This window comes from Bartonella sp. TT119HLJHH, assembly GCF_042193385.1.
Classification (GTDB): Bacteria; Pseudomonadota; Alphaproteobacteria; order Rhizobiales; family Rhizobiaceae; genus Bartonella.
On record NZ_JBHILS010000007.1, the window covers coordinates 57,672 to 115,342 of the forward strand.

General features: G+C 36.1%; 44 protein-coding genes and 1 pseudogene (2 of these 45 cut by a window edge). 8 read left to right on the forward strand and 37 right to left on the reverse strand.

The window, feature by feature from the left end; genetic code table 11:
- From ACFIJL_RS05290 to sodC, 4 genes are all read left to right on the forward strand, one after another.
- A protein-coding gene (locus ACFIJL_RS05290) for a UbiH/UbiF family hydroxylase (protein ID WP_375623215.1) crosses the window boundary here: on the forward strand, positions 1-1,072 show its 3' portion. It extends 155 nt beyond the left edge of the window; 1,072 of the gene's 1,227 nt are visible here — the last part of the coding sequence; its start codon lies beyond the left edge, outside the window; the stop codon is at positions 1,070-1,072.
- Positions 1,073-2,103: 1,031 nt separating this feature from the next.
- Positions 2,104-2,448, forward strand: a complete 345-nt coding sequence (locus ACFIJL_RS05295; RefSeq protein ID WP_375623217.1) for a hypothetical protein — start codon at positions 2,104-2,106, stop codon at positions 2,446-2,448.
- Complete coding sequence (locus ACFIJL_RS05300; RefSeq protein WP_375623219.1) at positions 2,426-2,782, forward strand: hypothetical protein; 357 nt, start codon at positions 2,426-2,428, stop codon at positions 2,780-2,782. The genes ACFIJL_RS05295 and ACFIJL_RS05300 overlap by 23 nt, the downstream gene beginning before the upstream one ends.
- Positions 2,783-3,184: 402 nt before the next feature.
- The gene (gene sodC, locus ACFIJL_RS05305; RefSeq protein ID WP_375623221.1) at positions 3,185-3,709 is read left to right on the forward strand and encodes a superoxide dismutase [Cu-Zn] SodC; all 525 of its coding nucleotides are present in this window, start codon (positions 3,185-3,187) and stop codon (positions 3,707-3,709) included.
- A gap of 581 nt (positions 3,710-4,290) precedes the next feature.
- On the opposite strand, the gene ACFIJL_RS05310 is transcribed toward sodC, so the two are convergent.
- The 11 genes from ACFIJL_RS05310 to ACFIJL_RS05360 all read right to left on the reverse strand — a co-directional run bounded on the left by ACFIJL_RS05310 (position 4,291) and on the right by ACFIJL_RS05360 (position 18,522).
- Complete coding sequence (locus tag ACFIJL_RS05310; protein WP_375623223.1) at positions 4,291-4,881, reverse strand: hypothetical protein; 591 nt, start codon at positions 4,879-4,881, stop codon at positions 4,291-4,293.
- A complete protein-coding gene (locus ACFIJL_RS05315) occupies positions 4,856-5,281 on the reverse strand; it encodes a hypothetical protein (protein ID WP_375623225.1) in 426 nt (141 codons plus the stop codon). The genes ACFIJL_RS05310 and ACFIJL_RS05315 overlap by 26 nt, the downstream gene beginning before the upstream one ends.
- Positions 5,282-5,718: 437 nt before the next feature.
- A complete protein-coding gene (locus ACFIJL_RS05320; protein WP_375623227.1) occupies positions 5,719-8,469 on the reverse strand; it encodes a DEAD/DEAH box helicase in 2,751 nt (916 codons plus the stop codon).
- A gap of 22 nt (positions 8,470-8,491) precedes the next feature.
- Entirely contained in the window at positions 8,492-10,132 is a 1,641-nt protein-coding gene (locus ACFIJL_RS05325) for a site-specific DNA-methyltransferase (protein ID WP_375623229.1), read from the reverse strand.
- Between the two features lie 22 nt (positions 10,133-10,154).
- Positions 10,155-11,795 (reverse strand): site-specific DNA-methyltransferase, encoded by a 1,641-nt coding sequence (locus tag ACFIJL_RS05330; RefSeq protein WP_375623231.1) that lies wholly within the window; start codon positions 11,793-11,795, stop codon positions 10,155-10,157.
- 60 nt (positions 11,796-11,855) lie between these two features.
- Positions 11,856-12,257 (reverse strand): SUF system Fe-S cluster assembly protein, encoded by a 402-nt coding sequence (locus tag ACFIJL_RS05335; protein WP_375623233.1) that lies wholly within the window; start codon positions 12,255-12,257, stop codon positions 11,856-11,858.
- Positions 12,250-13,494 (reverse strand): cysteine desulfurase, encoded by a 1,245-nt coding sequence (locus ACFIJL_RS05340; RefSeq protein WP_375623235.1) that lies wholly within the window; start codon positions 13,492-13,494, stop codon positions 12,250-12,252. Before ACFIJL_RS05340 ends, ACFIJL_RS05335 begins: the two co-directional genes overlap by 8 nt.
- Before the next feature lie 10 nt (positions 13,495-13,504).
- Positions 13,505-14,767, reverse strand: coding sequence for a Fe-S cluster assembly protein SufD (gene sufD, locus ACFIJL_RS05345; RefSeq protein WP_375623237.1), 1,263 nt, complete (start codon positions 14,765-14,767; stop codon positions 13,505-13,507).
- An 11-nt stretch (positions 14,768-14,778) separates the two neighbouring features.
- Positions 14,779-15,534, reverse strand: coding sequence for a Fe-S cluster assembly ATPase SufC (sufC, locus tag ACFIJL_RS05350; protein WP_375623289.1), 756 nt, complete (start codon positions 15,532-15,534; stop codon positions 14,779-14,781).
- Between the two features lie 161 nt (positions 15,535-15,695).
- Positions 15,696-17,207: a Fe-S cluster assembly protein SufB gene (gene sufB / locus ACFIJL_RS05355; protein WP_375623239.1), complete on the reverse strand. Its 1,512-nt coding sequence runs from the start codon at positions 17,205-17,207 to the stop codon at positions 15,696-15,698.
- A 139-nt stretch (positions 17,208-17,346) separates the two neighbouring features.
- A complete protein-coding gene (locus ACFIJL_RS05360; RefSeq protein WP_375623241.1) occupies positions 17,347-18,522 on the reverse strand; it encodes a cysteine desulfurase family protein in 1,176 nt (391 codons plus the stop codon).
- A 160-nt stretch (positions 18,523-18,682) separates the two neighbouring features.
- Between ACFIJL_RS05360 and ACFIJL_RS05365 the strand changes: the two genes are divergently transcribed.
- From ACFIJL_RS05365 to ACFIJL_RS05375, 3 genes are all read left to right on the forward strand, one after another.
- A complete protein-coding gene (locus tag ACFIJL_RS05365; RefSeq protein WP_273791258.1) occupies positions 18,683-19,363 on the forward strand; it encodes an alpha/beta hydrolase in 681 nt (226 codons plus the stop codon).
- 310 nt (positions 19,364-19,673) lie between these two features.
- Positions 19,674-20,927 carry a tyrosine--tRNA ligase gene (gene tyrS / locus ACFIJL_RS05370; RefSeq protein ID WP_375623243.1) on the forward strand — a complete coding sequence of 418 codons (1,254 nt, stop codon included), beginning with the start codon at positions 19,674-19,676 and terminating at the stop codon, positions 20,925-20,927.
- Positions 20,928-21,110: 183 nt separating this feature from the next.
- Positions 21,111-21,596, forward strand: coding sequence for a peroxiredoxin (locus ACFIJL_RS05375; protein ID WP_273791260.1), 486 nt, complete (start codon positions 21,111-21,113; stop codon positions 21,594-21,596).
- Positions 21,597-21,935: 339 nt separating this feature from the next.
- On the opposite strand, the gene prfB is transcribed toward ACFIJL_RS05375, so the two are convergent.
- From prfB to ACFIJL_RS05390, 3 genes are all read right to left on the reverse strand, one after another.
- Positions 21,936-23,064, reverse strand: a protein-coding gene (gene prfB, locus ACFIJL_RS05380; protein ID WP_375623246.1) for a peptide chain release factor 2 whose coding sequence is annotated in 2 segments (ribosomal slippage) — positions 21,936-22,994 and positions 22,996-23,064 — 1,128 coding nt in all. Because the reading frame shifts where the segments join, the coding sequence is not laid out codon by codon here.
- 171 nt (positions 23,065-23,235) lie between these two features.
- Positions 23,236-25,701, reverse strand: coding sequence for a penicillin-binding protein 1A (locus tag ACFIJL_RS05385; RefSeq protein ID WP_375623248.1), 2,466 nt, complete (start codon positions 25,699-25,701; stop codon positions 23,236-23,238).
- A gap of 169 nt (positions 25,702-25,870) precedes the next feature.
- Complete coding sequence (locus ACFIJL_RS05390; protein WP_375623250.1) at positions 25,871-27,100, reverse strand: N-acetylmuramoyl-L-alanine amidase; 1,230 nt, start codon at positions 27,098-27,100, stop codon at positions 25,871-25,873.
- A gap of 586 nt (positions 27,101-27,686) precedes the next feature.
- On the opposite strand from ACFIJL_RS05390, the gene ACFIJL_RS05395 reads away from it, so the two are divergent.
- Positions 27,687-30,317 carry a ribonuclease E/G gene (locus tag ACFIJL_RS05395; RefSeq protein ID WP_375623252.1) on the forward strand — a complete coding sequence of 877 codons (2,631 nt, stop codon included), beginning with the start codon at positions 27,687-27,689 and terminating at the stop codon, positions 30,315-30,317.
- A gap of 87 nt (positions 30,318-30,404) precedes the next feature.
- On the opposite strand, the gene ACFIJL_RS05400 is transcribed toward ACFIJL_RS05395, so the two are convergent.
- From ACFIJL_RS05400 to ACFIJL_RS05510, 23 genes and pseudogenes are all read right to left on the reverse strand, one after another.
- Positions 30,405-31,016, reverse strand: coding sequence for an invasion associated locus B family protein (locus ACFIJL_RS05400; RefSeq protein WP_273791265.1), 612 nt, complete (start codon positions 31,014-31,016; stop codon positions 30,405-30,407).
- A 1,489-nt stretch (positions 31,017-32,505) separates the two neighbouring features.
- Entirely contained in the window at positions 32,506-32,910 is a 405-nt protein-coding gene (locus ACFIJL_RS05405; protein WP_375623254.1) for a hypothetical protein, read from the reverse strand.
- Between the two features lie 30 nt (positions 32,911-32,940).
- Positions 32,941-33,171: a hypothetical protein gene (locus ACFIJL_RS05410; RefSeq protein ID WP_375623256.1), complete on the reverse strand. Its 231-nt coding sequence runs from the start codon at positions 33,169-33,171 to the stop codon at positions 32,941-32,943.
- Between the two features lie 437 nt (positions 33,172-33,608).
- Positions 33,609-37,109 carry a transcription-repair coupling factor gene (gene mfd / locus ACFIJL_RS05415; RefSeq protein WP_375623258.1) on the reverse strand — a complete coding sequence of 1,167 codons (3,501 nt, stop codon included), beginning with the start codon at positions 37,107-37,109 and terminating at the stop codon, positions 33,609-33,611.
- 5 nt (positions 37,110-37,114) lie between these two features.
- Complete coding sequence (locus tag ACFIJL_RS05420) at positions 37,115-37,402, reverse strand: succinate dehydrogenase assembly factor 2 (RefSeq protein WP_375623260.1); 288 nt, start codon at positions 37,400-37,402, stop codon at positions 37,115-37,117.
- 65 nt (positions 37,403-37,467) lie between these two features.
- Complete coding sequence (locus ACFIJL_RS05425; protein WP_375611886.1) at positions 37,468-38,148, reverse strand: ABC transporter ATP-binding protein; 681 nt, start codon at positions 38,146-38,148, stop codon at positions 37,468-37,470.
- Entirely contained in the window at positions 38,148-39,416 is a 1,269-nt protein-coding gene (locus ACFIJL_RS05430; protein WP_375623263.1) for a lipoprotein-releasing ABC transporter permease subunit, read from the reverse strand. Before ACFIJL_RS05430 ends, ACFIJL_RS05425 begins: the two co-directional genes overlap by 1 nt.
- Before the next feature lie 11 nt (positions 39,417-39,427).
- Positions 39,428-40,753, reverse strand: a complete 1,326-nt coding sequence (gene proS, locus ACFIJL_RS05435; protein WP_375623265.1) for a proline--tRNA ligase — start codon at positions 40,751-40,753, stop codon at positions 39,428-39,430.
- A gap of 203 nt (positions 40,754-40,956) precedes the next feature.
- Positions 40,957-42,633: a ribonuclease J gene (locus ACFIJL_RS05440; protein WP_375623267.1), complete on the reverse strand. Its 1,677-nt coding sequence runs from the start codon at positions 42,631-42,633 to the stop codon at positions 40,957-40,959.
- 45 nt (positions 42,634-42,678) lie between these two features.
- Complete coding sequence (locus tag ACFIJL_RS05445; RefSeq protein ID WP_375623269.1) at positions 42,679-43,488, reverse strand: biotin--[acetyl-CoA-carboxylase] ligase; 810 nt, start codon at positions 43,486-43,488, stop codon at positions 42,679-42,681.
- The gene (gene nuoN / locus ACFIJL_RS05450) at positions 43,488-44,942 is read right to left on the reverse strand and encodes an NADH-quinone oxidoreductase subunit NuoN (protein WP_375623271.1); all 1,455 of its coding nucleotides are present in this window, start codon (positions 44,940-44,942) and stop codon (positions 43,488-43,490) included. The genes ACFIJL_RS05445 and nuoN overlap by 1 nt, the downstream gene beginning before the upstream one ends.
- Before the next feature lie 17 nt (positions 44,943-44,959).
- Positions 44,960-46,429: an NADH-quinone oxidoreductase subunit M gene (locus tag ACFIJL_RS05455; protein ID WP_375623291.1), complete on the reverse strand. Its 1,470-nt coding sequence runs from the start codon at positions 46,427-46,429 to the stop codon at positions 44,960-44,962.
- Positions 46,426-48,393 (reverse strand): NADH-quinone oxidoreductase subunit L, encoded by a 1,968-nt coding sequence (nuoL, locus tag ACFIJL_RS05460; protein ID WP_375623293.1) that lies wholly within the window; start codon positions 48,391-48,393, stop codon positions 46,426-46,428. The genes ACFIJL_RS05455 and nuoL overlap by 4 nt, the downstream gene beginning before the upstream one ends.
- A 6-nt stretch (positions 48,394-48,399) precedes the next feature.
- A complete protein-coding gene (gene nuoK / locus ACFIJL_RS05465) occupies positions 48,400-48,708 on the reverse strand; it encodes an NADH-quinone oxidoreductase subunit NuoK (protein WP_375623273.1) in 309 nt (102 codons plus the stop codon).
- Between the two features lie 14 nt (positions 48,709-48,722).
- Positions 48,723-49,343, reverse strand: a complete 621-nt coding sequence (locus tag ACFIJL_RS05470; RefSeq protein WP_375623275.1) for an NADH-quinone oxidoreductase subunit J — start codon at positions 49,341-49,343, stop codon at positions 48,723-48,725.
- A gap of 94 nt (positions 49,344-49,437) precedes the next feature.
- Positions 49,438-49,929 (reverse strand): NADH-quinone oxidoreductase subunit NuoI, encoded by a 492-nt coding sequence (nuoI, locus tag ACFIJL_RS05475; protein WP_273723184.1) that lies wholly within the window; start codon positions 49,927-49,929, stop codon positions 49,438-49,440.
- Positions 49,930-49,943: 14 nt separating this feature from the next.
- On the reverse strand, positions 49,944-50,990 hold the full coding sequence (nuoH, locus tag ACFIJL_RS05480) for an NADH-quinone oxidoreductase subunit NuoH (RefSeq protein ID WP_375623295.1): 1,047 nt from the start codon (positions 50,988-50,990) through the stop codon (positions 49,944-49,946).
- Between the two features lie 22 nt (positions 50,991-51,012).
- Positions 51,013-53,082 (reverse strand): NADH-quinone oxidoreductase subunit NuoG, encoded by a 2,070-nt coding sequence (gene nuoG, locus ACFIJL_RS05485; protein WP_375623278.1) that lies wholly within the window; start codon positions 53,080-53,082, stop codon positions 51,013-51,015.
- A gap of 68 nt (positions 53,083-53,150) precedes the next feature.
- Positions 53,151-54,455 carry an NADH-quinone oxidoreductase subunit NuoF gene (nuoF, locus tag ACFIJL_RS05490; protein ID WP_375623280.1) on the reverse strand — a complete coding sequence of 435 codons (1,305 nt, stop codon included), beginning with the start codon at positions 54,453-54,455 and terminating at the stop codon, positions 53,151-53,153.
- 146 nt (positions 54,456-54,601) lie between these two features.
- Positions 54,602-55,274, reverse strand: a pseudogene (nuoE, locus tag ACFIJL_RS05495) (NADH-quinone oxidoreductase subunit NuoE).
- Positions 55,274-56,464 (reverse strand): NADH-quinone oxidoreductase subunit D, encoded by a 1,191-nt coding sequence (locus ACFIJL_RS05500; protein WP_375623282.1) that lies wholly within the window; start codon positions 56,462-56,464, stop codon positions 55,274-55,276. Before ACFIJL_RS05500 ends, nuoE begins: the two are co-directional and overlap by 1 nt.
- Before the next feature lie 120 nt (positions 56,465-56,584).
- Complete coding sequence (locus ACFIJL_RS05505; RefSeq protein WP_375623284.1) at positions 56,585-57,196, reverse strand: NADH-quinone oxidoreductase subunit C; 612 nt, start codon at positions 57,194-57,196, stop codon at positions 56,585-56,587.
- Positions 57,197-57,210: 14 nt separating this feature from the next.
- Positions 57,211-57,671 carry the 3' portion of an NADH-quinone oxidoreductase subunit B family protein gene (locus tag ACFIJL_RS05510; RefSeq protein ID WP_039758600.1) on the reverse strand. The gene runs 121 nt beyond the window's last position, so only the last 461 of its 582 coding nucleotides appear in the window; the start codon falls outside the window, past its right edge — the gene reads right to left on this strand; it ends in the stop codon at positions 57,211-57,213.

Genomic DNA, 57,671 nt, shown 5'->3' on the forward strand with positions numbered 1-57,671 from the left:
GATGCCTGCAATACGCATGCTTCAAAAACTCAATATTTGGGATAATCTTCAAAAACATGCAGCTGCTTTATCGTCCATGAGAATTATAGATATAACTTCTAGAATTGTGCATGCTCCTACGGTGCATTTTTCTTCTGCTGAAATTGGTGAAAAAGCTTTTGGCTATAATATACCTAACGTAAAATTAAACAGTGCTTTAGTCGATGCTGTTACACATACGCCTAATATTACAAGATTTGTTTCTGCAGCCAAATCTGTTCATCATACAAAAAACCATGTATTTATTACTCTTTCTGATTGTAGAGTCATTCAAGCACCACTTGTTATTGCAGCTGATGGACGTCACTCTCTTACACGTGCCGCAGCAGGAATAAGTGTCAAACAGTGGAATTATCCACAAAAAGCACTTGTTCTCAACTTTTCTCATGAGTTTTCTCATCAAAATACATCAACTGAATTTCATACAGAACACGGTCCATTTACACAAGTTCCACTACCAGGACGAAGATCTAGTCTTGTATGGGTTGTTCATCCTTCCCGTGCTGAAGAATTATTGAATATAGAACCAAAAAAAATTGCAAAAATGATTGAAGACAAAATGCAATCAATGCTTGGAAAGCTAAGCTTAGAAACATCAATTCAAGCATGGCCGCTTTTCGGACTTCTTTCTCATCATTTTGCTGCTAACCGAACAATTTTAGTCGGTGAAGCCGCTCATGTTTTTCCCCCTATTGGAGCACAGGGATTGAATTTAGGATTCCGTGATGTCCAAACTTTAATTGATATTTTACCCAATAAAATATCCAATTCTAACTCTGAAATGATTGTTGCACATTATAACAAATGCCGCAAACCAGATATATTAATCCGAAGTGGAGCTGTTCATACACTGAACTCTGCTCTACTTTCTCATATGTTGCCTGTTCATATCATACGAAGCATTGGGCTTGGTTTGTTACATAGTTTCCCGCCATTACGTAATTTATTTATGCGCGAAGGAATGTATCCCGGTTATGGATTCAAGGAAATTATGCAAATATTTCCAACAAAATCATCTAAACAACTCTACTAAGCAATAATGGATAATAACGTAAAGTAAATAATAATAAGTGTATAAGTTATCAATAAGCAAAGAAATAATTATTTTGAATAATGCGTTTTGAAAGTAAATTTATTCAGTAAAAATACAATACTCTACCATACATTTTCTGATATAAATATTTAAGAATGTTTTAGAATTTGATCTTATGTATAACAAAAAGGAATTGTTTAGTTTTTTAAGAATTAATATAATTCAGAGTATCTTTAACATTTTTTGTAAAAAATTATACTAGACTGTTCATTCTATTAATTTATGTGCTTGTTTTAAAGTAAGATCTGGAACCTAAACCCGTTTCACAATACTGTTAGTGGTATAAACGGAAAGCTATTAAGCACTATCATTTTTACGCTTATGAAAAAACAAGCTGGCGCCATTATTATATTTATCATCCTTTAATGTTTAGACACCCCTTATATTGGGGAGTCTTTCTAAGAGGCATTATTTATTCCTTTTATCATACACCAGCTCCTTTTATGATGTACGAATGATTTTAATTAATTTAAAATAAACAGATTTGAAATGAAAGAATTATACGATATTTTGAATGCTTATTTAATATATAAAACAATGAGAAACCATTATAAATCTATGTGTTATCAATGATAAAAATAAACGATATAATCATCTCTATGGTTTTATATTGCATTTTGAATCATATCTATTACTGATATTAAGAATAATTTGTTATTTATAATAAGAATATCTATAATTAATGTTACTATACATCATTTTTTTATTAAAAACTATTATATATATTTAGTATATTGATATGAGATAAGATAAAACTGAATTATAGTTTCAAGCTTAAATTGTAAAGATATCTTGCCAATCACATCTGTTAAATTTTTTACTATAAATCAAATAATAAAAAACAGTTTTATTTAATCAATAAATTTTAAAAGATTTTTATTATTAAGTATAATATTAAAAATAAAATCATCTTGGGAACCTGTTGGTAACACAGAGGTTAATGAAGTGTTGTTTTAACAAATGGTAACAAGATGACACTCAATAAATTTTTGAAATTAAGTACTTTTTTTATAATGATTGTATGTGTCTCGCTGATAATCAGTACTTCAATAAGTGAAGTTTTTCACCTTCCTTATTGTCAAACCTTTACCTATAGCCCTACTCAAAATGTCACTAAAATAGGTCAGAACTCATTTACTGCTTCACAAGTTAAAAATTGTCTTATGCAAAATGGTTTTGAGAATATTAAACGATTGCGTTTAGATGACAATGGCATTTGGCGTGCTTTAGTAAAATTAAAAAAGTCCCATTTTTTTGTATCCCTTGACTATTCAGGAACAGTTAGCATTCAAAATGAAGGAGAAAAATATGATTGATTTTAAAATTTACAGCAACATTTCTTTTTATAACTGTAAGAAAAAAAATTTAAAAAAGTGTTGCCATTCTATTAAAGAATTTGCTTTCATTGGCGGTTTAAATGGGAGCATATCAGGAGCTATCGCGGCAACTCTTGCAGCTTATGGTTATATTGCTCTTCCAGGATTTGGTCCAGTTATCGCAATGGGTATAGGAGTAGCCCTTTCTACCGGAATAATAATAGGAGCACTGATAGGATCAGGAATGGGAGGGAGTGTCGGTATATGCTGTATTTTATGGGAAATTTATATGAATCATAATAATTCTTTCTCTTATAAATTTCATAATGAATAGAAATTCTCGTCATTTTTTCTATGAAAACATTTAAATCATCAACAAATTATATGTTCTTTTTTGATGAAGCGATTATCATAGTATAAATGAAATAACATCTAACTTATTAAAACTATTTACTTAATTCTTTATTAAACATCAAAAAAGTAGCTTTTTAAAGCATCTCTTGAAGAAATGTAAGCGAGATATAATTATCAGTCTATGGAAGCTACATTTTTTATAGATCAAAAAATAAAAGTTATGTTCAGAAATATATATAAACATACTTTAAATTATTTGCTCTTTCTAAAAACTAATATTTCTATTTAAATTATTTTTTTAAAGTTTAATTTAAGACATTTATATAAATATATTATTAATTATAGATAATAATATATTTAAAGATAAGTATAAAGGTATTTTATGAAAAAAATATTATTATCATTATTATTTTTTATGGCATTTTTAATTCATAAAAATTCTGCATTAGCACTATCAACACAAGTAAATATTTATAAATTAGAAGACAACAATTTCAAAAAGGCTATTGGTAGCATTAAAATTGAAGAAACCACATACGGTTTGATTTTTATCCCTAATTTATCTAATTTATCAGAAGGGATGCATGGTTTTCATGTACATGTAAATCCTTCATGTGATACAAAAGATGGCATAATTGGTGGAAGCGCAGGTGGACATTATGATCCGGAACATACCGGAAAACATTTAGGACCTTATAATGTCAATGGTCATCTTGGTGATTTACCAGCACTTTATGTTGATAAGCAGGGATATGCCATAATGAGCGTTCTTGCTCCACGATTAAAAAAAATCTCTGAAATTAAAGGGCGCTCTTTAGTCATTCATTTAGGAGCTGATAATCAATCAGATAAACCATTACCGCTTGGCGGAGGGGGGGAACGTTTGGCGTGCGGTATTATTGAATAATAAATAGAATATTGTGGTAAACTATGACAATATACACTCCCTTGATCACAAGATAAGATAGAAATTTATTTTTAAAATCTATTTCAAGAAATTAAATAAACTATGTGAACATTTTATAGAATTGATGTTTTTTTTGAATATTTTAACAAAGAACTAACAATAATCAGAACGAACAGCAGTCGAAAATGAGGAAAGAGTAGAATAAATTCTTTGTAAAAAAAACTTCAATATGAGGAAGCGATATTTTCAATGATTAATGTTAAACAAGAAACAACAAAGTTTAAATTTACTCTCTACAATATAAAATGTGTAATAAATTATAACCATTAAATCTAGTATCTAATGGGATAACATCTCTCGCACAAAATAAAAAGCCCCCAACAGGGAATTTTCACGCTCCCCTCCTCCCCCCCCTCTCGTGAGAGTGCACACAAATAATTTTGATTGATTCAACATCAATATAAGATGATTTAATGCTACGATATTCAAACTTCTCATTAAGTAAAAAGACTAATTATCATTATAAATCAATATATTAACTAAATATAATCATCAAATAAAACAGTGAGAGTAAATTTTTATCACTCTGAGAAAGGGCTTTTAAACAATAGAGTCTTTTTAAAAATATCCCCCACCGTTTGCACATGATCCCAATCTAGAGGACGCATCTCACCAGTTTGATAAAATTGACGAATGAGCTTAATATAATCAAGAAAATCTTTGTTTTCCTCCACTAATCTATTAGCAGTATCCCAATCAATATCACTACGTTCTTTAGCTGGAATTATGATCTCACTCTCAGAAGAGTTTTCCTTATCAAGCCTTATAAATCCAATTCCATGCAAACTTGAAAGCATCCGGAGCTCTTTTAATGTATCAACACCTTCAATTTCACTAGCGACTAAATAACTCAAATTAGCCCATGAAGAATTGCTTACTGTTTGAAAAAATGCTTTTCGTAAATTTGAACGATTGATGAGAATTTTTACTTCAAAAGACCAAAGCTTTGTCTTTTTATCAAAATATTGCAAAACACAGTCTTTGATTTCACGATTCCATTCCTTGCTTAAATCTTGCATCCCTACGAGATCTGGATAAAGCCATTTATTTCCGCCTGCACCATGTTTATTACGAGAACATTTCTCATTAAATGCGCTTGCTATAAACAGCAAGCTCTGACCATAAAAATTTAGATAATAATGGATAAAGATCATGCTCTTTAACAGAGCCATCTTCTACCCTACTATTTACATTGTCTTCTACGGCATCAATTTCAGCACTATCTGTTTGTTTTGTAAAATAATACTGTCGCGGTCGCCCTTCAGTGGTTTTAATTTCTGGATAACGCTTTTGTAATTGAGGGCGCTTCGATCCTATTTCAGCAACAATTTGCTGAATAAGAGCTGCATCACTATTAAGGGGAGTAATTATTGCCGTTGAATGCTTTTGTTTTTGACGACATTTTTCTGGGTAATTTTCAAATATCCATTGAGCAATTTCTCGAGCTGTAAATTTTTTTGTCGGGTTTTTCTTTAAAAAATTAAAAACAGTGTTTGTTAAATTCAAAGTCATATGAAAAAATCCCCCCTTTCATCCTCTGGATATTTCATTATATTCATGATTTTTAAATGAAAGAACAATAAACTATTTAAGTTTTTTAAAAAAAGCATATTTATAAAATTACCCAATAAAATTAAAATATTTTTTTGAAGTTGTGACTATAAACTCAAAGAACTTTTCACATAAGGAAAGTAAGATTGTACTTTTATAAAAAATTGGAAATGTGCTACAAATCCCTATAAAAAAGTATAATCTTGTGTAACTTTTCTATACATTTTTCCTTTTATTTTAATGTCGTTAGAAAAAATAATAATTTTTTGATTTAAGAATTAGCTCATATTCTTAAATTAATGGTGCAACAGGGAACAAAATTAAAAATAATATTCAAACATTTGATTGTTTCTCGCATCGGCCAGTTAAAAGACTTATGTGTTTTTTTAAGCAAAAAGTTAAGAGCTCTCAAGTATAGATTCTGAAATGGTAAACTCTGCACACAAACCTTCAAAACTACTATTTGCTTTAATAGCATCATGGGGAATAAGAACATAATACCATTTTTTACCGCCATAAACCGCCGCATAGCGCGTTGCATGACAACACCATTGAACTGCAGCTTCTCTCTTTTTTAAAACAATAGGATTTTTCATTTCAGAGGCTTTTTTAGGCTCACAAAGATATTTAGCATCCTTCGTTTCTACAACAAAATCAGGTTCATAGGCTGATCCTTTATCATATTCTAACTTGAAAAAACCTCGAGCGGGTTTCATCCATTTCAATACTTGTGCATCATCCTCTAATATTTGAGCAAATCGTAATTCCCCTTCTACTGAATCAAACTTTTGCAAAGGATAACAGCATTTTCTAAAGCCGCTGAATACAAGTTTTTTAATATCGCTTTTAATGGTAGGAATATTACGAAAATCAAGAGGAGATGTTCCTTGCGGTAAAACATAATGGATAGGTGTTAAAGTTGTAAAACCTCGTGTAACTTTAATCTCATAATCTTTTTGTGTTTCCCATTGATGTTCTCTTAATTGCGCAACAATAAAAGTATTAATCTTATGCTGATAGTGAATTAATACGTTCTCAACAGCTACATCATTGGGTAAATAAGATCGGAAATGCTCTACCATCTGACAAGCCAATTTTCGTAATAATGGCGTATGGCTCTCATAATCGATAAAATCATTATCAATTAAACCACGAATGATGTAATTTTCAAGATGAGGCTCTTTAATATATTTATCCTTAGAAGTGAGAAAAATGCTTTTATGGGTACGCAATTCTCGAATTAAAAGTTCTTTACTAACAGGTTGCAAATTTAAACTTTCTAGATTTTCCAAATCAAAATCAGAAAAACCATAAGTAACCTCACGCGAAGGTATGAGTACAATATTGGGAATATCTATGATCAGTTCTGGTAATTGTTTTGTCAGATTTGTAACCACTTTTGACACAAGAGACTTTTGTGATGAATGCGTAATGTTCATGATTTTATTGCTAATTTTTTCTTGTATCGATGCAGAACAAAGCATTTGAGAACTCGGTAAATTATCATTCTCTTTAATAATATCCCACGCAATAGCAGCAATTTCTTGTTCTTCAGACGTTAATGTGGGTGAATCCGTATTACATAACATAACACCGTGTAAATCAGATGTTCCATTTATATCGGAATGACGTGTTACTATCGTTTTTATAAATAAAGCTTCTGCTCGACTTGGAACTGTCACTATATCCGACTTTTCAGAGGATATATCACCCCCTGTTCCAATCTCAATATGCTTTTTTATAATTGAATTTGGATCGTTCGCACGATCAATAATATCTTGAAAACGATCATGCGCAATGATTGTTAAACGATCAATAGATTCTATGCCTGTTCTATGCCCATAAGGCAAACGTAATCCACGCCCAATTGTTTGTTCTGTTAAAATTTCTGAAGCCGATGCACGCAACGGTACAATAGTATAAAGATTGCTAACATCCCATCCTTCCTTTAATTTATTAACGTGAATAACAATTTCTGTTGGCTCATGAGGATTCTCAATCACAATGAGTTTTTGAATATTTTGATCTTCCTCTATATTTGACTGTTTTGTATGAATCTCTATAACTTTTCCCTTATAAGCTCCTGCAAAAAAATCATCTGATTCCAATAAATCACGCAATTTCTGTGCATGATTTGTATCTTGAGCGACAACTAAAATAAAAGGCTTAACAAACTTTTTGTTATAATCTTTGGCATAGGCAATTAAATCTGCTTTCACGTTTTCATGAGCATGAATTGCATCTTGTAACTTAATATGTTCTAATTGTTCAGATGTATAATTTTGAGGTTGAAAGTCTTTACGTGTAGCAACAGCAGGCTCTTTTACAAAACCATCTCTCATAGCCTCTGCAAGTGAATAACTGTAAACAACATTTTTAAAATCTACAGGTTTTGCACCTATTGTTTTCGGTGTCGCTGTAAGCTCTATTCCTAAAACAGGTTTTAACTCATTAATTGCTGCCGCACCAGCAGAAGCTCGATAACGATGTGCTTCATCCATTAACAAAACTAAATCAGGAAGATTTGCGAGATAATCAAAATAACTTTCACCAATCGTTTCTTGTAAGCGTTTAATTCGCGGAATACTAGATTTTAGTGCGCCTTTTTTATTATCCGTTGTATTAATTTTAGAAATATTAAAAATATTGATAAAGGCCGTATCCCGATTTTCAAACAAACGTTTTTGTCCGTGAAAGTGGTGTTCATCAGCGCGAATACCTTTACCACTTTCATAATCTTCACCTGTAATAATAATGGGTCTATTTGCAATGAATTCACTTATTCCACTGAAAACATACTTCGGACTTTGAGGACTAAAATCCTGTTTTAATTTTTCATAAATAGTCAAGTTTGGAGCTAAAACAAAAAAATGTCGGCTACGACCTGTTAAATAAAGATAGCTAATAAAAGCTCCCATAAGTCGCGTTTTTCCAACTCCCGTTGCTAAGGCAAAACAAAAAGAGGGAAAGCTTCGTTCAAAATCTTGTACAGAAGGATAGAGACTTTTTATCATTTCTAATTCTGCAATTAAATCTGTATTTTTAGAAAGTTCTATATTTTCTAAAATTTTCACCAAAATATTTAATGATTCACGTTGAGGATCACGCAACGATAAGCGAGCTGAAATCCTTTTTGCAACAGTGTTCATGGGAAACTCCGCTTTTTATATATTATTCAAATAGATCTAACTCTTGTTGCGCAATGTCTTTATCTTTTTCGCTTTCTTTTACCACAATCATTGGTTCAAGATTGGCTACGTTTAAACTGTAATCATCCCTTCCCCATTCGCATTTTTCCAATACTGCACGGGGGATTTTTGTGAGTGTAAGATTCTCAAATGACGCTGTTTTTGTATCAAAGGCTGTACAACAAATCAGCAAAGTACGATGAGACCCCACCTCTTCGCTCATGATACGGAGTTGTTCATAGGTCATGGCGCTCGTTGTGACATAAATATAATCTGTTTCCGTTGAATATCCCTGCATCCAATAATGATTTTCATCCGGTGCATAGGTAAATCCCATATGTTTACACATGGCTTCTGAAAGCATCGCAGCATTATATTCGCGACGAATAATCCATTGTCCCCATGAATCTTTTTGCAACAGAGAAGGTGCAAGGCGATAATAACGAAACCCACCGCCACCTTGCCAATTTACACTTTTAGAAATTCCCCCTTGATCAGTTCCATCAATTACTTTTTTTAAACGAGGAATAATGTGCGTATGGCAATGTTCACCAAGTTCAATCATAATCCACTTGCGGCCCATTTTATGAGCAACAGCACCGGTCGTACCAGAACCAGCAAAGGAATCCAATACAAGATCACCAGGGTTAGTGGCAAGTTGAATGATGCGTTCCATTAACCGCTCAGGTTTGGGAGTTGTAAAGACATTATCAGAATTAAAAACTTTGACTTCTCTTTTGGCATCTTGGTTGTGTCCCACTTCTGTATAGAGCCAAATCGTCATTGAAACCATACCATTTTTTACTTCTGATAAAAAACGCTTCAGAGAAGGAACATTACTTCCTGTTGGACCAAACCAAACACGATTATCTTCTAATAGCTTAGCAAATTTTTGTTTACTAACGCGCCAACTCGTTCCAGCAGGAGGCATCACACTGCGCCCAGAAGGCGTAACAATTTCATAAACATCTTTTAAATTCATAGTCTTAACTGAAAGATTATCTGATTTCCAAGGACCGCGAGGATCATTATCAGGATTTTTATAGCGCGCATCCATATCGCTTGAACGAGGAAGCAATTGAGGGCGCCAAATCGTTTTATCTTTGGCATAAACCATGATAAAATCATGGTTATCGGAAAGCCATTTTGTATCATTTTGTGGAGCATATTTCTTTTGCCAAATAATATTGTTGATGAAATTTTGGCGACCAAAAATTTCATCCATCATCACTTTAAGATAGGCTTGTTCATCATCATCAATTGATATCCAGATACTTCCATCATCCGCCAGTAAATGATGTAACAATTCTAGCCTGTCTCTCATAAGACTGAGCCATATGGAATGCTCTAAACCATCTTCATAATGTTCAAAGGCATTGCCTGTATTATAAGGTGGATCAATATAGATACATTTTACCTTTCCCGTATATTCTTGCTCAAGTGCCTTGAGTGCGAGTAAATTATCACCAAAAATAAGTTTATTATCAAAAATATCCTGAGATGATATTTGACGCGAAGCATGATAAGATTTTTCAAGATCTTCTAACAATATACGAGGTTCCAGTTTGGGGCGTTTCTCTTTTCCAATCCAATTAAGTTCTAATTTTTGTTTATTACGGCTCATTCGTAACCTGCCTCGTTTATATTTATTCAAATAGATCTAACTCTTGTTGCGCAATATCTTTATTTTTGTTATTTTCTTTTACCACAATCACTGGTTCAAGGTTGGCTACATTTAAACTGTAATCGTCCCTTCCCCATTCGCATTTTTCTAATATTGCACGGGGGATTTTAGTGAGTGTCAGATTTTCAAAGGATGCTGATTTTGTATCAAAGGCTGTACCACAAACCAGCAACGTGCGATGAGAGCCAACCTCTTCACTCATGATACGGAGTTGTTCATAGGTCATGGCGCTCGTTGTAACATAAATATAATCTGTTTCCGTTGAATATCCCTGCATCCAATAATGATTTTCATCCGGTGCATAGGTAAATCCCATATGTTTACACATGGCTTCTGAAAGCATCGCAGCATTATATTCGCGACGAATAATCCATTGTCCCCATGAATCTTTTTGCAACAGAGAAGGTGCAAGGCGATAATAACGAAACCCACCGCCACCTTGCCAATTTACACTTTTAGAAATTCCCCCTTGATCAGTTCCATCAATTACTTTTTTTAAACGAGGAATAATGTGCGTATGGCAATGTTCACCAAGTTCAATCATAATCCACTTGCGGCCCATTTTATGAGCAACAGCACCGGTCGTACCAGAACCAGCAAAGGAATCCAATACAAGATCACCAGGGTTAGTGGCAAGTTGAATGATGCGTTCCACTAATCGCTCAGGTTTGGGAGTGGTAAAGACATTATCAGAATTAAAGGCTTTGACTTCTTTTTTGGCATCTTGGTTGTGCCCTACTTCCTCATAAAGCCAAATTGTCATTGAAACCATGCCATTTTTTACTTCTGATAAAAAACGCTTCAAAGAAGGAACATTGCTTCCTGTGGGGCCAAACCAAATACGATTATCATTCAATAATTCAAAGAATTTTTTTTTATTCATAGCCCAACTTCTACCATTAGGAGGCATTACCTTGCGTCCAGAAGGTGTGATGATTTCATAAATATCCTTAGATGTTACTCTTTTTACGGATAAATCTCCAGATTTCCAAGGACCGCGAGGATCATTATCAGGATTTTTATAGCGCGCATCCATATCGTTTGAACGAGGAAGCAATTGAGGGCGCCAAATCGTTTTATCTTTGGCATAAACCATTATAAAATCATGATTATCAGAAAGCCATTTTGTATCATTTTGTGGAGCATATTTCTTTTGCCAAATAATATTGTTGATGAAATTTTGGCGACCAAAAATTTCATCCATCATCACTTTAAGATAGGCTTGTTCATCATCATCAATTGATATCCAGATACTTCCATCATCCGCCAGTAAATGATGTAACAATTCTAGCCTGTCTCTCATAAGACTGAGCCATATGGAATGCTCTAAACCATCTTCATAATGTTCAAAGGCATTGCCTGTATTATAAGGTGGATCAATATAGATACATTTTACCTTTCCCGTATATTCTTGCTCAAGTGCCTTGAGTGCGAGTAAATTATCACCAAAAATAAGTTTATTATCAAAAATATCCTGAGATGATATTTGACGCGAGGCATGATAAGATTTTTCAACATTTTCTAATAAGACATGAGGCTTTAGTTTGGGGCGCTTTTCTTTTCCAATCCAGTTAAGTTCTAATTTTGGTTTATTATGATGCATGTAATCGTTTTTAAACCCAAATGTTTGCGAAAAACGATGTATTCACGAACAGGAGTATTGTTAGTACCATCCGACAGCAATTTGCGCTTCTTCTGACATACAATCAGGTGTCCACGGTGGATCAAAAGTCATAGTGACTTCAACATACGAAACCCCTTCAACTGCACTAACCGCATTTTCTACCCATCCCGGCATTTCACCAGCAACAGGACATCCCGGTGCCGTAAGAGTCATTTCAATTTTTACTGAACGATCATCTTCAATATCAATACGATAAATCAGTCCTAGCTCATAAATATCAGCAGGAATCTCTGGGTCATAAACTGTTTTGAGAGCAGCAATAATATCATTCGTCATACGATCAATTTCATCTGCTGGAATTGCTGATATGTAAGATTTTTTATTTTCACTTACAGTTTCAACAGATTCTGGAGAATGACGCTCTTCAATTAATTCAGCCATTAAAAAATGTCCTTGTTTCTTGCAATGCTTCTACCAATTGATCTATATCTTCTTGAGTGTTATACATGGCTAACGATGCGCGGCAAATAGATGTTAGACCAAAGCGCTGTAATAAAGGCTGTGCACAATGGGTTCCCGCACGTATCGCAATCCCTTTTCTATCAATAAACATAGCGATATCATGGGCATGAATCCCTTCAATTGCAAATGATATAATAGCTCCTTTATTGGGAGAATGACCATAAATACGCAATGAATCAACTGTTTTAAGTTTTTCATGCGCATAAGCTAAAAGGGACATTTCATGAGCATGAATCTTACTCCGACCTTTCTCTTGTATATAATCAATAGCCGCAGCCAATCCAATAGCTTCAACAATAGGAGGAGTACCTGCTTCAAAACGATAAGGAGGAGCATTATAAAGAACCTTATCGGTTGTTACTTCCTCGATCATTTCCCCTCCCCCTTGAAAAGGACGCATTTCCTCTAATCTATGTTCCTTCCCATAAAGAACACCAATACCGGTGGGACCATACAGCTTATGACCTGTAAAGACATACCAATCACAATCGAGATCTTGCACATCAACAGTTAAATGTATTGCTCCTTGAGAGCCATCAACAAGAACAGGAATAGAATTTTGATGTGCTCGCTTAATAATTTCTTTAACAGGAGGCACCGTTCCTAATATATTGGACATATGCGTTATAGCAACAAGCCGTGTTTTTTCGCTTAAAGCCTTTTGGAAATCTTCAATATGCAGAACACCATTCTCATCAACAGGAACAAAAACAAGTTTAACACCTTTTTGTTCTCGGAGGAAATGCCAAGGAATAATATTTGAATGATGTTCCATAATCGTTAGAACAATCTCATCACCTTCTTTGAGTTTGGGCATAGCCCAACCATAAGCAACAGTATTAATAGCTTCCGTTGCATTTTTCGTAAAAACAATTTCCTCTGCTTTTTGAGCATTTAGAAAAACACGAACGGTTTTACGAGAATTTTCATAGGATTGTGTTGCCATATTGGCTAAAAAATACATTCCTCTATGCACATTAGCATAACTATAGTGATAATAATTATTCATTGCATTGAGTACTGATTGTGGCTTTTGGGCAGAAGCACCACTATCAAGATATGCTAATCGCTTTCCATAAACTTGATGGTGCAAAATAGGAAAATCACGCCGAATTTCTTCGACATTATAAGTCAATGTTTGTACGTTATTTTCCATTTCTCCTCCCTTAAACATTTTTTTCAAGCCATTTACCAATGATATTCTCTAAAACAGTTTGAATATGATCTTGCTTGATGTCATCAATAAGTTCAGAGATAAATCCTTTAATCAAAAGTGCACGAGCCGTTTTAAATGGAATACCGCGCGCCATGAGATAAAAAAGATAATCATGATTAATATTAGCAACTGTTGCACCATGACCGCATGCAACATCATCAGCAAAAATCTCTAATTCAGGTTTTGCATTAAATTCTGCCTTATCTGAAAGGATAAGGCTATTACAGGCCATACGTGCATCTGTTTTTTGCGCTTTTTGAGCAACACGTATTATCCCTTGAAAAACACCTACAGCCTTATCTGCAACCACATTGCGTATAATTTCCGTTGAGGTTGATCTTTCGTCAAGGTGACAAACAGTCATTGTAAGATCACTATGTGTTTGCCCTGATAATAAATTTATAACGCGTAATTGAAAATCAGATTCTTCTCCCTGTAACTTAACATCGACTTCCTGGCGATTTAGTTGACTCCCTATATTAATGACATAAAGTGATAATTTCGCTCCTTGATCAAGAATAGCACGAAATTGACCAAACTGTGTAGAATTAAAATCACGATTGCGAATAAGAATCCACGTAACATCACTCTCAGCAGCAATATTTAATGAAAATATTGAACTGACAAAGGTATCTTTATCATTGCCAACCTGATGTTCAATAAACACAACCTGACTATTTTTATCAACTTTTATATCAGAAAAAATATGAGATTGTCCGCCCATTTGTATATTTTGTAGTTCAATGGGTATATTTAACTTTGTATTTTCAGGAATGTGAAAAAGCCAACCATCCGTAACAAAAGCTGTATTTAACTGTCCAATAAAATCCTCATCAGAAATGTTTTGACTTATCTGTACAGAATTATCTTCTAATGCTTCTGAAAGGCGTTTTACTGTAATATTGTCTACCTTGGACTGTGTCGATGTTTTTCCATTGTTCATAGAAAAAACAGCGCTTTCTGAAAGTAATGCCTCAACCGATTGATTGTCTTGGACTTTTGAAAAATTACTAACAGACTTTAGTAATGTGCGCAGATTGGTATAGTGCCAACTTTCGATTTTACGGGAAGGAAGCCGTGTCGTTTGAAATCGTTCAATAGCTTTCTTGCGAATTTCCTGCACGGCTTTATTACCAGGTAAGTCGTTTGCATACTGATTGAAATTATTGAGTATATCTTCTTCAACCGCTAATAAGTTTTGCTGTGCATTCATATTTAATAACCTCAAACCGCTTCTTTGATAAGATCAGCATAACCATTTTGCTCTAAATAAAGCGCCAAGGATTTGTCTCCGCTTTTGATAATTCGTCCTTTATAAAGAACATGTACCGTATCAGGAATAATATAATTAAGCAGCCGTTGATAATGGGTAATCACCAAAAATGAACGTTTTGAATCCCGAAGTTTATTAACACCATCTGCAACAATTTTTAATGCATCAATATCTAAACCAGAATCTGTCTCATCTAAAATGCAAAGTTTAGGTTCAAGAAGTGCCATTTGTAAAATTTCAGCGCGTTTTTTTTCCCCACCTGAAAAACCTACATTTAATGGACGCTTTAGCATATCCATATCTATTTCAAGTTTGGCTGAAACTTCTTTAACACATTTTATAAATTCAGGAATTTTAAGTTCTTCGCCACCTCGCGCTTTGCGTTGAGAATTCATCGCAACTTTTAAAAATTCCATTGTTGCTACCCCTGGTATTTCCATTGGATATTGAAATGCAAGAAAAACACCATATGCAGCACGTTCTGCTGGATCCATTTCTAAAAGTGATTGTCCATTATAGAGAATATCTCCTTCTGTTATTTCATAATCATCACGACCAGCAAGCAAATAAGATAAAGTTGATTTTCCGGCTCCATTTTGTCCCATGATAGCGGCAACTTCTCCATCTTGGACTGTCAAGTTTAAACCACGAATAATTTCTGTATCGGTTTCAGCAATACGGGCGTGCAAATTTTTGATCTCTAACATCATTTAATCCTGTTTTGGCTGTTTTTTCAGATACCAATGCTGTGTTCTTTCGCCTTAGCATCCATCTACTTTTGTAATTACCATAGAGGTCATTTTTAGCATTATGTGCTACCGTTACAGCCTTTTTACATAAAGTCTTCTATTTATCTCATTAAATAAAATTATCCAACACTACCTTCAAGGCTAATACTAATAAGCTTTTGTGCTTCGACAGCAAATTCCATGGGAAGTTTTTGAATGACCTCTTTTACAAAACCATTTACAATTAATGCGATAGCTTCTTCTTCGGGAATTCCTCTTTGCATAACATAAAAAAGTTGGTCATCGGAAATTTTGGATGTTGTGGCTTCATGTTCAAACTGAGCTGTTGCATTTTTTGCTTCAATATAAGGAACTGTATGCGCACCACATTCATTCCCGATTAATAAACTATCACATTGCGTAAAGTTACGAGCATTTTGTGCTTTTCGATGCGCCGTGACTTGTCCTCGATACGTGTTATTTGAAAAACCAGCAGAAATACCTTTGGAAATAATACGACTGGATGTATTTTTTCCTAAATGAATCATTTTTGTACCGGAATCAATTTGTTGATGACCGTTTGCAACAGCAATAGAATAAAACTCTCCACGCGCATTCTCACCACGCAGTAAGCAGGATGGGTATTTCCAAGTAATCGCAGAACCGGTCTCAACTTGTGTCCATGAAATCTTAGAGTTATCACCTCGACAATCTCCACGCTTCGTCACAAAATTATAAATACCACCCTTTCCATCTTTATCGCCAGGATACCAGTTTTGTACTGTAGAATATTTAATCTCTGCATTTTCAAGGGCAATAAGCTCAACAACAGCAGCATGGAGTTGGTTTTCATCACGTTGGGGTGCTGTGCACCCTTCAAGATAAGAAACATAGGAATCCTCAGCTGCAATAATTAATGTTCGTTCAAACTGACCTGTATTGCGTTCATTAATCCTAAAATAAGTTGAAAGCTCCATAGGACAACGAATTCCTTTGGGAATATAAACAAATGAACCATCTGTAAAGACAGCTGCATTTAAGGCAGCATAATAATTATCACTTATAGGTACAACTGTTCCTAAATACTCTTTAATAAGCTCAGGATGCTCAATAATGGCCTCTGAAATAGAGCAAAAAATCACACCAGCACGTGCCAATTCTTTTTTAAATGTTGTCACAACAGAAACAGAATCAAAGACCGCATCAACAGCTACCTGCCCCGATACAGACATACTGTCATCAAAAGTGGAGGGATCAGACTGTTTTCTTACTCCTGCCAAAATCTCTTGTTCTTTAAGGGGAATGCCAAGTTTTTCGTACGTTGCTAATAACTCAGGATCCACTTCATCCAAAGATTTTGGTCCTGTATGATTTTTGGGAGCAGCATAATAATAAAGCTCCTGAAAATCAATTTTAGGATATTCAAGACGCGCCCAATGAGGCTCTTGCATTGTCAGCCAACGGCGGTACGCTTTTAAGCGCCATGTTAACATCCATTCAGGCTCATGTTTTTTAGCGGAAATAAATTTTATAATATCCTCATTTAAGCCTTTTGGAGCTTTATCGGTTTCAATATTGGTTTCAAAACCATATTTATATTGGTCAACATCTATTTCACGGACTTGGCGTATTGTTTCTTGTACTGCCGGCATCAATTTTCTCCATTTTTGGCGTCAAAAACCGGTAACTAAAAGTCTTATTTTTTACAAAATTAAAGTAAGCAAATTATTTCCTAGGCTATAGGTAAAGTGCAAAAATTTCAATCAAAGTTATTTTATCTTTAAAATAATTCTAATTTTTATAACTTTCTGATGATAAATCTTCCTCTTTTTTTCTGCTTATAATTTGAGAAAAAAACAATAGAAAATCATCTATATCTTCAGAAGTTGTATCACGTCCTATTGAAATGCGAATAGCACCATTTGGAACATGATATCCCATTGCCTCCAAAACTCTGCTTTGTTTTACTTTTCCAGAAGAACAAGCAGAGCCAGCTGATACAGAAAACCCTTCTAAATCAAAAGCAATTTGCATCGTTTCAGCTTTTATATTTTTCACGGTAAAGTAAGTTGTATTTGGCAAACGTTGAACTCTTTTGCCAAAAATCTCAACATTTTTACTTATTTTTTGTAGTCCATCTTCTAATTTATTGCGTAAATATATTAACTGTTTTATTTCCTCCTGTGTGAAGCAATCAGTCATTGCTGCCCCAAAAGCAGCAATAAGGGGCAATGCTTCTGTTCCTCCACGGAGACCTTTTTCTTGTCCTCCCCCAATAATAAGAGGGTGTGGCATGAGAAGATTACCACATGAAACAAAAGCACCGATTCCTTTAGGACCGCCAACTTTATGTGCAGACAATATAAAAAAGTCTCCTCCTAGCTGATGAATGTCCACAAAATTTTTATCTACATATTGTGTCAAATCAACTATAAGAGTGCCTCCTAAATCCCGAACAATAGCAGCGATTTCTGTTAATGGTTGAATAACACCCGTTTCACTATTTGCAGCTTGAATAGCAACAAGAGGTAAACCTTTTGTTTTATCGTGAACCGTTAAGAGTGATGTTAATTTATCTTGTTGTATGAGCCCATCTTTATCAACAGCAATGACGCTTATCAACTCTTTAGAAAAACGTCCTCCCTCTGCCACAGAGGGATGTTCAGTCGCTCCAAGGTAAAGACGAGAAAATTTAACTTTTGCATTCCCCATATTGTAAAAGGGTGTTAACAAAGTCATTGCTGCTTCACTCGCACCAGAGGTGAATACCACGTGATCTGGATCTGTTTTAAGATGTTCAGCGATTTGCCGACGGGACTTTTGCAACAAAGTTTTAGCGGCACGCCCTTCTTTATGAACCGATGATGGATTACCAAATATCTCTAAAGACTCTAGCAACGCTATCCGTGCCACTTTTTTGAGCGGTGTTGTTGCATTATAATCAAAATATCGGCGTTTTATAACCATTTTACATCGCAATCATTAATCTTATGAATTGATTAAAAAAATAGCGCAATCTTCTTGAAAAGTGCACTAAAAAAAGAATATCTAATAATTATTTAAGAGATTCTATGGTAAAAGTCGACCAAGGTCAATGAGAGCCTTTTATTGCATTAAGGAGCATTTTATGCCAGAAATTATTTTTAACGGTCCCGCGGGTCGGCTCGAAGGGCGTTATCAACCTTCACAACAAAAAAATGCACCCATTGCGATCATTTTGCATCCTCATCCCCAATTTGGTGGAACTATGAATCATAAAATTGTCTATGACCTCTTTTATATGTTCCAACAACGTGGCTTTACAACTTTACGTTTTAACTTTCGTGGTATTGGTCGCAGTCAGGGTGAATTTGATTATGGAATAGGAGAACTTTCAGATGCTGCTGCTGCTCTCGATTGGGTGCAAACACAACATCCAGATTCTAAAAATTGTTGGGTAGCTGGATATTCATTTGGAGCATGGATTGGTATGCAGCTCTTAATGCGCCGACCGGAAATTGAGGGCTTTATCTCAGTTGCTCCTCAGCCTAATGTTTATGACTTTTCATTTCTTGCCCCTTGTCCTTCCTCTGGGCTTATCATTCATGGCGGTATCGATAAAGTTTCCCCTCCAAAAGATGTTCAAATACTTGTCGATAAATTAAAAACACAAAAAGGTATCATCATCACACAAGAAATATTGGAAGAGGCTAATCACTTTTTCAGTGGATGTCATGAAGAGCTTATTGAGCGATGTGCCCACTATTTGGATAACCATATCTCCAATGAACTTCTCGCTCCTCCTCCTGAAATACTTTCACTAACTTAGGAAAATACGATAGATTTATAAAAAATTAGCAAAAGTCGTTTCTGATCATAACAAAGTAATTTTTTCCGTTTGCATTTAAAATTTTTCTAAATTTTATTTCAGGATAGAAATGAGAATAACAGCATACCTGTTTTCTATCACTGATAAGTCTCTTTTTTAGCGTAAAAAGGAAATAATACCTGTATTATTATCTTTATGTTACCAATATGTCTCTTTCTCTTGTGAGGTGTGTGTCAGTTATGATAGATAACTCATTATATAATCGCCTATTATATAAAATAATGCACTCTTAAATTAGGAAATTAAATCTGTGTTTGCCTTTAAATCTGATTTTTTACACATTATGAGCGAACGTGGTTTTATCCACCAAATTTCAGATGAAAAAGGCTTAGATGATCTTTTTTCAAAAGAAACTGTAAGCGCTTATACTGGATTTGATCCAACAGCATCGAGTTTACATGCTGGAAGTCTTCTTCAGATTATGATGCTTTATTGGTTACAAAAAACGGGTCATCGCCCCATTGCTTTAATGGGCGGAGGGACCGGATTGATTGGTGATCCTTCTTTCAAAGATGAAGCGCGACGCCTTCTGACACAAGATGATATTGCTGCAAATATTGATGGTATTAAAAAGGTATTTGCTAACTATTTGACATTCGGTGACCGAGAAACCGATGCTTGTATTGTGAATAATGCTGAATGGTTATGCAATTTAAACTACTTAGAATTTTTGCGTGATGTAGGAAAGCATTTTTCTGTCAACCGTATGTTGTCATTTGATTCTGTCAGACTCAGACTTGAGCGTGAGCACTCTTTGTCATTCTTAGAGTTTAATTATATGATTCTGCAAGCTTATGACTTTGTTGAACTTTATAAACGTTATGGATTGCGTATGCAAATGGGGGGCTCTGATCAGTGGGGCAACATTATTAACGGAATCGAATTAGGGCATCGTTTAGGAACACCGCAATTATATGCGTTAACATCACCATTGCTGACAACCTCTTCCGGTGCCAAAATGGGTAAATCATTGAATGGGGCTGTATGGCTAAATGCGGATAAACTTTCACCTTATCAATTTTGGCAATACTGGCGCAATACAGAAGATGCTGATGTTACACGATTTCTAAAGCTCTATACTCCATTGCCAATGGATGAGATTCTCAAACTTTCTCTATTACAAGGGACAGAAATTAACGAAGCAAAAAAAATTCTTGCAACAGAAATTACAGCAATGTTGCATGGACGTGTTCTTGCTGATGCAGCAGCAGAAACAGCTCGCAAGACGTTTGAAGAAAAAACGCTAGGAGAAAATCTTCCAACTGTTGAAATTAATGCCTCAGAATTAAAAAAAGGTGTTGGATTGCTCACTCTTTTAGTACAAGCAGGACTCGCTAGATCTAATAGTGAGGCACGCCGACACGTTCAAGGTGGGGGGGTCCGTGTAAATGATCAAATTATTGATGATGAAACACATCTTATTATTGAAGGGGATGTCAGTGCAGAAGGAACCGTTAAACTTTCTTTTGGTAAGAAAAAACATGTTGTGATGAAACCAGTATAATCTTTTGCTGTTTTGTTTATGTTGTCGACCTTGTTCTTTCAATTCAATTGTTGTGATAGGGCGAGTTTTGTTAGGAAATAAAGGTCTCTTCAAAACAATAATATTCTAGAGAGTTGAATAGTTCTTTTCTTCTGTGTACTCTGATATCTTATACCTGTTACACAAGTAAGAAAGATGAAAATAATGACAAGACCAATGAAAGGTGCTCTTGCTCCTGATTTTAATTTGCCGCGCGATGGAGGAGAGATGGTATGTCTTTCTGACTTTAAAGGAAAGTCTGTTGTTTTATATTTTTATCCAAAAGATGACACCAGTGGTTGCACAAGCGAAGCACTTGATTTCACAAAATTAAAGATGAAATTTGATGAAATCGGTGTTTCTGTTATTGGAATCTCTCCAGATAATGTAAAAAAACATGATAAATTTAAAGTAAAACATGAACTTGATGTCATCTTGGTTTCTGATGAAGAAAAAACAACCCTCGAAGCTTATGGTGTTTGGGTTGAGAAAAGCATGTATGGACGCAAATATATGGGAGTTGAACGGAGCACTTTTTTAATTGATGCAAATGGAATAATAGCAGAAGAATGGCGTAAAGTAAGCGTATCTGGGCACGCTGAAAATGTTTTAGCTACTGCAACACTTTTATATCATAATGGTAACTTGTAAATTGAGTGTTTGATTTGCCTTAAAAAGCAAAAGTTATCCTCCTTAATTGATTTTAGTTTTTCCACGGATTCAATTTTTATAATATATTGATTGATAAGGATAATGAATTGTTTTACATTTATATTAGTCCCCCGAATATCCAAAATTTTTCTTATTTCAGATTCTTCCTATCACTTGCAATATCATAAGCAGAATTGGCGTGTGAGAAAAAAAATGAAGAAAGAAACAAAAAATCCCTCTTTGAACCTTTAAAGTATCAAGGACTATCGTAACATCACAACATCAATAAAATGAACAGCTTAAGAAAAAATCTACATGGCTTGAAGGAAGGATATATAATTAACGAATATCCTCAATTTCTTTGTCTTGTCCATAAATACGCCGTGCGAGTGCTGCCTCTATAAATGCATCTAAATTACCATTAAGTACGGATTGTGGATCCGTATTTTCAATTCCTGTACGCAAATCTTTGACAAGCTGATAGGGTTGAAGAACATAAGATCTAATTTGATGCCCCCATCCAATTTCTGTTTTAGAAGATTCAACAGCATTGGTTTCTTCTTCTCTTTTTTTGAGTTCTTCTTCATAAAGACGTGCACGCAACATCGACCAAGCCGTAGCGCGATTTTTATGCTGAGAACGCTCTGTTTGACATTGAACAACAATACCCGTTTTTATATGTGTGATGCGAACAGCAGAATCTGTTGTGTTAACATGTTGTCCTCCTGCTCCAGATGCACGATATGTATCAATACGCACATCTGCCTCTGAAACATCAACTTCAATATTGTCATCAATAACTGGATAGACCCAAATGCTCGCAAAAGAAGTATGGCGCTTTGCATTCGAATCAAATGGGGAAATCCGCACCAAACGATGAACGCCTGATTCTGTTTTTAATAGTCCATAAGCATTATGCCCTTTTACAAGAATAGTCGCTGACTTTATTCCTGCTTCTTCTCCATCATGAATTTCTAAAATTTCAACCTTCATTTCATGCTGTTCAGCCCATCGCATATACATACGTAAGAGCATAGAAGCCCAATCTTGGCTTTCTGTTCCCCCTGCTCCAGCATGAACTTCTAAATAGCTATCATTCGGATCTGCCTCTCCTGAAAGAAGTACATCAATTTGCCTTTTATCTATCTCATTTTTAAGATTACGTATTGAATTTTCTGCATCAGCGATAATTTCCACATCACTTTCTTCTTCGCCCATCGCAATAAGCTCAATGCATTCTTCAAGTGTTTTTGTAAATGATAAAAGACCATTGATTGAATCATCAAGACGTTGACGCTCACGCATCATATCCTGTGCCCGTTGTGCATCATCCCATAATGATGGATCTTCCGCTTTTTGATTAAGATATTCAAGACGCTTTAGTGATTGATCCCAGTCAAAGATGCCCCCTTAGCAATTGTATTGCTTTCTGGATTTCATCAACTAATGTTTCTATTTCTGCTCGCATAATTTAACACCGTATTTTTAAAAACTCTTTTTGGTTGTGTCTCTTAGCCTTTTATACAAATTTAATAGCTGCTATCAGAAAATGGTACAGTTCTATCACTCTATTTACAGAACCGACATTGTAAAAAAAGAGATAAAAACCATGTCTCATGGCAAAAGGAGATTTTGTCGATTAATACAGCCCACCTGTCCCACTTTCAAGAGCTTTATTGACTTGTGGAGAAGTCGTTACTGCAGGAACACCTTCTTGAAAAGAATTTGTACTTCCAATGACTTGATAGATATCAGCAGGACCAGTCCCTGGTTTAAATGCTTCTATAATGACATCTTGATCTCCTCTTTCGGCAAGCATTCCTGTTTTCCGATTAATTGGCATTAAAATCATACCCTTTGGCATTTTAAAGGGAACATCTGGCTTTCCTTTAAGAGCATCTGCCATAAAATCACCAAAAATAGGAGCAGCTAATGAACTTCCTGTTCCATTATATCCTAACGGAGCTGGTTGATCGTACCCAACAAAAATACCAACGACAATGTCAGGAGTAAATCCCATAAACCAAACATCTTTAGAGTCATTGGTTGTTCCTGTTTTAGCGGCAATATGTCGATTAAGATAACGTAAACGTGCCGCAGTACCACGCTGAACAACCCCTTCCATCATCGATGTAATTTGATAAGCCGTCATAGGGTCAAGAACTTGATCTCTTTCATCAATCAATGTGGGTTCACTTTGATTATTCCATGAATTCGTATTACAATTTTCGCAAATACGATCATCATGACGATAAATTGTCTTCCCATAACGATCTTGAATTCTGTCTATCAGAGAAGGCTTAATAGAGCGTCCGCCATTGGCAATAACGGAATAAGCTGTAACCATCCGTAATACTGTTGTTTCACCAGCCCCTAAAGCCATGGGAAGATAAGGCTGCAATTTATCTACGATCCCAAAACGTTCTGCATATTCAGCGACAAGAGGCATCCCCATATCATTGGCAAGCCGTATTGTCATAAGATTACGAGAACGCTCAATACCATAACGCAATGTTGAAGGTCCTGCAAAGGTACCTCCATAATTTTTGGGTTGCCAAACTTCACCATTATATTGACGAACTTCAATGGGGCCATCTAAAACAACGGATGCTGGTGTATATCCGTTATCAAGAGCTGCTGCATAAACAAAAGGCTTAAAAGCAGATCCCGGTTGGCGATAAGCTTGGGTTGCACGATTGAATTCAGATGCGGCAAAAGAAAATCCTCCCACCATCGCAAGAACGCGCCCTGTATGAGGTTCCATAGCAACAATTGCACCTTCAACCTTTGGAATTTGTTGTAAACGATAAGTGTTGTTTGTATTGGATAGTTTTTCAACAAAAATGACATCCCCGACTTGCAGAACATGAGATAAATTCTGAACAGTTTTTCGATAACCATTTTCTTTTACAATATGGAGTGCCCATTTTGAATCAGCTTCAGATAAAACAGCAATTTCCCGTTTTTTTGATAATATACCTGAAGCTTCGCGCTGTGGTTGTAAACCAATCTCTACTTTGTTGGGATTAGTAGAAAGAACAACAGCTAAACGCCATTCAGGAACATCACTTAGCCCTGTGATATCTGCAAGTTCTGTCCCCCAATCACCTTTCTCATCAATATGCGCATAAGCTCCACGCCATCCTTGCGCATGATCAAATCTAATTAATCCATCGTGCAAAGCACGTCGCGCAATAAGTTGTAAATGCGGATCAAGCGTTGTACGAATGGAAAGCCCACCTTCATAAAGTGTTTTAGCCCCATAGCGATGTATTAAACGACGCCGCACTTCTTCAGTAAAATAATCAGCTGCAAAAACATAGCTATCACTCCCACGGATTGTCGCTCCTAAAGGTTTAGCTTTCGCTTTTTCACCTTGTTCACGCGTTACATATCCATTTGCAATCATCCGGTCTATAACCCAATTACGCCGATCAATAGCACGTTGTGTATTCTTAAATGGATCATAATTTGCTGGTCCTTTTGGAAGAGCAGCCAAATAAGCACATTGTTCTAGCGTCAGATCATTGACGGATTTATTGAAATAAGTCAAAGAAGCAGCTGCTATACCATAAGTGCCACGACCCAGATAAATTTCATTGAGATAAAGCTCGAGAATATGATCTTTTGAATAAGTTTTCTCAATACGCATTGCTAAAATAGCTTCCTTAAATTTACGTTCTAACGTTGTTTCTGAACTTAAAAGGAAGTTTTTAGCGACTTGTTGCGTTATAGTTGATGCACCCTCTGGACGTCTTCCAGAACCAATATTACGAATATTATTGATCAAAGCGCGAGAAAGTCCTTCAGGATCTAAACCAAAATGATGATAAAAGTTTTTGTCTTCAGCCGAAATGAAAGCATTTATAACAAGCTTTGGTATTGATTGAATCGGTAAATAGAGGCGATGTTTTGTTGCAAACTCTGCCATAAGACGGCCATCAGAAGCATGGACGCGGGTCATTACTGGCGGCTCATAAAGTGAAAGAACTTCATAATCAGGGAGTGCATTTGCTTGACCACTGGTCATAACACCCCACGTTATTGCACCACAAAGTCCAACAGCAATACAAAAACGAAGAAGGTATCTTAAAAAAATCATCATAAAAACGGTTATCGCTTTCTTAAGAATTAATTAAAGAAAAAAATACGTTACTTCAAACACACCAAGTGGATATCACCACAAGATTGAGATCAAGAGAAATTGTTTTCTATCTTTTATTTATACTAGGGTACACTAGAAGCCCATATTGATACTCTATTTTCTCACAAATTTAAAGAGGCTGTATCATTTTCTGTCTATAATCAGCAAATTGACGAATAGAATGAGCAATAGAGGCTGCCATTTGTTTTCTCCAATGAGGATCATTTAATAACTTTTCATCCTCTTTATTGGATAAATAACCTATCTCTATCAAGACTGAGGGTATATCTGAAGCTCTTAAAACTTGAAAATTAGCATACCGATGTGGGTTATTAATCAAGTTAATATGATTCTTTGATAAACTTGAAATAACACTATTTGCAAAATTAACCGAAAATGTATGTGTTTCACGTCGTGTAAGATCCATCAAAATATCTGTAACTTCGAGCGTTTCATCTGCAGGCAAACCATCAAGCAAATCAACTTTATTTTCATTTTCAGCTAAAGATTTTGCAATGGCATCAGAGGCTTTATCTGATATGGTATACACTGTGGCACCGCGAAGAGAATGTAGATCAATCGTATCTGCATGAATAGATATAAAAAGATCAGCATCAAACTCTTGCGCTTTTTTAACTCTTTCACTTAGTCTTAAAAAAATATTGGAATCTCGTGTTAAAGAAACGGTAATATGAGAATCCTTTTGTAATTCGTCTCGCAATGCACGCGCAAAGTCTAAAGTCACATCTTTTTCTAAAATTCCAGTAACACCCTGTGCACCACCATCAATACCACCATGACCAGGATCAAGAACAACACGGAAATTATATGCTGGCATTAGCTGTGTTTTTGTATCAAAATTGCTTCTTTGCTGTTTTTTTAATATCTCATCAAATTTTTCTTGTGTACTTTTACGAATATCAATCAGCAACTGCCATAAACCATTATTTAATTTTTTTACGACATTTTTTTCAACCACAAAAGCCGTTTTACTTGTCAAAATAATGCGTGAAGTCTGTATGTCAGAAAAAGCATAACGCACATCTGAAAGCATAATGGATAATGTATTCTGTTTCTTTAAAGGTGTATTTTGCATTGAAAAATCAATTGTAGGTAAATTGATCACCAAACGTGCCGGCCTATCCAAAATCTGTAAACGAACATTTGGTTTTAAATTAAAAACCGCAATAATACGCGTATGAACACTATCACCAATGGTTCTAAAATTAATAAGTCTTAGAGGATCTGCGGCTTGAACACTGGTTTGGAGTAGCAAAAAAGATAATAAAAAGTATGTGATGAACACAATAACATCCCCATAAGCTGTTTTCAGCTTTTTGGTAAAAAAAACTCTTATCATAAGCAAAATACTCTACACTACCTTTGTAATAATTTATCTTGGTTATATAAAATGATACACCAATTTATTCTCTATTTTTCAAGAAAAGCTAAATAAACACCCAAAAACGAAATTAAAGTCATAAAGATATTATAATTATACATGATTTACATTGTTACTTGCCAAACGCATGATATCAACATAAAAGAATATTTATGCTTCCTAGCTGATAATAGTCATCTAAATTATCTGTAACTCATATTAAGTTGTCTTTAGAGTTTTTTTGCCTATTATGCGTTGAGACTTTTTTATGGATGAAAAATTTCTATGTTATAACATTAGGATTGCATTACTTAAGATTCGTTGGTTCGGATATCCGAACTGTTTTAAAGATTATTTTACCGGAGACTTTTAAGAAATATGAGTCATAAAAAACAGATGGAAATAATGATGAGAAATGGTGTAAATGCAGTCATGCCTCTGCACGTGGTGTTCCGTCCTGTTTTTCTGGTACCTCCCTTTTATGGCAGACAGCCTTTTATGTTTACGAATAGTTATAGCGTTCGTTTGAATAAAATTGTGCATGTCGCCTTCAGGATATTAACTTATGTCAAACAAAATGCTTATAGATGCCTCCCATCCGGAGGAAACTCGTGTTGTTGTTGTTCACGGCAACAAAATTGAAGAACTTGATTTTGAATCAGAACATAGAAAACAGCTCAAGGGGAATATTTATCTCGCACGGATTACGCGTGTGGAACCGTCTCTCCAAGCAGCTTTTGTTGAATACGGTGGAAACCGCCATGGTTTTTTAACATTTTCTGAAATTCATCCTGATTATTATCAAATTCCTATTGCTGATCGCCTTGCTCTTCTTGAAGAAGAGGAAAAAGCAGCTGTAGGAGAAAATTCTGTAGATAGCTTTACGGAAGAAGCAACTAAAAATAAAAAACGCTCCAGAAGAACAAAAAAAAATGGAAAAAACAATGTCATAGCAGCCGATATTGAAAGTGACATCACATCTGAAGCGACAATAATTGATAATACAGAAGAAGCATTAAATGCCGATATCTCTGATGATGAGATCGAAATGGTCGGTGCTGAGGACATCCGTGAAGAGCTTCCAATTTATCAAAGAAAACAAGGGCGCCAGTATAAAATTCAAGAAGTGATTAAACGACGTCAAATTTTGTTGGTACAAGTCATCAAAGAAGAGCGTGGTAATAAAGGTGCTGCCCTTACAACATATCTATCTCTAGCTGGTCGTTACTCTGTTCTAATGCCCAACACAGCACGTGGTGGTGGTATTTCACGAAAAATTACGAACGTACAAGACCGTAAGCGTCTTAAAGAAATCGTAAAAGAATTAGCCGTTCCAAAAGGTATGGGCGTTATCTTACGAACTGCTGGTGCCAATAGAACAAAAGCTGAAATTAAACGTGATTATGAATATCTTATGCGGTTATGGGATACTATTCGCACTTTGACACTCGAGTCAACGGCGCCATGCCTTGTCCATGAAGAGAGTAATCTCATCAAGCGTTCTATACGAGATCTTTACAATAAGAACATTAGTGAAATTCTTGTCTCTGGAGACCAAGGATATCGTGAAGCGAAAGACTTTATGCGTATGCTCATGCCAAGTCATGCAAAAGTTGTGCAACCTTACCGTGATCCTACGCCCATTTTTGCACGAAATAATATTGAAATTCAACTTGATAAAATGTTGCAACCACAGGTTTCTTTAAAATCTGGTGGTTATCTTGTTATTAATCAAACAGAAGCACTTGTTGCTATTGACGTAAATTCTGGCCGCTCTACGAAAGAATTCTCTGTCGAAAAAACAGCCTTACAAACTAACCTTGAAGCTGCTGAAGAAGTTGCGCGTCAATTACGCTTGCGTGACCTTGCTGGTTTAATTGTGATTGATTTTATTGATATGCTTGAAGAACGCAATGTGAAGCTGGTCGAAAAAAAATTAAAAGATTGTTTAAAAAACGATCGTGCTCGTATTCAAGTAGGTCATATTTCACACTTCGGCCTTTTAGAAATGAGTCGTCAACGTATTCGCATATCGGTTTTAGAAAGTACAACACAGCCCTGCCCACATTGCGCAGGAACAGGAAATATACGTTCTGAATCATCAATTGCGTTGCATGTCATGCGCTCAATTGAAGAATATCTTCTTCATAATTCGCAACATAATATTATCGTGCGCACCCCCGTAGCAACAGCACTTTATGTATTAAATCATAAACGCAACATTCTTGTTAATTTAGAAGCTCGCTTTAAGCTTAATATTAGTATTGAAGCAGATGATAGTATTGGAACACAACATCTTGTTATTTCTAAAGGCTCAATAGCAGAGAGAACTTCTCAATCTTCATTGGAAGATGACAATAAGCAAGAAATTGAAGATTCTGTTTTCATAAAAAGTGAATCTATTGAAAATCCTTCTCCCATTGAAACAAACCAAAAGCGTCGGCGCAAAAATCGTCACGGTGAAATTACTGATCATTCTCTCTCCAACGTTCATAAAAAAGAAGATACCTTGAATGATGATTCTTATCGTCGAGGACGCCGTCGAGGACGTCGTGGTGGTCGACGCAATCAAGATAATAGTTTTCATCAGATTCGCGTTCCTTATGCAGAACCAGTGGGAGATTTTGCTAAGCAAGCTTTAGCAGAAATTAAAGCAGCGCATCGCAAACGTCGTGTTTCACCTGCTAAATCTTTTGAACTTGAAGAAACGAAAAATAATACACAAGCTCTAGATATACAACAACAGAGTGAATCTGAAAAAATTGATAAAAGTATTAAACCTAAAAAACGTAAAACACGTTCTTCAAAAGTAGTAGAAAATCAACTTCCTTTAGAGAATGACCAAAATATTGCAGAACAAAAATCTCCTGAAGAAAAACCTACAACCAGTTTTATGCGTAAAACTAAAACAAAAAAAGCAGATAAAGCTATTCATGAGGTAGAAGATAAAACTCTTGAAAAGAGTAAAAAATCAACACGTGGAACACGTAAAAAATCATCTTCTAAAGAGATAACGCAAATACAAAAAATATTAGAGAAAGAAACTGTAATCGAGATGGAGGAAGTTGTTGAAACCTCTCCTTCCCAAATCGAAGAAACAATTAATCAACCCGTTGTTATTTCATCAACGCCTAATGATTCTTCCAAAACTGAACGTATTGGGTGGTGGAAACGCAGAATTGTTTCGGAAAATTAAGGATTTTAAAAACCGCCACAGAAAACTGTGGCGGCTCAAATAAACAATTATAGAAAACGTTTCGACCAATTCTATGGTGGGGGTTTATTATTTTTGTTTTGCTTTTTCTTGCTCAGCCCGCATACGCTCTTCAATTTCTTTTTGCTTTGATTGAATGGCTTGCTGCAGCTTTATTTGTTCTTGTTGGAAATCTTTTTCCTCCATACCAGGACCGGTATAGGCTGCTGTAAACCCATTAAGAGAAAATTCAATAGGATTAGCTGAACCACGGAAATTAACTGTGGTTACAACCATTTTTGTACCACTTTTCATAGCTGCTATAAGCTTATCATCTAAGACATCATTAGCAATACAACTTGGTCCATTACAAATAATATAAGGAATTTTTTTAGAGAACTCGTCACCGATTTTAATGTGAACACCTTCTGGCAAAAAACGACCTGTAGGTACTTGAATACCTATACGTTTCTCATTTTGCTTTCCTTTTATTTCAACAAGATTAAAAGCCGTTAAAGGTTGTCCCGTATTCGATAATACAGTATTCATTGTATTACAAATATCAACATCATGCTGCTTACTGCAAACTTTGTACCAACCTTGTGATAAAGTTTGCGCATTTGCAGAAATACCAGCTATAAGAAAAAGGGCAGCGGCTCCAACTAATACTGAAACAGCAGAATAAACATTTTTATGCGACATGATTAAGTTAATCCTTTCAACGCGCTCTTAAGTAACTTCAAAAAAATATTAAATATAATTCCAACTTAAATTTATTAAATTATAATGAAATAACAATTAATTTTACTATTTTTACTTCAATATATAAAAAAAAGTCAAATTTAGAGAAAAAATACAACGAGCCATTCTAATTTTTATACACTCATATAATTCCCCTCTTCATCACATTGGTATTGGATACAATCTATCTATAAAATACCTCTGTGCATTTAAACTAAGATTACACAAACGAATCAATATTGCAATATTAATTAAAATAAACTCTGATACTACTCTAAAAAACTTACTAATTAAACTTTTTACATTTATTACTCTTCATGTTAAGCTTATAGAGCCTTAGCAACAGGTTGTTGCAATGCATGAAGCTCCAAAATATCAGATAAATTTTACTGTTTTCCTTATGTGCCTCGTGTGATACACAAAAACAAAATCATCTACGATATTATTGAAACATTTAATGAATTAAAATCACTGATTGTCTAAAATTTCTGCATAATTGTAAGAGAACTTTTTCCTAATGAACAATTTTCTGCCCTTGTTTACAAAATAATAGTGATACGCTTTTGTAATAAAAATTTTATATTCCATAGCGTTTAACTAAAAAGTTTAGTTTAAAAATACGTTACTAAAGAAGTGCTTTTTTCTTAATTAAACAACACATTTTCTTAGAGAGAAAATCTATAACTGCTGAAAATATTTTATTTATAATAAACTTTCTTAAAATATAATAACATATTAATTTATAATAATAATTTATCTTTTTTCTATATTGCATGAAAGATCCTAATAGCGCAAACCTCTCTTATATTGAATCAATAAAATTTATCCACTTGCACATCACAAGCGGAGTTAGTTTTATAGATAAAACTACTGAACAAAGGAATACCCCCCCTATGAATCATCTCACGTGCCCAAAGCCATAATAAATTTATGCTCATATATTAAACATCTATTATTGCACTTCTGTACAAATATCATCTCTCAGTTTTATAACGTGAATAAAAAATATCATTTTGTTTCTCTATATAACACAACTTAGAGCTATAAAATATCTCTCTTATCGTATTAATAAAACAAGATTTATGATATGAGTTGTATCGTCATTAAAATAATTAATCAGATAAAAATAAAAAAACTACAAACACAAAAAATATATATAAGTTTATTATTTAATATATATATAATAAATATTATATGATAAGAACAATATATACTATCTTATGTGTATAAAATTACTTTATTATAAATAATGATTAAAAACAAAAAATTAAAATATATTTTAACTATTATTTAGTATATTATCTTAATTTCTCTGTATTTGTATAAGTAAATTTTTAATTGGATATTCCCATAGCATTATTTTTTATGAATTTTCTAAACTATAATGTTACGAAAAATTAAGTATTTTTCTATTTTGAATATAATTCAACATAAATCAAATAAATAATTTTTAATTGAATAATTCTTCAACATGAAAACGCATACGATCTATAATATTCTTTTTCTTGTTTGGAAGCATTATATTATGTACTTCTTTAATGGTATTACAAAGCTTAGGTGCATTTTTAACAAACCAATTATCTCCTGTAAGACTATTTTTTATATCGTCAAATATTTGTTTTTCATAACTATAAGAGCCATCTGTTAGTAATTCTTTAATATCCCTGACTAAACTAGGACTTATTGAATTATTTGCGCCTTTAGCCCAACTAAAATCTTTATCTTTCCAATCAAAATCTTTGCGCAAAATAGCACCTATATCACTTTGCAATATATCCCCTAACGTATTGCAAGCAATAATAAATATGAGATAATTTTTCATTATCTCATCATCACCTCCACTTTTCTCATTCATTCCCCATTCATTAAACGTTTGAGTTTTTTTTTAATAGTCTTTTGCTTTAATCAACTTTTCTTCATACTCCCCTACTTCATACTCTCTCGCTATATGTATTTTAGAGATAATTTTTTGTTTTTTTTCAGCTAGATCCTGTAATTTCGAACCAAGATTATAATATTCATCCTTCAGAGTTTTCAGTTTTTTATATAACTTATTCCGTTCCTGTAAACGCTCATAGTATTCTGCTTTAGAAATATTTTTTTCCCAAATATCCACAAATGAGATATACTTTCTTCAATAAATTGTATGCTCTCTTTAATATTCTTTCTTTTGTTTTTTAAATGTTGGTATTGTTCATCAGAAGATAACTCAGCATAAGCGTTTTTTACGCCATGTATTAAAGTGAGTAACAAAAAAACGATAGTTAGACACTTTTGTAATGAAGAAAGCATGCTATCTTTACCTAAATTATTTCTAAAAAATTTACAGGAGCTTATTAGCTTATTATATTGAAAGTGCTATTTATTGCTGTTAAGCCGTCTAATCTATTTCCTTCATTGTATCAATGCGTATATAATAAAAACCAAATAAATATATAATGGCTCTTTATTATAAACTTAAATTTTATTCTTATACAAAATCAATAACTGTTTGTTTTTATAGAATTATTTTATAATAAATGAGTAACAATTCTAAAATAATAAAGATATTTTTTAAACAGAATGTTGTTCTGCCATTTCGACAAGCTGTGTCATAATATTCGCTGCTCCAACAAGCCTTTCATCCGCTGTGGACCAATCACGAATAAGAGCAATACTTTGATCTGGTCGGATTTTTGCCATTGAACCTTGTTTCCCAACCCACTGAACAAGAGCAACACTATTTGCGAAATAGTTATTACGAAACTGTATAACAATCCCTTTTGGTCCTGTATCTAATTTTTCTACATGCGCTTTTCGACACAATGTTTTGATATAAAAGACTTTAAGAAGGTGTTGAACCTCAATGGGTAAAGGACCAAAGCGATCAATTAACTCCGCTGCAAATTCATCAATTTGTTCTAAATCATCAAGTTCTGTTAAACGACGATAAAGTCCCATACGTAATGATAAGTCAGGCACGAAACTCTCTGGTATCATCACTGTTGTACCAAGTGAAATTTGAGGAGACCATTGCTTATCTTCATTTAGCTCTCCATCTTTTAATTCAGCAACAGCTTCTTCAAGCATTTTTTGATAGAGTTCAAATCCAACTTCTTTGATATGCCCCGACTGCTCTTCACCTAAAAAATTGCCTGAACCGCGGATATCCATGTCATGGCTTGCCAATTGAAACCCAGCCCCTAAGGTATCAAGAGATTGTAAAACTTTAAGACGGCGATCGGCAGCAGCTGTTAAAACTTTACCAGAAGGAAATGTAAAGAGAGCATAAGCACGTTGTTTTGAACGCCCTACCCTACCACGTAACTGATAAAGGGCAGAAAGGCCAAACATCTCAGCGCGATGCACAATTAATGTATTGGCTGCTGGAATATCAAGACCAGATTCAATAATGGTTGTCGATAGTAAAACATCATATTGCCCATCGTAAAATGCATTCATAATATCATCAAGTTGTCCAGCTGGCATTTGTCCATGAGCCACAACGAATTTCAGTTCTGGCACATGTGTTTTAAGATATTCTTCTACAAAAGCCAGATCAGAAATACGAGGACAAACATAGAAACTTTGTCCACCACGATAATATTCTCGAAGCAGGGTCTCTCGTATAACAAGTGCATCAAAGGGTGAAATAAAAGTACGAACCGCCATTCTATCAATGGGGGGGGTTGTTATCAATGAAAGTTCACGTACACCCGATAAAGCTAACCCTAAAGTGCGTGGTATGGGAGTTGCTGAAAGTGTGAGAACATGAATATCACTTTTAAGCTCTTTTAAACGCTCTTTGTGTTTGACACCAAAATGCTGTTCCTCATCAATGATAAGAAGGCCTAACCGTAAAAAATTAACTGCACCACTTAATAATGCATGGGTTCCAATGACAATATCGATTGTACCATCTGAAACACCTTTTTTTACGCGTGCAAGTTCTTTCGCTTTTACAAGCCTCGAAGCATGTCCAATTTTAACTGGTAATCCTTGAAAACGCGAAATAAATGTTTTGTAATGTTGACGTGAAAGCAAAGTTGTTGGTACAACAACCGCAACCTGATATCCATTTAATGCTGCAACAAAAGCACTTCGAATGGCTACTTCAGTTTTTCCAAAACCAACATCACCGCATATCAAGCGATCCATCGGCTTACCTGAGGCTAGATCATCCAAAACAGCATCAATTGCATTCATTTGATCTTCCGTTTCTTCATAGGGAAAGCAAGCAACAAACTCATCAAATGGTCCAATTGGTGGAAGTAAAGCAGGCGCAGCACGAGTCATACGCTCTGCAGCTATACGGATTAATTGCCCTGCCATTTCCAATAAATGTTTTTTAAGCCGAGCTTTACGTGCTTGCCAAGCAACACCTCCTAATTTATCTAACGTTACCTCTGTTCCTTCTGAGCCATAACGTGAGAGAAGCTCAATATTTTCAACAGGTAAAAAGAGGAGATCACCTCCAGCATATTTAATTTCAAGGCAATCTCGTAAAATTCCAGTGGTTGTGATGGTTTTAAGACCAACAAATTGGCCAATACCGTGGTCGATATGCACAACAATATCACCAGAATTTAAAGCAGAAATTTCAGAAATAAAATTTGTATTATTCTTACGCCGCTTTGGTGATCTGATGAAGCGATCACCTAGGATATCCTGCTCTGCTATAATAGCTAAATCTTCAGCCTCAAAACCATGTTCTATCATGATAACGGCTGCTAATATATGATCTCGTGGTGTTGCTTTGACAGTTTGCAAGGATTTTACAACATCTATTTTTTTTAATCCATGCTCGTCGAGAACTTGTACTAAACGATTGAGAGATCCTTCACTCCAACACGCTAAAAGTACTTTTTTGCCCGCAGCGCGTAAAGATGCGATGTGATCAATAACACTTGAAAAAACATTTTTTTCCTGCGCATTACGCTCTTTTACAAAATCATATCCCTGTTTAACATGTGCGTGAATAACAGTTTGTTCCAAACTTTGTGGAATATTAAAAGGCGAAAAATCAATACGCTGTGAAGATTGTTGCACACATTCCAAAACACGCTCTGGCGTTAAATAGAGAAGACTAGGGTCTATTGGATGATAAGAAGTAGAATTTTCTTTATCATTTTCGCGCTCTTTGCGCGCGTTATAATAGTCTTCAATAAGGCGATAGCGCTCAATGAAAACTTCTTCTATAAGATGCTCAAAAACAAGCGGTAGGTTGCCACAATGGTCAAAAAAAGTGTCAAGCTCTTCATAAAAAAATGGAAGCCAATGTTCCATACCGGCAAAACGCCGACCTTGAGCAATTGCTTCATAAAGCATGTTATTTTTTTGTAATACACCAAATGTACGGGTATAATTGCTTTTAAATCGGCTGATGCGTTCTGGTGTAAGAACAACCTCACTCATTGCCTGTAATAAAAGTTCAGTTTTTTGACGTGTTGTCCTTTGACTTTCTGGATCAAATACGCGGATGCTTTCTAGGGTATCTCCAAAAAAATCAAGGCGTAAAGGTTCAACATCCATAGGAGAAAAGATATCAAGTATTCCTCCTCTTACAGCAAACTCACCAACATCACGGACAACCGTAACGCGTTCAAAACCGTTGGTTTCTAAGAATTGAATTAGATTTCCCATGTTATTGCGTTGGCCAACATGTAAGTGAATAAGCTGAGCTTCTATCATTTCACGAGGAGGCAACTTTTGCATAATTGCATTTGCTGTAGTTAATATAATTGCAGGATGTGGGTTTTGACGTAAATTTGCTATGCGTGCCAAAGCTGATAGTCGACGGGACATGACAGCAATTCCTGGTGATACGCGATCATAAGGCAAACAATCCCATGCAGGAAATTGAAGTACGGGCAAATTGGGTTCAATAAAATTTAAAACTTGTTGTAAATGCGCAATTTTTGTTCCGTCATGAACAACATAGATGAGCGGTTTGCCTTGTCCAATTTCTGAACTTAACTTAGCAAGCGCAAAGGCTTCAAATCCATCAGTAACGCCATCAAAAATCATACGAACAGGACTATTTTTTGGAATAACAATTTTTTTAAATATAGGCATTTGAATCAATAACTTAAGCAAAAACGATAATTAGAAATATCACGAAAAAGTGGACTATCAACTTCAGAGGGGGGTGAAATTTCTCCAGTCATCCATGTGAGTAAATCACGGTCGTCAAAAGACATAATATACTCAAGTTCAGAGAGCGTTTTATCATTCATCTCAGTGATATGAGCATCAACATAATGCCCAAAAATGAGATCCATTTCACGAATACCGCGATGCCATGCACGAAAAATCAACCGGCGACGACGCGCATCTAATTGATTTTTGTCAACGACAAAAACTGTCATAAAAAATCTCCTTGAATAAAGTAATATAAACTATTCAATTAGTCGTATAAAATTTGTACCTTGCTTTAAGGAAGTTCTATAATCTTTTGTTCTTTAAGTGTAATTCGACGATGCATTTGCTTAGCCAAAGCGTAATTATGTGTTGCAATAAGAGCAGAAAGACCAGACTGACGAACAAGGATAGATAAAGCTTGAAAAACATAAGCTGAAGTTACGGGATCAAGATTTCCTGTAGGTTCATCAGCCAAAAGAACTGAAGGGCCATTTGCGACTGCACGTGCAATAGCAACACGTTGTTGTTCTCCTCCCGATAACTCTGAGGGACGATGGTTCGCACGATGAGAAATACGCAGATACGTTAATAATTTGCGCGCACGATCTTCTGCTATGGATTTTTTTAATCCTGCTATCATTTGCGGTATCATAACATTTTCTAACGCCGTAAACTCTGGAAGTAAATGATGAAATTGATAAACAAAACCAATATCATTTCGTCTTATAGCTGTTCGCTCACTATCAGAACGCTTTGCACAAGAAACACCTCGTAACATCACATCACCAGCGGTTGGTTTTTCTAATAATCCAGCAATATGAAGAAGTGTTGATTTTCCAGCACCAGATGGTGCAACAAGTGCAACAAGCTCTCCACGATTAAGAGTAAAATTCGCTTTATCTAAAACAATGAGCGGCTTATGACCCTCGAAAAAGCGTCTTTCAATCTCTACAAGCTCTAAAATAGCTGTCATTATTCATACCTCAAAGCTTGTACGGGATCTAGCTTAGCAGCACGCCATGCCGGAATGAGAGCAGCAAGAAATGACAAGAATAAAGCCATCACAGCAACCAAGACGGTCTGTTTCCACTCAATTTGTGCAGGCAATTTTGTTAAAAAATAAAGTTGAGGATTAAAAACGTCGACATTAAATAACCAAGAGATAAAGTCTTGGATATGATTAATATTCGCGGTCGCGATAACACCTAAAATTAAGCCCAATATCGTTCCAATAAAACCAATCATCATTCCTGTAATGATAAATATACGCAAAATCGCACTTTGTTGAGCACCCATCGTGCGTAAAATTGCAATATCATGACTTTTATCTTTTACAAGCATAATCAGTCCTGAAATAATATTTAAAGCAGCAACAAGAACGATCAGAGAAAGAATGAAAAACATAACATTTCGTTCAATCTGTAAAGCTGAAAAAAAAGCCTGATTACGTGTACGCCAATCAATTAAATAAACCTGTTGATCAACTGCTTTTTCTACAACGGGTTTTATTTGATCAACTGCATCAGGATCATTTAAAAATAACTCTAAAGACTGAACCTTATCGCCTAAATTAAAAAACATTTGTGCTTCATGAAGAGGCATAAAGACAAATATTGAATCGTATTCAGACATACCAACTTCAAAAATAGCAACGACTTTATAAGCTTTCACTCGTGGCGTAACGCCAAAAGGAGTCTCATCACCATCTGGAGTAATGATACGAATATCTCTTCCAACTGTTAATCCTAATTTTTCTGCTAAGCCACTTCCAATTGCAACACCTTCTTCTTGATCAAACCGAGAAATCGATCCTAATTTAATATTTTGAGAGACTGTTTTAAGCTTATCTAGATCTTGTTTGCGCATACCACGAACTAACGCGCCAGAGCCACCTTGAACTTCACCTTGAACAAGTGCTTGACCTTCAATAACAGGCAAAGCAAACTTCACGCCATTTGTAGTTTCTAAAGAAGAAATAAGAGTCTTATAATCAGCAAAACCAGAATCAACTGTTTGAATAATAAGATGCCCATTCATACCAAGAATACGATTGAGAAGTTCTGTACGAAAGCCATTCATCACCGCCATAACAACGACCAGAGCAAATACGCCCAACATAATCCCAATAAGAGAAATAATTGAAATAACAGAGGCAACGACATGTTTTTTATTGGGAATCATATAACGAAAAGCGATCATCCACTCATAAGATGAAAAACCTTTATTTTTCAGCCTCTTCATAACATTTCCTATTAAATTATAGAAAGTTGGCTGAGCACATCTTCAACCTTTAGAGATTTTTTTATTCCTGTTTTTCGATCTTTAATTTCAACTTCATTTTGTGCAATGCTGTTAGGACCAACAATAATTTGCGTTGGCAAACCAATCAAATCCATTGTTGCAAATTTTGATCCAGGGCGTTCATTTCTATCATCTAATAACGGATCAAAACCAACCTTCTTTAATCCCTGATAGAGAAACTCACATGCCTGTGTGCATTTTTCATCATCGGGCTTCATATTGATAATCCCAAAATCAAACGGTGCCATCGACTTTGGCCAAATAATACCATTTTCATCATGAGAAGCCTCAATAGCGGCCGCAACAAGACGCGAAGGCCCAATACCATAAGATCCCATAGAGACCACATGCTCTTTTCCATCTTGTCCCATAACTTTTGCTCCCATTGGAGCAGAATATTTAGTACCAAAGTGGAAAATATGCCCTACTTCAATACCGCGCGCTGAAAGACGATTATGATCAGAAACTTTAGCCCACTCCTCTTCATTATGCATTTCTTCCGTTGCTGCATAAAAAGATGTCCATTGCTTAACAATATCATCTAAAACAGCTTTATCACTAAAATCGATTGAACTATCAGGAACGGTAAGTTCAAGAAATTGTTTATCACAGAAGATAGCACTCTCTCCTGTTTCAGCCAAAATGATAAATTCATGACTGAGTTCCCCCCCTATTGGACCTGTATCTGCACGCATAGGAATTGCTTTTAAGCCAAGGCGAGAAAAAGTGCGTAAATAAGCAACAAACATACGATTATAAGATGTTTTAGAGCCTTCATAATCAAGATCAAAAGAATAAGCATCTTTCATTAAAAATTCTCGTGCTCGCATCACACCAAAACGTGGACGAATTTCATCACGAAATTTCCATTGAATATGATACAAATTAAGCGGAAGATCTTTATAAGAACGAACATATGAGCGAAAAATATCTGTTACCATCTCTTCATTGGTTGGACCATAAAGTAAATCACGCTTTTGACGATCTTTAATGCGGAGCATTTCCAAACCATAATCATCATAACGACCGCTTTCACGCCAAAGATCAGCAGACTGAATTGTAGGCATCAATATTTCTATTGCACCCGCACGTTCTTGCTCTTCACGAATAATTTTACAAACTTTATCAAGCACTTTTTTTCCCAAAGGAAGCCAAGAATAAATCCCTGATGTTTGTTGTCGAATCATTCCAGCGCGCAACATGAAGCGATGAGAAACAATTTCTGCTTCTTTAGGATTCTCTTTTAAAAGTGGAAGGAAATATTGAGAAAGACGCATTGAAATAATTAACTCCTAATCAGACCTATCATATCGGAACAATTTATCACACCCTCTATTCATCTATAGCCGCATTCTGAATACTTGCAAATATAACGATCTTATCATTTAAAAATTTATTGTGCTTTATTCTCTATTTTTCTTATTTAGCAATAAAATAAAAATGCTCTTCTCTTTTTAAATAACGTAATAGGAAAGTTCTTTTATTTTGACCGATGTAAAAAAACTGTACAGATAGGTTTTTTTTGCCAAATTTCATGAACAGCCGCTCTTACTGCACGTCGTGTTGCCTCTCGAATAAGTTCATTATTTTTCTGTTTCATGCGTGGGATATTATAAACTGTATTTTCTACGATATCTAAAAGAATATCTTTTAAACTTTCCCCCTTTCCATTACTTTCAGGTAACCCGAATGTTGTTAGACCGATATCCCCTAATAATTCATGCTTACTATTTATATGGAGAGAAATAGTAACATGACCAGCATAACTTAGTTTGCGGCGTTCACGAATCCCTAATTCATCTTCATCTCCAATTAGGCAACCATCCTTATAGATGCGGCCAACAGGAACTTGATCAATAACTTCTACAGGCTCTGGTGCAAGACGTAACATATGGCCATTTCTGATATCTATAACAGTTTTAATACCTGCTTGACGTGCTAAAGTTGCCTGAGCCTTAAGATGCATTGCTTCCCCATGTACAGGGACAAGTATTTGTGGCTTTATCCAATCATACATCTGTAAAAGTTCTGAACGACGGGGATGGCCTGAAACATGAACAAGTGCATCTTCATTCGTAATAATTTTAATACCCAAATCAATGAAACGATTTTGTACCTCAATAATCGCTTTTTCATTTCCTGGAATACTTCGTGATGAATAAATAACGGTATCACCAGTGGAAAGTGCAATATTTTTCATTCCATCACGTGACAGTTTAGCCAAAGCAGCACATGGCTCACCTTGGCTCCCTGTGACAATTAAAACAAGATCTTTTCGCGAGATGTAGCCATAATCATCTTCCGTTACAAATGGTGCTAAACCATTCATATAACCAAGCTCTTGTGCAACCATAATACTTCGCTTAAGGGAACGCCCAATGACGAGTACCTTACGCCCAGAAGCTTCAGCGGCAAGAGCAATAGAACGTATCCGACCAATATTAGAAGCAAAAGTCGCTATCGCAACGCGCCCTTCAGCTTTTAAAATAATCTCAGAAAGACTGGTTTGAACCTGCTGCTCTGATGGAGATATACCATCCCGACACGCATTTGTGGAATCACAAAGTAATGCTAAAACACCTTTTTTGCCTAAAGCACGAAACCTTTTTTCATCGGTTAGAGCCCCGAGTGAAGGGGTATGATCAATTTTCCAATCACCCGTATGGATTACGGTCCCTAAAGACGTTGTAATTGCCAAAGAGACAGATTCTGGTATTGAATGGTTAACGGCTATAGCCTCTACAGCAAAGGAACCTACCTGAAAACAATCACCAGCTTGAAAAATATTACATGAAATTTTATGAAATTCAAAATCTGCTTGCCTTTTACTTTCTAATAATCCTGCCGTAAAAGGCGTACAGTAAATTGGAACTTGTAACTTTGGCCATAAATCAAGAACGGCTCCATAATGATCTTCATGTGCATGTGTTAAAACAAGACCCCGTATATTATGTTTTTCACTTTCTAGAAAACGAATATCAGGCAAAACAAGATCGACACCTGGTAATTCAGAACCAGCAAAACTAACTCCCATATCAACAAGCAGCCACTCACGAAGATTTTGGGGACCAAATCCATAAGCAGCGAGATTCATCCCTATTTCACCTACACCTCCTAAAGGTAAAAAAACAAATTCATTCTTATTGGCTGCAACCATAAACATCTCCCAAATCATTAAGGTATTTGATGATAAAATAATTCTTCAATAACGGCCTGCATTAACAGAATCAGCCAAACCAAAATGAACATCCCCAGCTGTTATAATGGCTGTCTGACCGTCTTTTTGCTTTATGATGCAGTTAAAATCACTATCAAGACCATCAAAAATACCCTCAATGACTTTTTCATCATTCACCACTTTGACATGTTTCCCAAGGTGAGCGGAATATAAAAGCCATTTTTTTCGGATTATTTCACATCCTCCTAATTGTTTCCAAAGAAGGTAATTTTTAGAAAAACACTCCGTCAAAACCGTAAATAATTGTTCTGCATCAATATGCAAACCGATATTCTTTAAGCTTGAAGTGGAATAAGGTGCATCTTCATAATTATATTTCACATTTATTCCAATACCAATAACCAAGGCATATTGTTGTGATGATAATTGTAAAATCTCAAGCAAAACTCCAGAGCTTTTTTCTCCTCTGAGCAAAATATCGTTTGGCCATTTTAAGCTCACAATATTGTTTGTCTGCTTTTCCTCTTTTATCAATTGTTTTATTGCCTCTGCCACACTTACTCCAGCAACAAAACCAAGTTGAGCCGCAGTTTGATGAACAATACCATCAATTAATAAAAGACTAGAATAAAGGTTCCCTTTTGGACTAGACCAAGTCCTCCCTCTTCTCGCTCTTCCCAGTGATTGTTCTTGTGCAACAATCCAAAGATTACCTTGATGACCAGTTTGCGCTTTTCGTTGCGCAATGAGATTTGTTGAATCAACACTATCGTACGCTTCAACAGTATATCCCTGTTTTTGTGCAAAATCTGATAAAGTATAAACCATATTCATTAAAACAATGCTGCTGCTGCTTTTTCTGCTAACTCAACGAACCAAACCCCAAAAAGCGCGTAAAATAAAATAAAGAATGCAGAAAGACCAAGACAAAATTGAAGCTCTTTCGATAAAGCAACAAAATGCACTTTTGCATCATCAAACCACATAATTTTAATGACTCGTAAATAGTAAAAAGCTCCAACGACAGATGCTATCATCCCAACGACTGCAAGTGACGTCAGACCAGCATGGACAGCAGCAGAAAATGTATACCACTTCCCAAAAAAACCAGCCATAGGTGGTATACTGGCTAAAGAGAAAAGCTGTATTGTCATAACAATAGCCATAAACGGATTTGTCTTTGCTAACCCTGAAAGATCGTAAATATTTTCAACATTGCCATTCTGAGAGCGCATTCCAAGAATAAAAGCAAATGAGCCAATCGTCATTCCAAGATAAATCGTCATATAAAGAATAACACTTTTTATTCCTAGCATATCTCCAGCAGATAAACCAACAAGTGCATAGCCCATATGACTGATCGACGAATAAGCCATTAAGCGCTTAATATTATTTTGACCAATTGCAGCAAATGCACCAAGTATCATTGATGCAATCGCCATGAAGACCAAAATTTGTTGCCATGCAGGCATCACGTTATCAACATGCCCTAGAGGAATAAAGGTCATCACAATAATACGGATGATTAAAGCCATTGCTGCAACTTTAGGGGCACCAGCAAAAAATGCTGTAATCGGTGTTGGTGCTCCTTCATAAACATCCGGTGTCCACATATGAAATGGAACAGCAGAAATTTTGAAAGCCAAACCAGCTAAAATAAAGACAATTCCAAAAATGACCCCCAATTGTACATTTTTACCTTTTAAAGCAAGAGCAATTTCGTGAAAACCAATTTGACCGGTAAAACCATAAAGTAAAGAAATACCATAAAGCAGCAACCCTGAAGATAATGCTCCTAAAACAAAGTATTTTATACCAGATTCAGAAGATTTTACATTATTACGATTAATCGCTGCTAAAACATATAAAGCTAAAGATTGCAGTTCTAAGCCCATATAAAGCGACAGCATATTACCCGCTGAAATCATAAACATCATTCCAAGAGTTGCGAAAAGAACAAGCACTGGAAATTCAAATATATCCAACTTTTGTGCATTTGCAAAACTAACAGACATGATAAGAGAAAAGAGTGCACCAATAAGCATTAAAATTTTCATATAACGACTAAAGGAATCGATAACGAGCGCATTGGTTTGAAATGAACCATTTTTCGGAAAAACTATAAGGATAATAATGGTTGCCACAAGAAGTGCTATGGTTAAACCTGTCACTGTTAAAGAAGCACGTGTATTGGAATAAACACCAATCATAAGCAGCACGACAGCTCCTAATGCAATTAAAAGCTCTGGAAGAATTAAGACTAATTGCGCTATTATTTCAGTTTGCATGTGCATTCTTCCCTTATCTAGTGCAGTTTATGGATGAGGGTTTCTACGGAAAACGCCATTGCCTTAAGAATAGGCGTTGGATAGATACCAAAGAATATTGTAAGAATAACCATTGGATAAAGAAGGAATTTTTCTCTTAAAGAAAGATCTATTAATACTTTTAAATTCTCTTTATCCAAGGAACCAAAAACCACACGCCGATAAAGATAAAGGGCATAGGCTGCCGATAAAATAACACCCGTTGTTGCTAAAACAACAACCAATTTATTTACTTGAAAAACACCTATTAAGGTTAAAAATTCACCCAAAAACCCTGAACTCCCGGGTAAACCAACATTCGCCATAGTGAAGATCAAAAAAACAACAGCATATTTGGGCATGTTATTCACTAAACCACCAAAAGCTGCAATTTCACGTGTATGCAAACGATCATAGATAACCCCAACACAAAGAAATAAAGCTGCTGAAACAATTCCATGTGAGAGCATCTGATAAATAGCCCCTTGTATCCCTTGCTCATTCGCAGCAAAAATGCCCATTGTCACATACCCCATATGCGCTATTGAAGAATAAGCAATAAGTTTTTTGATGTCACTTTGAACAAGTGCAACCAACGACGTATAAATAATAGCAATAAGCGATAATATGAAAACCAAAGGTGCAAAATCTGCTGAAGCTATAGGAAACATTGGTAAAGAAAAACGAAGAAAACCATACCCACCTAATTTGAGTAAGACACCCGCTAAAATAACAGAACCCGCTGTCGGTGCTTCTACGTGAGCATCAGGAAGCCATGTATGAACTGGCCACATCGGCATTTTAACAGCAAAAGAAGCAAAAAATGCAAGCCATAACCATATTTGCATATGAGCAGGAAACTGATAATTTAGTAAAGTCGGTATATCAAGTGTTCCAGCCTCCCAGTACATAGCCATAAGAGCAACCAACATAAGCACTGAACCAAGTAAAGTGTATAAGAAAAACTTAATACTTGCATAAACACGACGTGCTCCACCCCACACACCGATAATGATAAACATTGGAATAAGGCTGCCTTCAAAAAAAACATAAAATAATATTGCGTCAAGAGCACAAAAGACTCCAATAATCGCAACTTCAAGAAGCAGAAAAGCAATCATATAGGCTTTTAATCTCTCCTTAACATTCACCCAACTTGCTAAAATACAAAAAGGCAAAAGAAAAGCCGAGAGAACAACAAAAAGAATAGAAATGCCATCAACCCCCATATGATAGCTAATACCATTCCCTAACCAATTGAACTTTTCAACCATTTGAAAATTTGGGTTGGTAGAATCAAATCCTATCCAAATAATTAAAGAAATAATAAAAACAAATATAGTCGTAAAAAATGCAACATTACGTATATTATTGCGAGCTGCTTCACTATCATCTTTGATAAATAAAATCAGAAGCACACCAACAAGCGGCAAAAATGTAACCGTAGAAAGAATAGGCCAATCGATCATTGGTTTACGCCCCCAATCATCATCCATGTAATGAGCAATGCAACACCTATAAGCATCGCAAATGCATAGTGATAAAGATAGCCTGTCTGTATTCGAACAACTCTATTTGTAATATCAACAACACGTGCTGCAATACCATTCGGACCTAGACCATCAATAATTTTACCGTCTCCTATTTTCCAAAGAAAAGAACCAATTCTAAAGGTAGGACGAACAAATAAAAAGTTATATAATTGATCGAAATACCATTTTTGGTAAAGAAAGTGATACACTCTTGGCATAATACGCGCCATTTTCTTGGGAAGAGAAGGAGCCACAATATAGAATAAATAGGCCAACATAAATCCAAGAACCATTGCTACAAAAGGCGACCATTTTACCCAATTAAAAACATGGTGGGCATCATGAAGAATGTGATTGTGGCTGCTTGTAAACAATGCTCCCTTCCAAAAAGTATCGTATAAATCACCAAAAAAATAAGGTTGGAAAATAACACCAGCAAACATTGCTCCAATAGATAAAATAAAGAGAGGAATTAACATCACTGGAGGCGATTCGTGTACATGATGCATAACATCAACAGTTGCCCGCGGCTTACCATGAAATGTCATAAAGATAAGTCGCCATGAATAAAAGCTTGTTAATAAGGCTGCAAAAACCAGAAGATAAAAAGCATACCCTGAAGCAATATTATGGGATGCAAAAGCAGACTCTATAATCGCATCTTTTGAGAAAAAACCAGCAGTCCCGAAAAATGTTCCTGGAATTCCAACACCGGTTAATGCAATTGTTCCTACCATCATCATCCAATAGGTGACTTTTATATGTTTGCGTAACCCGCCCATTTTTCGCATATCTTGTTCATCAGATACAGCATGAATGACAGAGCCCGCACCAAGAAACAATAAGGCTTTAAAAAAAGCATGCGTAAAAAGATGAAAGACAGCAGCGCCATAAGCTCCAACGCCTAATGCAACAAACATATAACCAAGTTGAGAGCATGTAGAATAAGCAATAACGCGCTTAATATCATTCTGCACCAACCCCACAGTTGCGGCAAAAAACGCCGTTGTTGCTCCAACAATAATAATCACGGTCAAAGCTAACGAAGAAAGTTCAAAAATTGGTGACATACGCGCAACCATAAAAACACCAGCAGTTACCATTGTGGCGGCATGAATAAGCGCTGATACAGGGGTTGGCCCTTCCATTGCATCAGGCAGCCAAGTGTGTAAAAGAAATTGTGCCGATTTTCCCATCGCACCAATAAATAATAACAGACATGTAATGGTAATTGCCGTCTGCCCATCAAACTGCCAACCTAAAAATGTCATATTTTGTATAAAGCTATTGTTTGCAGCTTTTGCAAAAATAGAGGCAAAATCAACCGATTGAAACAAAACAAAAATACTAAAGATTCCTAAGAGAAAACCAAAATCTCCAACACGATTGACCACAAAAGCTTTCATTGCAGCCTTATTAGCAGAATCGCGCTGAAACCAAAAACCAATTAAGAGATAAGAAGCAAGTCCTACACCTTCCCATCCAAAAAACATTTGGATCAAATTATTGGAGGTCACCAACATAAGCATCATAAATGTAAACAAAGAAAGATAAGAAAAAAAACGGGACCTTGAAGGATCATGGTGCATATAACCAATTGAATAAATATGCACCAATGCCGAAACACTGTTTACAACAATAAGCATGACAGCTGTTAATGTATCAACATGTAAAGCCCAGTTAAAGCTTAAGTCACCAACAGTTATCCAATGTAATACCAATATATCAATCGCTGGAATATGACCAAGTGCAATTCTGAAAAAGGCTACCCACGACAATATGGCAACAATCACCATAAAGCTACATGTTATCAATTCACTCGCACGATCTCCTATCGTTTTCCCACCTAATGCAGCAATGAGAAAACCCAAAAGAGGAAGAAATACAATCGTATAATACATCACTGGTTAGCCTTTCATTACATTAACATCTTCAACCGCAATGGAACCACGATTACGGAAAAAAACGACAAGAATTGCTAAACCAATGGCAGCTTCAGCAGCTGCTACAGTTAAGACAAATAAAGCGAATACCTGACCAACGAGATCATGAAGAAAAGCTGAAAATGCAACAAAATTGAGATTAACTGAAAGCAACATAAGCTCAATGGACATCAAGATAATAATCACGTTTTTTCTGTTGAGAAAAATTCCAGCAATACCAATTGTAAACATCAAAGCAGAAACAGTGAGATAATGAGTAATATCAATATACATCTACATAGCCCCCCTTAAATACCTTTGCCTGATTCAACTTGTTTGATTTCAATGGCACTTTCTACCGTTCTAGAAACTTGTTCCGCAATAGATTGCCGCTTTACTCCTAATTTATGACGAAGTGTTAAAACAATAGCTCCAATCATTGCAACCAATAAAATCATTCCAGCAATTTGAAAATAGAAAACATAATCCGTATAGAGAATATCACCTAATGCTTGTGTATTTGTTCGCTGCGCTAAATCTGGCATAGGTTGCGTAACATGTGTTCTCAAGACTGGAGAAAAATAGCTACTCATAAAAACAACAATCAATTCTACAGCGATAATAATGCCAATAAGAGCCCCAATCGGAGCATACCGAAGAGTTCCACTCTTTAACTCAGCAAAATCAACATCAAGCATCATAACGACAAATAAAAATAAAACAGCGACAGCTCCAACATAAACAACAAGCAGAATAAGCCCCAAAAACTCTGCTCCTGCAAGTAAAAACAAAGCTGCTGCATTAAAAAATGCGAGGATTAAAAACAAAACAGAATGCACTGGATTGCGTGCTGTAATAACAATAACTGCACTTGTTAGCATAATAAAAGCAAACAAATAGAAAAATGCCGCCGCTAGATCTGTTAGCATAGGCTTCTCCTTAATTATTCAAACAATTGGTATAAACTTCATACCAGATTACAATTTATCGGAAAAATATCCGACACCTCATTTAACGATACACTTAACGATAAGGCGCATCCATCAATATATTTCGAGCAATTTCTCGCTCCCAGCGATCTCCATTCAATAAAAGCTTTTCTTTATCATAATAAAGTTCTTCACGTGTTTCCGTCGCAAACTCAAAATTTGGACCTTCTACAATAGCCTCAACCGGACAGGCTTCTTGACAAAAACCACAATAAATACATTTAACCATGTCTATATCATAACGGACAGTTCTACGTGTACCATCATTGCGCCGTGGTCCAGCTTCAATTGTAATTGCTTGAGCAGGACAAATCGCTTCACATAATTTACAAGCAATACACCGTTCTTCACCATTTGGATAGCGACGCAATGCGTGCTCACCGCGAAAACGCTGAGATACAAAACCTTTTTCATAAGGATAATTAATCGTGGGCTTTGGTGAAAAAAATTGACGCATAGCTAAGAAAAAAGCACTCACAAATTCCAATAGAAGAAGTGATTTTGCCGCCTGAATGAAACCTGACATCGTAAAATCTCCTCTTAAACGAAATCCATAAACTTTAAAAAAGCAGCAGTTATCACAACCATTGCTAGTGAGAGAGGAAGAAAAACCTTCCAACCAAGCCGCATGAGCTGATCGTAGCGATAACGTGGAACAAATGCTTTAACCATAGCAAACCAAAAAAATACAAAACAGACTTTTAAAACAAACCAAATGATACCAGGAACCCAATTAAGCCACCAAACATCTAAGGGAGGAAGCCAACCGCCTAAAAATAAAATGGTTGTTAATGCGCACATTAAAACAATAGCAACATATTCACCAAGAAAGAAGAGCATGTAAGGTGTTGAAGAATATTCTACCATATGACCAGCCACAAGTTCAGATTCTGCTTCCACCAAATCGAATGGAGGACGGTTTGTCTCTGCAAGCGCAGAAATAAAAAATATAATAAACATTGGAAAAAGGACCAACCAATTCCAATCGAGAAAACTGTTAAAAGGAAGACCAAGAGTTGTACCAAAACCATGACTTTGTTTAAGAACAATTGTTGTAAGATCCAACGAACCACTCACTAAAATAACGGTCACAAGTACAAAACCAATGGAAACTTCATAAGAAACCATCTGTGCTGCCGAACGAAGAGCTCCTAAGAAAGGATATTTTGAATTTGATGCCCATCCCCCCATAATAACACCATAAACTTCAAGAGATGAAATGGCTAAAATATAAAGCAAGCCAACATTAATCTTCGCAACCTCCCAACCCTCATTGACAGGAATAACAGCCCAAGTTGATAAAGCAAGTGTCGCTGAAACAAAAGGAGCCAAAAGAAAAACACCCTTATTTGCACCTGCAGGGATAATAGGTTCTTTCACAACAAATTTAATTAAATCCGCAAAAGACTGTAGCAATCCCCATGGACCAACAACATTTGGTCCACGACGCAATTGTACCGCAGCCCAAATCTTTCTATCTGCGTAAAGAAGATAAGCAACTAAGATCAAAAGAACGACTAAAAGAAGCAGTGTTTTTCCAACGATAATAAGTAATGGCAACAGCCAAGTCATAAAGAAATCATACATCATTATTCCTTTTCCTTTGCCCTTACTCTATAGTTTGCATAACACGGTTTTTTGCAAGAGACGAACATTCAGCCATAACGGCAGAAGCACGTGCTATCGGATTTGTCAAATAAAAGTCTTTAACCATAGAAGTAAATGTTTGACTCTCGAGAGAAACCATTTTTGAACCAAGCGCCTTAAGATCACTTATATCAGAAGGTAGTATATCATCAACGGCACAAAGATGTGGATAATCATTAAACAAGCATTGTCTTAATTGAGAAAGAGAATCAAAAGGAAGCCTTTGTCCTAAAATATCTGATAAAGCCCGCAAAATAGCCCAATCTTCTTTTGCTTCCCCTGGAGCAAAACCAGCCCGATTTGTCATTTGAACACGCCCTTCTGTATTCACATAAAGCCCTGATTTTTCAGTATAAGCAGATGCAGGCAAAATAACATCAGCAGCATGCGCACCATTATCACCATGGCTCCCAATATAAACTGTAAAAGCTTTTGTATCGGCTAATTCTACTTCATCAGCACCAAGTAAAAATAAAACTTCACAGGTTTTAAGTATATTGGCAACCCCAAGTTTAGAAGTAAAGCCTATGTCCAGTCCTCCAACAGTCGAAGCAGCATTATGAAGAACCCCAAATCCATTCCATGTCTCACTAAGAGCACCAATATCATCCGCTAATTTAGCAAGGTTTTTTAAAACAGATAAACCTTCATTTCCTGAAATTGCTCCCTCTCCAATAAGAATAAGGGGCCTCTTTGCTTCTTTTAAGACATTAAAAAAAACATTCTCTCCACGAATAAGTGTCGTTAATGTATCGCTATCAGATCCAAGATAAGAATAAGGATAACGTAAATCGACTTTTTCCCCAATTAATGCAATAGGAAAATTTCCCATCCGTTGACGCTTTAAAATACGCGCATTTAAAACAGCAGCTTCATGACGTGGATTAGATCCCACAATAAGCAGAGCATCAGCCTGTTCAATACCCGCAATTGTAGGATTAAAAATATAACTCGAACGCCCAAACTCAGGCGATAAAGCACCCCCTCTTTGACGACAATCAAAAAGCGTTGAACCCAACGAGCTCAGCAATGCTTTAAGGGCATACATTTCTTCAACAGAAGCAAGATCCCCCGCAATTGCTCCAATTTTTTCTGGCAAAATTTTAGAGATCACCATTTTAATTTTTGCAAAAGCTTCTGTCCAACTGGTAGGTTGAAGTCTTCCGTCTTTACGTACATAGGGTCTATCAAGCCGCTGGGTCCGTAATCCATCCCAAATAAAACGCGTTTTATCAGAAATCCATTCCTCATTTACATCTTCATTCGTACGCGGCATAATCCGCATAACTTCACGACCGCGGCTATCAATACGGATAGCACTACCAAGCGCATCCATCACATCAATCGATTCTGTTTTGACCAATTCCCACGGACGGGCATGAAACGCATAAGGTTTTGAAGTTAAAGCTCCCACTGGACAAAGATCAATAACATTTCCCTGTAATTCAGATGTCATAGATTTTTCAAGATACGTCGTAATTTCAGCATCTTCACCACGACCGATCAAACCAAGCTCAGAAATACCTGCAACTTCCGTTGTAAAACGAACACACCGTGTACAATGAATACACCGTGTCATAACAGTTTTGACAAGTGGTCCAATATATTTATCTTCTACGGCACGTTTATTTTCTGTATAACGAGAACAATCTCGTCCATAAAGCATTGCTTGATCTTGAAGATCACACTCTCCCCCTTGATCACACACTGGACAATCCAAAGGATGATTAATGAGAAGAAATTCCATAACACCTTCACGTGCTTTTTTTACCATCGCCGTATTGGTAAAAATTTCAGGTGCTTCACCGTTAGGACCTAATCGTAAATCACGAACCCCCATAGCACAAGAAGCCTGAGGTTTTGGAGGACCGCCCTTAACCTCAACCAAACACATACGACAATTTCCAGCAATTGACAAAGATTCATGAAAACAAAAACGTGGAACTTCTGCCCCAGCCGCCTCAGCTGCCTGAAGCAGCGTATAGTAATCAGGAACTTCAATCTCTTTGCCATCAACTTTGATATTTATCATCACCCATCCAACCTGCGGATAAACCACTTTAAATTTGCATTCGGTTGCTCTTAGAACAAAATCCTTTATTAAACCGCTTCTAAAGCAATATTTTTGCTTTGGACGACATTTCGCGTGTATTCATCAATTCTACGCTCGATTTCCGGACGAAAATTACGTATCAACCCCTGTACAGGCCATGCTGCAGCATCACCAAGCGCACAAATAGTGTGTCCTTCAACCTGTTTAGACACTTCAAACAAAAGATCAATCTCGCGTTTTTGCGCTCTTCCCTCAACCATACGCCCTAAAAGACGCATCATCCACCCCGTCCCCTCACGACACGGTGTACACTGACCACAACTCTCGTGCTTGAAAAAAGCAGCTATACGCCAAATTGCCTTGATAATATCGGTTGATTTATCCATAACAATCATTCCCCCTGTGCCAAAAGAAGACCCGACATCTCTCATCCCATCAAAATCCATGATCGCATCGATCATATCCTCACCACGAACGACTGGACAAGAAGCCCCCCCTGGAATAACTGCTAAAAGATTATTCCATCCACCACGAATCCCCCCCGTATGTTTTTCAATTAATTCACGGAATGAAATACCAAGAGCGTCTTCAAATGTACAAGGTGCATTAACATGCCCTGAAACCATAAATAATTTCGTTCCAACATTATTTGCTCGTCCGATTGATGAAAACCACGAAGCACCCCGCCGCAAAATCGTTGGAACAACGGCAATAGACTCTACATTATTTACTGTTGTTGGACAGCCATAAACCCCCATATTGGCAGGAAATGGTGGCTTAAGCCGAGGTTGTCCCTTTTTTCCTTCAAGACTTTCAAGAAGAGCCGTTTCTTCACCACAAATATAAGCACCAGCTCCATGATGAATAACAATATCACAAGCATGCCCATATTTCGTTTTTTTGCCAAGTAAACCCGCATCATAGCACTCATCAACGGCAGCTTGAAGTGCTTCACGTTCACGAATATATTCACCACGAATATAAATAAAAGCAACATTGGCTCCCATAGCAAAAGTAGCGATTGCACATCCTTCAATCAAAGTATGGGGGTCATGACGTAAAATATCACGGTCTTTACAAGTTCCAGGTTCAGATTCATCGGCATTGACAACCAAATAATGAGGACGCCCATCATTCTGCTTTGGCATAAAGGACCACTTCATTCCAGTAGGAAAACCAGCACCACCACGACCGCGTAAACCCGATGCCTTCACTTCGTCAATGATCCAATCACGACCTTTGTCAATCATCTCTTTCAGACCATTCCAATGCCCACGCAACATCGCAGCCTTTAATGATTTGTCTTTTAAGCCATAAATATTGGTGAAGATACGATCTTTATCAGCTAGCATACCCCACCTTTTTTTCTATTACCCATAGCATTTTCCGCTTTTCCTCAAATGCAATTTTTAAATATCTTTTCAAGACTTCTTACTTTTCGTTAAATGTTGCCATCATGGGTAGAATAATGAAATATTTTTTCAAGAAAAATACTTAATTATGTTCCCATTCTTTCCTTATCCTTTTTTGGTGAAGACTTGAGAGATCTTTTTTTCTTTCTCATCATCAATAAGAGAAGTTAAACCACTAATCGGTTCCGACGATTTACGACTATTTTGCGGACCAACCGCTATCTTAGAACCTTTACCTGCTTCAAATGCATCAATAATTTCTTCAAGCCGTTCAGCCGTAAGATCTTCATAAGTATCTTTAAAAATCATAACCATCGGAGCATTAACACAAGCACCAAGACACTCCACCTCTTCCCATGATAAGGTTCCATCCTGATTGGTCGCAAAAGGTTCATGATGAATTTTTTTCTGACAAACTTTAATCAATTCATCAGAACCACGTAACATACAAGGCGTTGTACCACAAACTTGAATATGCGCTTTTGTTCCAACAGGCTTAAGCTGAAACTGAGTATAAAAAGTAGCAACTTCCAGAACACGAATATAAGCCATGGAAAGAATCTGAGCAATATGCTCAATCGCAGCACGTGTCACCCAACCATCTTGTTCTTGAGCACGCATTAATAATGGAATTACAGCCGATTGCTCACGCCCGACAGGATATTTTTTTATAGTATTTTTTACCCATATCTGATTTTCTTTTGTAAAAGAAAACTCAGCAGGCTGATAAACATCATCTGCAAGACGGCGTACGGACATTAGCGATCAACCTCCCCAAAAACAATATCAATCGAACCCAAAATAGCTGTAGCATCCGCCAACATATGACCTCTGGTTAAAAAATCCATAGCTTGGAGATGAGCAAACCCAGGAGCACGCAACTTGACACGATAAGGCTTATTGGTTCCATCAGAAACAAGATAAACACCAAACTCACCCTTCGGAGCTTCCACAGCAACATATACTTCTCCAGGAGGTGTATGAAAACCTTCCGTATAGAGTTTAAAGTGATGAATCAGTGCTTCCATCGAGCTTTTCATTTCGCTCCGCTTCGGTGGTACAATTTTGCGATCCAAGCTCGAAACCGGTCCATTTTTTTCAGTACTCAGTAAACGCTCCACACATTGGCGCATGATTTTCGCTGATTGACGCATTTCTTCCATACGAATAAGATAGCGATCATAACAATCGCTATTTTTACCTACAGGAATATCGAATTCCATTTCATCGTAACATTCATAAGGCTGACTTTTACGCAAATCCCACGGAACACCAGCTCCACGAATCATAACCCCAGAAAAACCGCGTACCCAAGCTTCATCAATACTTACAACGCCAATATCCACATTACGCTGCTTAAAAATCCGATTTGGGGTCACAAGCGCATCAAGTTTTCCGAGAGAAACAAGAAATGGATCAATAAAATCACCAATATCTTCAACTAAAGATTCTGGTAAATCTTGATGCACGCCACCAGGACGAAAATAATTTGCATGAAGACGAGCACCACAGGCACGCTCATAAAAAATCATCAATCTTTCACGTTGCTCAAATCCCCAAAGCGGTGGTGTTAAAGCACCAACATCCATTGCCTGTGTCGTTACATTAAGCAAATGATTAAGAATACGCCCAATTTCAGAAAACAAAACACGTATTAATTGCCCTCTTTTAGGAACTTTTATATCTAATAACTTTTCAATAGCAAGAACAAAAGCATGTTCCTGATTCATAGGAGCAACATAATCCAAACGATCTAGATAAGGACCAGCTTGGAGATAAGTCTTTGTTTCCATTAATTTTTCAGTACCGCGGTGCAACAACCCAATATGTGGATCTACACGCTCAACAACTTCACCGTCCAGCTCCAGAACCATGCGCAAAACCCCATGCGCGGCAGGATGCTGCGGACCAAAATTGATATTAAAGTTTCGAACATTGACCTCAGCCACAATCAACCCCTTGCTTTTTAAAAAACTTCATATCAAATATCAAAAAATCTATCACGCTAAAAAATATTTAATTATTTAAGAAATACAGTACTCTAATATAATGCCTTATCAAAACCAATATTATTTTTTTTCATCTGCTTTTCCATCACGTGGCAAAGCATACTGTCCTCCTTCCCAAGGAGAAAGAAAATCAAAATTACGCATCTCTTGGCGCAAAACAACCGGCTCATAAATCACCCTCTTTGCTTCATTATCATAACGGCATTCAACAAATCCTGTCACTGGAAAGTCTTTGCGTAAAGGATATCCCTCAAACCCATAATCTGTTAAAATTCGTCTCAAATCCGGATGTCCTGAAAATAAAATCCCATACATATCATACGTTTCACGTTCATACCACTCTGCGCCAGGATAAACCGTACAAGCTGAAGCAACAGGAGTATTTTCATCTGTACGAACTTTTACACGTAAGCGTAAATTCTCACGAGGAGATAACAATTGGTAAGAAACATCAAAGCGCTTATCGCGAGAAGGATAATCCACACCACTAATATCTGTAAGATTAACAAATTGACAGCGAGAATCATCACGAACAAACATTAAGACATCGATAATTGCATCAAGACGTGCCACAATGGTCAATTCACCAAAAGCAAGAACTGTCTCTTCAAGCTTATTTTTTAATTTGTTTTCCAAATAAGCAGCAAGCTCAACCAATGTTTCATCCACCATGACAAGAAAACTCTCTATCGCTCTATGGATCCGGTACGACGGATTTTTTTCTGTAGCAACAATATGCCGTATAATAATGCCTCTGCTGTAGGTGGACACCCTGGGACATATATATCAACAGGCACGATACGATCACATCCCCGCACTACTGAATAGGAATAATGATAATATCCCCCACCGTTTGCACATGATCCCATAGAAATCACATAACGTGGCTCTGGCATCTGATCGTACACTTTTCTTAAAGCAGGCGCCATCTTATTTGTGAGCGTACCAGCAACTACCATTACATCTGACTGACGGGGTGAAGCTCGTGGTGCATATCCAAAACGCTCATTATCGTAATGAGGCATTGAGCATTGCATCATTTCGATAGCACAACAAGCCAAACCAAAACTCATCCACATTAAAGAACCGGTACGTGCCCAAGTAATCAAAGCATCTGCCGAGGTAACTAAAAACCCCTTATCTGATA

Excerpts from the sequence above, each read along its gene's own strand:
- nuoI (WP_273723184.1), bottom strand. The coding sequence starts at position 49,929 with ATGTCAGGTTTCATTCAGGCGGCAAAATCACTTCTTCTATTGGAATTT.
- sufB (WP_375623239.1), bottom strand. The coding sequence starts at position 17,207 with ATGCCGGCAGTACAAGAAACAATACGCCAAGTCCGTGAAATAGATGTT.
- ACFIJL_RS05295 (WP_375623217.1), top strand. The coding sequence starts at position 2,104 with ATGACACTCAATAAATTTTTGAAATTAAGTACTTTTTTTATAATGATT.
- ACFIJL_RS05335 (WP_375623233.1), bottom strand. The coding sequence starts at position 12,257 with ATGGCTGAATTAATTGAAGAGCGTCATTCTCCAGAATCTGTTGAAACT.
- ACFIJL_RS05440 (WP_375623267.1), bottom strand. The coding sequence starts at position 42,633 with ATGGTTGCAGCCAATAAGAATGAATTTGTTTTTTTACCTTTAGGAGGT.
- ACFIJL_RS05315 (WP_375623225.1), bottom strand. The coding sequence starts at position 5,281 with ATGACTTTGAATTTAACAAACACTGTTTTTAATTTTTTAAAGAAAAAC.
- sufD (WP_375623237.1), bottom strand. The coding sequence starts at position 14,767 with ATGAATGCACAGCAAAACTTATTAGCGGTTGAAGAAGATATACTCAAT.
- ACFIJL_RS05325 (WP_375623229.1), bottom strand. The coding sequence starts at position 10,132 with ATGAGCCGTAATAAACAAAAATTAGAACTTAATTGGATTGGAAAAGAG.
- sodC (WP_375623221.1), top strand. The coding sequence starts at position 3,185 with ATGAAAAAAATATTATTATCATTATTATTTTTTATGGCATTTTTAATT.
- ACFIJL_RS05455 (WP_375623291.1), bottom strand. The coding sequence starts at position 46,429 with ATGATCGATTGGCCTATTCTTTCTACGGTTACATTTTTGCCGCTTGTT.
- nuoL (WP_375623293.1), bottom strand. The coding sequence starts at position 48,393 with ATGTATTATACGATTGTATTTCTTCCTCTTTTGGGTTTTCTCATTGCT.
- ACFIJL_RS05430 (WP_375623263.1), bottom strand. The coding sequence starts at position 39,416 with ATGAAGAGGCTGAAAAATAAAGGTTTTTCATCTTATGAGTGGATGATC.
- ACFIJL_RS05340 (WP_375623235.1), bottom strand. The coding sequence starts at position 13,494 with ATGGAAAATAACGTACAAACATTGACTTATAATGTCGAAGAAATTCGG.
- ACFIJL_RS05375 (WP_273791260.1), top strand. The coding sequence starts at position 21,111 with ATGACAAGACCAATGAAAGGTGCTCTTGCTCCTGATTTTAATTTGCCG.
- ACFIJL_RS05445 (WP_375623269.1), bottom strand. The coding sequence starts at position 43,488 with ATGAATATGGTTTATACTTTATCAGATTTTGCACAAAAACAGGGATAT.
- ACFIJL_RS05505 (WP_375623284.1), bottom strand. The coding sequence starts at position 57,196 with ATGGTGGATGAAACATTGGTTGAGCTTGCTGCTTATTTGGAAAACAAA.
- ACFIJL_RS05390 (WP_375623250.1), bottom strand. The coding sequence starts at position 27,100 with ATGATAAGAGTTTTTTTTACCAAAAAGCTGAAAACAGCTTATGGGGAT.
- ACFIJL_RS05320 (WP_375623227.1), bottom strand. The coding sequence starts at position 8,469 with ATGAACACTGTTGCAAAAAGGATTTCAGCTCGCTTATCGTTGCGTGAT.
- nuoF (WP_375623280.1), bottom strand. The coding sequence starts at position 54,455 with ATGCTAGCTGATAAAGATCGTATCTTCACCAATATTTATGGCTTAAAA.
- nuoK (WP_375623273.1), bottom strand. The coding sequence starts at position 48,708 with ATGTATATTGATATTACTCATTATCTCACTGTTTCTGCTTTGATGTTT.
- nuoG (WP_375623278.1), bottom strand. The coding sequence starts at position 53,082 with ATGATAAATATCAAAGTTGATGGCAAAGAGATTGAAGTTCCTGATTAC.
- ACFIJL_RS05420 (WP_375623260.1), bottom strand. The coding sequence starts at position 37,402 with ATGACAGTTTTTGTCGTTGACAAAAATCAATTAGATGCGCGTCGTCGC.
- ACFIJL_RS05360 (WP_375623241.1), bottom strand. The coding sequence starts at position 18,522 with ATGGTTATAAAACGCCGATATTTTGATTATAATGCAACAACACCGCTC.
- ACFIJL_RS05425 (WP_375611886.1), bottom strand. The coding sequence starts at position 38,148 with ATGACAGCTATTTTAGAGCTTGTAGAGATTGAAAGACGCTTTTTCGAG.
- ACFIJL_RS05330 (WP_375623231.1), bottom strand. The coding sequence starts at position 11,795 with ATGCATCATAATAAACCAAAATTAGAACTTAACTGGATTGGAAAAGAA.
- ACFIJL_RS05400 (WP_273791265.1), bottom strand. The coding sequence starts at position 31,016 with ATGTCGCATAAAAATGTTTATTCTGCTGTTTCAGTATTAGTTGGAGCC.
- nuoN (WP_375623271.1), bottom strand. The coding sequence starts at position 44,942 with ATGCAAACTGAAATAATAGCGCAATTAGTCTTAATTCTTCCAGAGCTT.
- ACFIJL_RS05395 (WP_375623252.1), top strand. The coding sequence starts at position 27,687 with ATGTCAAACAAAATGCTTATAGATGCCTCCCATCCGGAGGAAACTCGT.
- ACFIJL_RS05365 (WP_273791258.1), top strand. The coding sequence starts at position 18,683 with ATGCCAGAAATTATTTTTAACGGTCCCGCGGGTCGGCTCGAAGGGCGT.
- proS (WP_375623265.1), bottom strand. The coding sequence starts at position 40,753 with ATGCGTCTTTCTCAATATTTCCTTCCACTTTTAAAAGAGAATCCTAAA.
- ACFIJL_RS05405 (WP_375623254.1), bottom strand. The coding sequence starts at position 32,910 with ATGAATGAGAAAAGTGGAGGTGATGATGAGATAATGAAAAATTATCTC.
- nuoH (WP_375623295.1), bottom strand. The coding sequence starts at position 50,990 with ATGTATGATTTCTTTATGACTTGGCTGTTGCCATTACTTATTATCGTT.
- ACFIJL_RS05300 (WP_375623219.1), top strand. The coding sequence starts at position 2,426 with ATGAAGGAGAAAAATATGATTGATTTTAAAATTTACAGCAACATTTCT.
- ACFIJL_RS05470 (WP_375623275.1), bottom strand. The coding sequence starts at position 49,343 with ATGCTAACAGATCTAGCGGCGGCATTTTTCTATTTGTTTGCTTTTATT.
- ACFIJL_RS05385 (WP_375623248.1), bottom strand. The coding sequence starts at position 25,701 with ATGATGATTTTTTTAAGATACCTTCTTCGTTTTTGTATTGCTGTTGGA.
- sufC (WP_375623289.1), bottom strand. The coding sequence starts at position 15,534 with ATGTTAGAGATCAAAAATTTGCACGCCCGTATTGCTGAAACCGATACA.
- mfd (WP_375623258.1), bottom strand. The coding sequence starts at position 37,109 with ATGCCTATATTTAAAAAAATTGTTATTCCAAAAAATAGTCCTGTTCGT.